This window comes from Rhodococcus sp. 1163 (assembly GCF_002091985.1).
Taxonomy (GTDB): Bacteria; Actinomycetota; Actinomycetes; order Mycobacteriales; family Mycobacteriaceae; genus Rhodococcoides.
Window position 1 is genome coordinate 1 of record NZ_MKKX01000028.1, and the last position, 57671, is coordinate 57671.

Annotated in this window: 49 protein-coding genes (1 of these 49 running past the window's edge); 28 read left to right on the top strand and 21 right to left on the bottom strand. The window is 62.0% G+C overall.

All coding sequences use genetic code 11. The features are described from left to right. Positions 1-1044: 1044 nt before the first annotated feature. Positions 1045-2646 (bottom strand): hypothetical protein, encoded by a 1602-nt coding sequence (locus BJD99_RS11430; RefSeq protein WP_143542129.1) that lies wholly within the window; start codon positions 2644-2646, stop codon positions 1045-1047. A gap of 1467 nt (positions 2647-4113) precedes the next feature. Here BJD99_RS11430 and BJD99_RS11435 point away from each other — a divergent pair. Both BJD99_RS11435 and BJD99_RS11440 read left to right on the top strand, forming a co-directional pair. Beyond that, positions 4114-4536 (top strand): phosphate acetyltransferase, encoded by a 423-nt coding sequence (locus BJD99_RS11435; protein ID WP_084346974.1) that lies wholly within the window; start codon positions 4114-4116, stop codon positions 4534-4536. Positions 4537-4725: 189 nt separating this feature from the next. Beyond that, on the top strand, positions 4726-5124 hold the full coding sequence (locus BJD99_RS11440) for a VOC family protein (protein WP_084346975.1): 399 nt from the start codon (positions 4726-4728) through the stop codon (positions 5122-5124). 31 nt (positions 5125-5155) lie between these two features. Here BJD99_RS11440 and BJD99_RS11445 read toward each other — a convergent pair whose 3' ends face one another. Then, the gene (locus BJD99_RS11445) at positions 5156-6016 is read right to left on the bottom strand and encodes a bifunctional 2-polyprenyl-6-hydroxyphenol methylase/3-demethylubiquinol 3-O-methyltransferase UbiG (protein ID WP_084346976.1); all 861 of its coding nucleotides are present in this window, start codon (positions 6014-6016) and stop codon (positions 5156-5158) included. Positions 6017-6149: 133 nt separating this feature from the next. Between BJD99_RS11445 and BJD99_RS11450 the strand changes: the two genes are divergently transcribed. Then, the gene (locus BJD99_RS11450; RefSeq protein ID WP_084346977.1) at positions 6150-6899 is read left to right on the top strand and encodes a bifunctional 2-polyprenyl-6-hydroxyphenol methylase/3-demethylubiquinol 3-O-methyltransferase UbiG; all 750 of its coding nucleotides are present in this window, start codon (positions 6150-6152) and stop codon (positions 6897-6899) included. After that, on the top strand, positions 6890-7927 hold the full coding sequence (locus BJD99_RS11455; protein ID WP_084346978.1) for a phytanoyl-CoA dioxygenase family protein: 1038 nt from the start codon (positions 6890-6892) through the stop codon (positions 7925-7927). The genes BJD99_RS11450 and BJD99_RS11455 overlap by 10 nt, the downstream gene beginning before the upstream one ends. Before the next feature lie 65 nt (positions 7928-7992). On the opposite strand, the gene BJD99_RS11460 is transcribed toward BJD99_RS11455, so the two are convergent. Next, positions 7993-8781: an enoyl-CoA hydratase gene (locus tag BJD99_RS11460; RefSeq protein ID WP_084347100.1), complete on the bottom strand. Its 789-nt coding sequence runs from the start codon at positions 8779-8781 to the stop codon at positions 7993-7995. A gap of 274 nt (positions 8782-9055) precedes the next feature. On the opposite strand from BJD99_RS11460, the gene BJD99_RS11465 reads away from it, so the two are divergent. Genes BJD99_RS11465 through BJD99_RS11490 form a run of 6 tightly spaced genes read left to right on the top strand, consistent with a single transcriptional unit; the run spans position 9056 to position 14295 of the window. Beyond that, the gene (locus BJD99_RS11465) at positions 9056-10243 is read left to right on the top strand and encodes a lipid-transfer protein (RefSeq protein WP_084346979.1); all 1188 of its coding nucleotides are present in this window, start codon (positions 9056-9058) and stop codon (positions 10241-10243) included. A gap of 2 nt (positions 10244-10245) precedes the next feature. Beyond that, positions 10246-10704, top strand: a complete 459-nt coding sequence (locus BJD99_RS11470) for a MaoC family dehydratase N-terminal domain-containing protein (protein ID WP_084346980.1) — start codon at positions 10246-10248, stop codon at positions 10702-10704. Continuing rightward, positions 10701-11114, top strand: coding sequence for a MaoC/PaaZ C-terminal domain-containing protein (locus BJD99_RS11475; protein ID WP_084346981.1), 414 nt, complete (start codon positions 10701-10703; stop codon positions 11112-11114). The genes BJD99_RS11470 and BJD99_RS11475 overlap by 4 nt, the downstream gene beginning before the upstream one ends. A gap of 15 nt (positions 11115-11129) precedes the next feature. Continuing rightward, on the top strand, positions 11130-11960 hold the full coding sequence (locus BJD99_RS11480; RefSeq protein WP_084346982.1) for an SDR family NAD(P)-dependent oxidoreductase: 831 nt from the start codon (positions 11130-11132) through the stop codon (positions 11958-11960). An 11-nt stretch (positions 11961-11971) separates the two neighbouring features. Next, positions 11972-13123: an acyl-CoA dehydrogenase family protein gene (locus tag BJD99_RS11485; RefSeq protein WP_084346983.1), complete on the top strand. Its 1152-nt coding sequence runs from the start codon at positions 11972-11974 to the stop codon at positions 13121-13123. Positions 13124-13155: 32 nt separating this feature from the next. Further along, complete coding sequence (locus BJD99_RS11490; RefSeq protein ID WP_084347101.1) at positions 13156-14295, top strand: CaiB/BaiF CoA-transferase family protein; 1140 nt, start codon at positions 13156-13158, stop codon at positions 14293-14295. 6 nt (positions 14296-14301) lie between these two features. Here BJD99_RS11490 and BJD99_RS11495 read toward each other — a convergent pair whose 3' ends face one another. Beyond that, positions 14302-15507 (bottom strand): TetR/AcrR family transcriptional regulator, encoded by a 1206-nt coding sequence (locus BJD99_RS11495; RefSeq protein ID WP_179142302.1) that lies wholly within the window; start codon positions 15505-15507, stop codon positions 14302-14304. Positions 15508-15767: 260 nt separating this feature from the next. Between BJD99_RS11495 and BJD99_RS11500 the strand changes: the two genes are divergently transcribed. From BJD99_RS11500 to BJD99_RS11510, 3 genes are all read left to right on the top strand, one after another. Then, a complete protein-coding gene (locus tag BJD99_RS11500; protein ID WP_084347102.1) occupies positions 15768-17330 on the top strand; it encodes a class I adenylate-forming enzyme family protein in 1563 nt (520 codons plus the stop codon). Next, the gene (locus BJD99_RS11505; protein WP_084346985.1) at positions 17327-19045 is read left to right on the top strand and encodes a hypothetical protein; all 1719 of its coding nucleotides are present in this window, start codon (positions 17327-17329) and stop codon (positions 19043-19045) included. The genes BJD99_RS11500 and BJD99_RS11505 overlap by 4 nt, the downstream gene beginning before the upstream one ends. A 162-nt stretch (positions 19046-19207) precedes the next feature. After that, positions 19208-19993, top strand: coding sequence for an SDR family NAD(P)-dependent oxidoreductase (locus BJD99_RS11510; protein ID WP_084346986.1), 786 nt, complete (start codon positions 19208-19210; stop codon positions 19991-19993). Between the two features lie 69 nt (positions 19994-20062). Here BJD99_RS11510 and BJD99_RS11515 read toward each other — a convergent pair whose 3' ends face one another. Genes BJD99_RS11515 through BJD99_RS11525 form a run of 3 tightly spaced genes read right to left on the bottom strand, consistent with a single transcriptional unit; the run spans position 20063 to position 23699 of the window. Beyond that, entirely contained in the window at positions 20063-20806 is a 744-nt protein-coding gene (locus BJD99_RS11515; RefSeq protein WP_084346987.1) for a glucose 1-dehydrogenase, read from the bottom strand. Then, a complete protein-coding gene (locus BJD99_RS11520; protein WP_084346988.1) occupies positions 20803-21972 on the bottom strand; it encodes an NADH:flavin oxidoreductase in 1170 nt (389 codons plus the stop codon). The genes BJD99_RS11515 and BJD99_RS11520 overlap by 4 nt, the downstream gene beginning before the upstream one ends. Further along, entirely contained in the window at positions 21969-23699 is a 1731-nt protein-coding gene (locus BJD99_RS11525; protein ID WP_084346989.1) for a cholesterol oxidase substrate-binding domain-containing protein, read from the bottom strand. The genes BJD99_RS11520 and BJD99_RS11525 overlap by 4 nt, the downstream gene beginning before the upstream one ends. Positions 23700-23783: 84 nt before the next feature. On the opposite strand from BJD99_RS11525, the gene BJD99_RS11530 reads away from it, so the two are divergent. After that, positions 23784-24392, top strand: coding sequence for a TetR/AcrR family transcriptional regulator (locus tag BJD99_RS11530; RefSeq protein WP_084346990.1), 609 nt, complete (start codon positions 23784-23786; stop codon positions 24390-24392). Here BJD99_RS11530 and BJD99_RS11535 read toward each other — a convergent pair. The 3 genes from BJD99_RS11535 to BJD99_RS11545 are packed head-to-tail and all read right to left on the bottom strand — an operon-like array spanning position 24365 to position 27416. Continuing rightward, positions 24365-24745: a DUF5313 family protein gene (locus BJD99_RS11535; protein WP_084346991.1), complete on the bottom strand. Its 381-nt coding sequence runs from the start codon at positions 24743-24745 to the stop codon at positions 24365-24367. The genes BJD99_RS11530 and BJD99_RS11535 overlap by 28 nt on opposite strands. Then, entirely contained in the window at positions 24742-26646 is a 1905-nt protein-coding gene (locus tag BJD99_RS11540; RefSeq protein ID WP_084346992.1) for a phosphoenolpyruvate carboxykinase (GTP), read from the bottom strand. The genes BJD99_RS11535 and BJD99_RS11540 overlap by 4 nt, the downstream gene beginning before the upstream one ends. 44 nt (positions 26647-26690) lie before the next feature. After that, positions 26691-27416, bottom strand: a complete 726-nt coding sequence (locus BJD99_RS11545) for a hypothetical protein (RefSeq protein ID WP_143542130.1) — start codon at positions 27414-27416, stop codon at positions 26691-26693. A 245-nt stretch (positions 27417-27661) separates the two neighbouring features. Between BJD99_RS11545 and BJD99_RS11550 the strand changes: the two genes are divergently transcribed. Continuing rightward, positions 27662-28621 (top strand): DUF389 domain-containing protein, encoded by a 960-nt coding sequence (locus BJD99_RS11550; protein WP_084347103.1) that lies wholly within the window; start codon positions 27662-27664, stop codon positions 28619-28621. Positions 28622-28633: 12 nt separating this feature from the next. Here BJD99_RS11550 and BJD99_RS11555 read toward each other — a convergent pair whose 3' ends face one another. Next, complete coding sequence (locus tag BJD99_RS11555) at positions 28634-29638, bottom strand: TIGR03617 family F420-dependent LLM class oxidoreductase (protein WP_084346994.1); 1005 nt, start codon at positions 29636-29638, stop codon at positions 28634-28636. A gap of 67 nt (positions 29639-29705) precedes the next feature. Further along, entirely contained in the window at positions 29706-29993 is a 288-nt protein-coding gene (locus BJD99_RS11560; RefSeq protein ID WP_084346995.1) for a hypothetical protein, read from the bottom strand. Between the two features lie 170 nt (positions 29994-30163). On the opposite strand from BJD99_RS11560, the gene BJD99_RS11565 reads away from it, so the two are divergent. Further along, entirely contained in the window at positions 30164-31111 is a 948-nt protein-coding gene (locus BJD99_RS11565; RefSeq protein WP_084347104.1) for a YihY/virulence factor BrkB family protein, read from the top strand. 15 nt (positions 31112-31126) lie between these two features. Here BJD99_RS11565 and BJD99_RS11570 read toward each other — a convergent pair whose 3' ends face one another. From BJD99_RS11570 to BJD99_RS11580, 3 genes are all read right to left on the bottom strand, one after another. Then, complete coding sequence (locus BJD99_RS11570) at positions 31127-31546, bottom strand: MarR family winged helix-turn-helix transcriptional regulator (RefSeq protein WP_084346996.1); 420 nt, start codon at positions 31544-31546, stop codon at positions 31127-31129. Next, the gene (locus BJD99_RS11575; RefSeq protein WP_084346997.1) at positions 31543-32967 is read right to left on the bottom strand and encodes an MFS transporter; all 1425 of its coding nucleotides are present in this window, start codon (positions 32965-32967) and stop codon (positions 31543-31545) included. Before BJD99_RS11575 ends, BJD99_RS11570 begins: the two co-directional genes overlap by 4 nt. 76 nt (positions 32968-33043) lie before the next feature. Beyond that, on the bottom strand, positions 33044-34168 hold the full coding sequence (locus BJD99_RS11580; protein ID WP_143542131.1) for a beta-mannosidase: 1125 nt from the start codon (positions 34166-34168) through the stop codon (positions 33044-33046). Positions 34169-34501: 333 nt separating this feature from the next. Between BJD99_RS11580 and BJD99_RS11585 the strand changes: the two genes are divergently transcribed. From BJD99_RS11585 to BJD99_RS11600, 4 genes are read left to right on the top strand one after another with little or no spacing between them, the layout of a single operon-like run. Beyond that, positions 34502-36478: a hypothetical protein gene (locus tag BJD99_RS11585; protein WP_084346998.1), complete on the top strand. Its 1977-nt coding sequence runs from the start codon at positions 34502-34504 to the stop codon at positions 36476-36478. Further along, on the top strand, positions 36475-38037 hold the full coding sequence (locus BJD99_RS11590; RefSeq protein WP_084346999.1) for a hypothetical protein: 1563 nt from the start codon (positions 36475-36477) through the stop codon (positions 38035-38037). Before BJD99_RS11585 ends, BJD99_RS11590 begins: the two co-directional genes overlap by 4 nt. Beyond that, positions 38007-39530 (top strand): glycosyltransferase, encoded by a 1524-nt coding sequence (locus BJD99_RS11595; protein ID WP_084347000.1) that lies wholly within the window; start codon positions 38007-38009, stop codon positions 39528-39530. The genes BJD99_RS11590 and BJD99_RS11595 overlap by 31 nt, the downstream gene beginning before the upstream one ends. Then, complete coding sequence (locus BJD99_RS11600) at positions 39527-41173, top strand: glycosyltransferase family 39 protein (protein WP_256895620.1); 1647 nt, start codon at positions 39527-39529, stop codon at positions 41171-41173. Before BJD99_RS11595 ends, BJD99_RS11600 begins: the two co-directional genes overlap by 4 nt. Before the next feature lie 25 nt (positions 41174-41198). Here BJD99_RS11600 and BJD99_RS11605 read toward each other — a convergent pair whose 3' ends face one another. From BJD99_RS11605 to BJD99_RS11620, 4 genes are all read right to left on the bottom strand, one after another. Further along, positions 41199-42203, bottom strand: a complete 1005-nt coding sequence (locus BJD99_RS11605) for a DUF3089 domain-containing protein (RefSeq protein WP_256895621.1) — start codon at positions 42201-42203, stop codon at positions 41199-41201. Positions 42204-42263: 60 nt separating this feature from the next. After that, positions 42264-44330, bottom strand: coding sequence for a hypothetical protein (locus BJD99_RS11610; protein WP_256895622.1), 2067 nt, complete (start codon positions 44328-44330; stop codon positions 42264-42266). Beyond that, the gene (locus BJD99_RS11615; protein WP_084347002.1) at positions 44327-45568 is read right to left on the bottom strand and encodes an acetyl-CoA carboxylase biotin carboxylase subunit family protein; all 1242 of its coding nucleotides are present in this window, start codon (positions 45566-45568) and stop codon (positions 44327-44329) included. The genes BJD99_RS11610 and BJD99_RS11615 overlap by 4 nt, the downstream gene beginning before the upstream one ends. 111 nt (positions 45569-45679) lie before the next feature. Then, positions 45680-47344, bottom strand: a complete 1665-nt coding sequence (locus BJD99_RS11620) for an FAD-binding dehydrogenase (protein ID WP_084347003.1) — start codon at positions 47342-47344, stop codon at positions 45680-45682. A gap of 318 nt (positions 47345-47662) precedes the next feature. Here BJD99_RS11620 and BJD99_RS11625 point away from each other — a divergent pair, with 318 nt between their 5' ends. From BJD99_RS11625 to BJD99_RS11660, 8 genes are all read left to right on the top strand, one after another. Further along, positions 47663-48655, top strand: coding sequence for a phosphotriesterase (locus BJD99_RS11625; RefSeq protein WP_084347108.1), 993 nt, complete (start codon positions 47663-47665; stop codon positions 48653-48655). A gap of 216 nt (positions 48656-48871) precedes the next feature. Further along, positions 48872-49540, top strand: a complete 669-nt coding sequence (locus tag BJD99_RS11630; protein ID WP_084347004.1) for an HAD-IA family hydrolase — start codon at positions 48872-48874, stop codon at positions 49538-49540. Further along, a complete protein-coding gene (locus BJD99_RS11635) occupies positions 49537-50751 on the top strand; it encodes a sedoheptulose 7-phosphate cyclase (protein WP_084347005.1) in 1215 nt (404 codons plus the stop codon). Before BJD99_RS11630 ends, BJD99_RS11635 begins: the two co-directional genes overlap by 4 nt. Then, complete coding sequence (locus tag BJD99_RS11640; protein WP_256895623.1) at positions 50748-51566, top strand: O-methyltransferase; 819 nt, start codon at positions 50748-50750, stop codon at positions 51564-51566. The genes BJD99_RS11635 and BJD99_RS11640 overlap by 4 nt, the downstream gene beginning before the upstream one ends. A 5-nt stretch (positions 51567-51571) precedes the next feature. After that, complete coding sequence (locus BJD99_RS11645; RefSeq protein WP_084347110.1) at positions 51572-52882, top strand: ATP-grasp enzyme; 1311 nt, start codon at positions 51572-51574, stop codon at positions 52880-52882. Next, positions 52882-53916, top strand: a complete 1035-nt coding sequence (locus tag BJD99_RS11650; protein WP_084347006.1) for a D-alanine--D-alanine ligase — start codon at positions 52882-52884, stop codon at positions 53914-53916. The genes BJD99_RS11645 and BJD99_RS11650 overlap by 1 nt, the downstream gene beginning before the upstream one ends. Beyond that, entirely contained in the window at positions 53916-54677 is a 762-nt protein-coding gene (locus BJD99_RS11655; protein ID WP_084347007.1) for a TauD/TfdA family dioxygenase, read from the top strand. Before BJD99_RS11650 ends, BJD99_RS11655 begins: the two co-directional genes overlap by 1 nt. A 68-nt stretch (positions 54678-54745) precedes the next feature. Then, on the top strand, positions 54746-56926 hold the full coding sequence (locus tag BJD99_RS11660; protein WP_084347008.1) for a thiamine pyrophosphate-dependent enzyme: 2181 nt from the start codon (positions 54746-54748) through the stop codon (positions 56924-56926). Here the strand turns inward: BJD99_RS11660 and BJD99_RS11665 are convergent. Both BJD99_RS11665 and BJD99_RS11670 read right to left on the bottom strand, forming a co-directional pair. After that, complete coding sequence (locus BJD99_RS11665; protein ID WP_373270536.1) at positions 56882-57496, bottom strand: TetR family transcriptional regulator; 615 nt, start codon at positions 57494-57496, stop codon at positions 56882-56884. The genes BJD99_RS11660 and BJD99_RS11665 overlap by 45 nt on opposite strands. A gap of 23 nt (positions 57497-57519) precedes the next feature. After that, positions 57520-57671, bottom strand: the 3' portion of a protein-coding gene (locus tag BJD99_RS11670) for a rubredoxin (protein ID WP_084347010.1). The gene runs 34 nt beyond the window's last position; only the last 152 of its 186 coding nucleotides appear in the window; its start codon lies off the right edge, out of view; it ends in the stop codon at positions 57520-57522.

The following is a 57671-nucleotide window of genomic DNA, read 5'->3' on the forward strand; positions in this document are numbered from 1 at the left end:
CCACACGCACCAACCCGTGGGCTGCGAGATCGACTGACATCAATCACACCGTGGCTCTAGAACGCGGTGGTCCGACTATCGGGGACCTGCCACTCCGACTGAAGCTGATTGAGAGAGTCAGCTGTCGGGACAGACACGGTTGACCGTGTCAGCGAGAGAGGCTGCAGCGGCGGTGGCGGAAGCTTGGGTGGACCTCGGTGGTACCTAATTCTTGTCCTGAGGCGTGGAGCGTGTAGGTGGCGCTGAAGTAGTAAACTAAGACGGTTCGTTGGTTGGGCAGCCAGTGGGCCTCGGGTTCGATTCCCTGGGTTTGGTTGGGCATCCTTGGGCGCCGATCTTCCTGGTTCTGACTCGTTTGCTGAGTGTTCTGCCCGATAGGGCCATGACATGGGCGTTGAATCGGCCAGGAAAGGAGTCGCTTATGGGAGCTCTCGTGCGTACCTTGGTCGCTTTGGTGCAATCTGTTCTAGAGACGGCGTGGACATGCGGAGCCGGGTTGTTGGTCGCCCACTGGCTTGACTGAGCCGACGACTTACAAGTGCGTCTCGCGATCTGAGCAAACCGCATAGCGCGATCAGGGGCGTCTGCTTCCTTCACCGTGAACTTGCTGACGGTGTCTGGCTTTGGATCTGGCTGACAAACTCGGAATTGAGGTACCGCCAGCTCTGGGGCGGTTCCATTCCGAGGTCTCTAAGTCGGTCAAGGGGCAAGGGCACGGTTGTTGAGACGGGTGCGCTGAGGCGTAGACCGAATGCCCTTGATGCTCCCGCGAAGTAGGAAAGGTAGTCGCGGCGGGCTATGCCTGTTTCCGGTCCATGCTTCCTCCATAGGTAATCTGGCGAGGCTTCAATGACGTCGGACAACGTTGCCCATCCCACAACAGCCATAGTTGGACTGGAGGCGTATATCACTACAGTCGAACCCAGTGCAAGGCTGGGTTTGGTTCTGCGCAGCTCAATAGTTTTCTGACCCAACAAGATTGACCCCGCGTACATTGGCTTGATCGAAATCAAAAGGGCGGTTCCCTCGGCGAGGGTTGTGCGTTCAGCGGAGCTGGTCAATTCCGCGCCCTTTCTGGTAGAGCAATGTGAAGAGCTTGTTGCTGATCTTCACAGGTTGCAGGCTTGGCAACGTAACATGCCCGGCCGACAATCGTCTGACGTCGTCGAGGCCTACAGGACACTTGAAGATTTCTGTATCGGCGAATCGGAGAAACGCCACTTCGTTGGCGGCGTTTGCTGACCGACGGATGGTGTCCAGGTCCCAGACGCCGAGTCTTTTGAACTGACGGAAAAGCGTTTCGGGAGATCCAATTCCGGTCTCGACTAGGCGTGAGTAAGCGACGATGGCTTTGTCCACTCTGCTGGAGTACCACAGGATGCGACCTGGTGCTTCCTGTTTAGTTCGAGCTGCACGGTAGTAGACGTTCTCCCGTGACAACCCTAAAGTCGTGGGCCTTGTCAACAGGGTGGTTGTGTGTCCAAGTAGGTCATACGCGAAGTTGCTGCGTATTGAGACGACGTATGTCGGTAATTCGGCGTCGTTGATCTTGACCGGCCACCACGCTTTCTCTAGTTCGGCTACCTGCATGGTATTTGGAAGCGCCTCCGATGGAACTTCAGGCGCGTGCGCGGCGAGGGCAGCTGCCCGTACTGTTGCCCAGTCGCCGCAGACGGTCAACGATGTTGCAGCCCAGTCACTGTTGGGAGTTCTCGAGAAGCCCTCTGTTTGCATGGATGCTACAACGGTGGCACTCGGATGCGGGTCGGTGATGCGTATCGCTGTGGATGAGTGGTCGGGGAGGTCGTTGCGGAGCAGGTAGAGGAGTTGCCTAGAGATGGTCGTCGCGAGTGGCGAATCCGATACGCGCAGAAGCGGCACCTCGATTCTGCCGTTATTTGAGCGACGGGTCGCCCAGGCCGCGACAACCTCGCCCCGCGGGTCGAGTAAGAGGCTACGTTTCATGTCGGCAGCCGACAGTTCTGCAATGGATCTTATTCGTTCGCTGAAGGCGGCCCGCCGCTCACTGGCAGCGTTGTTGAGGAGTGCGTCGACGGCCCGACTCGACCATAAGCTGTGGTCACCCGAGGAGACCTCGTAACTCGTTTCCTGTAGTCGGGCCGGTAGGTAGTTGGAGTCAAATTCCCTACGATGCAGGAATGCCGCGAGTTCGGTTGGGTCGAGCACCGCTATCCCATGGACGTCGAGTGCTCGGCCTCCAAGGTGGCGCACGGTGTTCACGTCGCGGGTGATATACACATCTGCACCGCCCAGCGCGGCCTCGACGATCAGACGTGAGTCGTTCTTGAGGCTCGCGTCTCGCGTCAGAACGTCAATGTCGACATAGGCGAGGAGGTCGGCGTGAGCCTCGCTGACTGCCTGCTCGTCCACCGGTAGCACTGGATACGAGGCTGTGCAGTCGAGCAGCCGCCTGCGAACGACGTCGTCGGCGGTCCGGTTCAGTTCGGCGGGCACCGAGCTAGGCAACGCGAGTTGAATCTGACTATCGCCAGCTAGCAACGCAACGGCCCCGGAGAACCGACCTTCACGATCGGCGCGCGTCGAATGCAGGTCGGAGAACACGTTGCTATCGATCGCAACGAGCGGCACGTCGGATTGATGTGCCTGAACGGAGAACAGATCCATTTCGCTCGCAGCAGCTCGCCACCACACTGTAAGCAAATGTCCCGCAGCACTCCTGCCGGCGACGTCAGTTCGGGGACGAAAGCCTAACTTGGGCCACATTTCATACGATGGCCAGTCACGTCTGCATTTAAGTCTCAGACCGGACGACTGAGGGTTGAGTTCGTCCACGCACTCGACCATGCGCCGGGCGAGGTCCCGCCCAAGATGCTGGTTGTCGACGCACAAGTGCACGATTCTGACGTAAGTCCTGGTCGGTGCGTAGAGACAGTATCCTGCGAGTGATCCATCGGTGCTGGTCGCAATGACGATATGACGACGTTCGGCTGCTTCGGCATACCCTGAATGTGGAAGGAATCCCAGTGTTTTGCGATTCTTGTCGCCAAGCCGCACCACATCGGACACATCGACGGATCGTTCTGCTGGGATCCGCAAGACCCGGTAATCGTTGGAGTTCACAGCCACACGCGCATTATCAGTGAAAAACGGCGAATAACCGGGACGTCGGTCTGTTCGGCGCGGCCGAGTTCGAATACCCAGGAGAGTTTGCTCAACGAGCAAAGACCGCTGTGAGTCGCGTGCCGCGCCTCGATGACTGATGGTAGGACCTACGGGGGTGGCGGAGCGTCGAGTCACTCGCCATTTTATGCACCGGTCCTACGCCGATTAGAGTTGAAAGCGGCGCCCCACTTCATCGCCTGTCGGCTTCAGCGCACCGTCGCCTGTCACGAAGTGGGTCGGGCTAGGCTGACCTCGGTTCGACCCGGTGACGACGTAGTCGATCCGGCCGGACGGTCTGAGTCGATCGGCTTCGGGTGCTCACCGGTGGGGTCAACACCGACCTCGAGGAACGAGTGCGCCGACAGCCGCATTTACCGCGGGAGCCGGGTGTGCTGCCCGCGGAATGAACCTCGACGCTCATAACTGCGGCCCTGCGCGTCAGTTCGGTTGCCACCTGTTGCTCGGCCGCCGTTCGCTCTACAGTGAAATCTTGGACATTTCGTGGATCGCGTTGGGTAGTTTGGACGACTCAGGCCGCTCCGAATCGTCGCACGTTCAGGCGGATTCACCACGGTCTAGACGGACTCTCGTCGCTGATCTCGGTGTCACGAGCGTGTCACATGTCGGTACGAACGGACGTGGATGCGGGTGGTACCGCGTGGACGATTGAAGCAGGTCAGGGGCATTTCGGTGGTTCCATGCGGACGTATGTGGTTGTCTCCCAACATACTTGTAAGCGAGCGGTAAACGGTTCGATCCCGTTAGGGGGCTCCAGCGAAAAGGCTCCGACCAGATGGTGTGGTCGGAGCCTTTTTCGTGTGGTCGCCCGGTGCCTCAGTGCACACTATCGACGGTTATCGACGGGATCCCGTCGAAAGCGGCCGATAGTGTGCATATGACGCGCAGTCAGCAACCACCTGGGTCAGTCCCCTGGTGCAGGAGATCGCTGCCGTAAGGCATCATGAGTTGATGAGCGATCTCGAGTACCTCGCCACTTTGCTTGCTGGACTGGATGCGGAGATTGCGCGAGTCTCTGCTGCCGAATCGGGCTCCGACGAGCAGTTGTCTGCCATCGATGACGCGGTCGATGCCGTTTTGCGGTTGCGCGGGAAGGTCAAGGCCGGTTACCCCGGGAAGAAGGCTTACTACATCGCAGCGTCGACCGATCCGAAGGGGATCAGAGTCGAGGGAATTTCTGCCCTGCAAGGTAAACGCGCACACAAGCTGGTGCGAGACGGCGGTTGGATGCACGCGGATTCCACTACGGCGCTCGATCTTCTCGATGACGATCAGATCAGTCGATACCGAGCCGTCGCGGGACGCGGCGTGGCGCAGACGTTTCGCGACTCACGTGAATATCTCGCAGCGGCAACAGGTCTCGCCGAAAAATAGACCACACCAGCTCACTTCGGTCTTGCGTTGTTGTGCTGCAATCGAATTCGAGGCGCTGTCCGGGTACGGAGGCCTGGGCTGCGTCGCACCTACCCGAATGGGTAGCTTTCGGCCATGGCGTCTCGCCGTACGACAATCTTCGATTAGGTTCAGAGTAGTGCGAGCGCCCATCCGAAAGGTCGACCGAAGATGTCCAGTTTTCCTGGCTTGGCCCACGTTGCAATAACGGTGACGGACCTCGAGAAGAGCGTCGAATGGTATTCGAGGTTGTTCGATTCCCGCCCGGTTCTGGACGAGGACGAGGAGTCGGGAACTTTTCATCATTCGGTCTTCGCGCTCGCGAACGGCATGCTGTTCGGGCTCCATTCACACCATGGTTCGACGGCTGAGGGGCCGTTCGACGAACGCCGCGTAGGCCTGGATCACATTGCGTTCGGTTGCTCCCAGGAAGAACTGGCCCAGTGGCGAGACAGGCTGGACGAGCTGAAGATCGAACACTCCGGGATCAAACACGCAGGATACGGTTCGGGCATCTCGTTCCGGGACGTGGACAACATCGCACTCGAATTCTTCGCCCCGCCTGCGTGAGTGCCCGCTGCGCAAACCCTTCGAGCGATGGTCAGCGGCGGGCCGCGGCGAACACGTCGACCGGGTGCGGCACCCGGGGCCTGCCGTCGGCGCCGGGCACCGAGACGGCGTCGAGATAGGCCCGCACTGGTCCGCGCAGCTCGGGGGTCAGCCGGGCCTGCACCGCGAAGTCGAGCACCCGCTCGCTCGCGGAGGCGAGGCCGACCAGTGCGTCCAGGGTGACAATCTCGTCGAGGGCGATGCCGCCGTCTATGAAGGCCTTCTCGACGTCGGCGCTGAACCATTGTCGATGTCCTTCCAGCGGTGGGGCGAGCACGTCGACCAGGGCGTTGAGCGCGCCTCGGGGTGCGTTGAGCACCCACAGTTCGCCGCCGGGTCGCAGCAGTTCGAGGGCACCATGGAGGGTCTCTTCCACGTCGGCGACGTAGTAGATCGAGTGCACGAACAACACGACGTCGAAGGTCTCGTCCAGCGGGGCGTTACTGAACGACGCGACGTGCACGTCGACGCTGAGCTCGTCGGCCCCCAGCGCAGCCATGTTGGCGGTGAAAAGCCCCGCGCTCCCGGACCAGGGTTCGATGCCGACGTAGCGCACCGGTCGGCCGGGCACCGCCAGCACCAGAGAATCGGCGAGCTGGACATCGAGCGAGCCGTCACCGCAGCCCACCGAAAGCACCGAGACCGGTCCGTCGCCCATCGTGGCCAGCCTGCCTGCGAGGTGCTCGGCGATGAGGCCGCGCTGGTCGGAGAGCTGCTCGAACGCGGCGTGGTCGCGAGCGTAGGACTTGGGCTCGAGGCCGGCCAGGGCCGGAGCACCGCGCCGTAGGGCGCGTAAGTCGTCGAGGAGCACGGCTGCGGTGCCGATCGACGGGGTCGGAGCTACGTTGGACATCAGACCGAGTCAACCACGACGCCCCACCCGGTGCATTGAGGTCGGCTTTCTGAGAGAGACGAGGACTCGTGTGAGCAGCGGAGATACAGCCGACCGGAGTCTCGAGCACTGGAGCGAGGCGGGTCGTACGGGCATGGAGGCGTTCTATGCCCTTGCCACCGAGGATTACCGCCAGCTGGCGCTGGCCGCCGACTGGCCCGGCCTGCTCGCCGAACGTGCGCACGAGGGCTGGTCGCTGCTCGACGTGGCCTGCGGCAGCGGCAAGTTTCCCACCGCGCTGCGGCATTACACCGACCTCTCTGCGCTGCCCGAGCTGGCCTACGACCTGCTCGACCCTTCGGCGTTCTCGGTGGCCGAGGCGCGCGCCGCGCTGGGCCCGCCGTTCTCGGCCAGAGAAGACCTGGTGATGACATTGCAGGACCTCCCCGCCGACCACACCGGTTACGACGTCGTGTGGGCCACCCATGCGCTCTACGCCCTGCCGCCGACCGAGCTGGACGCCGCGGCCGAGCGGTTCGTGGCCGCATTGGCCACCGGTGGCCTGGGCCTGGTCGCACAGGCCACAGCTAATTCCCACTACCTCGCTTTTTACGACGCCTTTCGCGCCGGTGTGCGCGAGGCGACGCCGTACACGAGCGCCGAGCAGGTGCGTGACTCGCTGATCCGAGCCGGCGCGGATGTCCGCGACCAGCGTGTCACGTACACCACCGGCACGTCGGATCGTGCCGTCGTCGAGGGCTTCCTGCAGCGCTGCGCCTTCGACGACTCCGTGTCGCTGGAGGAGATGGAGGCGGCCCCGGTACTGGGCGAGTACCTGGCTTCCTGCCGCGACGACTCCGGCTCCTACACCTTCTCCCACGAGGCGGCCCTGCTGTGGATCTGAACAACACGTCGGATCTGAACAACACGTCGGCTCTGAACAACACGTCGGCTCTGAACAACCAGACCAACGATCGGCTCCCCGAACAGAACCGGGACGGCGGTATCGAGCAGGACTGGGCGGGCGACGACCAGGACTGGTGGGACTGGTACGTCACGCTGGCTGCCAACGACCAGGTGCCCACCGAGCTGGTCGACGGCCCGGGCCTGCCCGACGCTCCGGCGGCCACCGACGAGCAGGTCGAGCGCGAGCTGGCCGAGCCCTACGACCTCGACCCGTCCGCGGCCCGGGCCTTCGCGCGGGAGGCTTTCGTGCGGCTGCCCGGCGTGCTCTCGCCGGCCGTCGTACGACGCCTCGCCGAGCACCTCGACGGGCTGCTGCGCGCCGAGCACGGTGACGACGTCGCCGGCCGGTTCACCGCGCTGGAGCAGATGTGGCTACATGATGATCTGATGCGCGCCGTGGCGCTGTCGCCCCGAATCGGCGGCCTGGCTGCGACCTTGCTCGACGAACCCGGCGTTCGGCTCTACCACGACAACGCGCTGTCCAAGGAGCCCGGCTGCGGCCGCACGCCCTGGCACCACGACGCCGAGCATTTCCCGCTGCAGACTACCCAGGCGGTCACGGCCTGGATGCCGATGTCGGCGATCCCCGGCCGGATGGGTCCACTGTCGTTCGCCCGCGGCCGCGAGGTGCTGGGCGAGGTAGCCGACTTGGAGTTCGACAAGGTCGGGACCTCGTACGACGAGGCCGTCACCCAGCGCTTCGTCGATCGCGGCGTCGCGGTGGAGTCCGGGCCGTTCGCGGTGGGCGACGTGTCGTTCCACTCGGCGCTGTGCTTCCACACCGCGGGCCCCAACCTGACGACGCAACCGCGCCGGGCGCTGGCCACCACCTACTTCGCCGATGGGGCGCGGGTGACGTCGTCGCCGACGCTCATCAGCGGCACCTGGCGCGAGTTCCTCCCAGGTGTCGAGCCCGGCGGCCTCGCGGCCTCGGAGCTCAACCCGGTGGTCGGCCGCCGCAGCTGAGCCGATCGGGTCGGTCAGTCGGGCCGGAGACCCCTAGGACGCCGCCGCCCGGTGCGCTGATCTGATCAGCGATCCTGCCAGTGTGGTGTGCGTTTGCCGAGAAACGCGGAAATGCCTTCCTGGGCATCGCGGGTCGTCGCATTGTTCGCCATGACCTCCTGCATCGCAGCGTAGGCGTCGCTCTCGGACAGCTCGATCTGTTGGTAGAACGCCTCTTTGCCGATACCGATGGTCATGGCACTCGAGCTAGCTATGGTCTCGGCCATCGACCGGCTGACGGTGTCGAGGGATTCGGGGGCAACGACCTCGTTGACGAGACCCCACTGCAGAGCGGTTGCCGCGTCGATCATTTCTCCGGTCAGCAGCATCCGCATCGCCTGTTTGCGTCCGATTGCCCGAGTCAAGGCCACCATGGGCGTCGAGCAGAACAACCCGATCTTCACACCAGGGGTGCTGAAACGAGCGGTGGAGGAGGCAATCGCGAGGTCGCAGGAGGCGACGAGTTGGCAACCGGCAGCCAGGGCCATGCCCTGCACCGCAGCGATCACGGGCTGGCGAACGCGGTGAATGGTCATCATCATCTCCGTGCAGACGGCGAAGATCTCGCGTTCCTCTTCCAGGGACCGCCCGACCACTTCGGTCAGGTCGTGGCCGGCCGAGAATGCGGGTCCTTCGGCGCGAACGACGATCACGCGTACGGCAGGGGTCGTTGATAGATCGAGCAGTGCCTGTTGGAACGAGCGCATAGTTGCCACCGAGAGCGGATTTCGACGCTCCGGCTCGGTCAATATCACGTAACCGATGGTGTTTTCGACGGAGGTCGTGACAGCTGCAGCGGACGAATTCTGTGACATGAAAATCGCTCCTGTGGTGTGACGGCGGACGTCGCGCTGAGTGAGGTCGTGCAAGCGTACGTGCCGTAGAGGGGCCAGATCGGTCGAAAAACAATTTCGTCGAGATCGACGTGGGTGCCAGGACCACGGCATCACGGTGGAGCCCGTTTCGCCCGACGGCTCCGAGAGCTCGCGTGTTGACCGAAGTTAATGTCGTATCGACTTACCTATTGCATTCCAACAGCGCTTCTGTTTCAGTAAGTAAATCAGAATTAGTCAACTTCAGGAGTTTGGGATGACGCGAAGAGCAGTGGTTGCAGGCGTAGGAATGATCCCCTTCGCGACACCGAGCCGGTCCGAGACATACGACGTGATGGGAACGACGGCAGCGCGTGCCGCCCTCACCGACGCGGGTGTGGAGTACAGCGCAATTCAGCAGGCCTACGCGGGCTATGTCTACGGTGATTCCACATGCGGACAGGCCGTCGTATACGGCCTCGGCCTGACTGGAATCCCAGTCATCAACGTCAACAACAACTGCTCGACCGGCTCATCGGCCCTGTTCCTCGCCCGACAGGCTGTCGAGTCGGGTGCGGTCGACGTCGCGCTCGCGGTCGGCTTCGAGCAGATGCAGCGGGGTGCGCTGGCTATGGGATTCACCGACCGACCGTCGCCGTTCGCGCGGTTCGACGAAGTGATGGATCAGGTCCAGGAACGGGACGAGTCACCTTTCGCCGCTCAGATGTTCGGTGGTGCAGGTCGTCAATACGCCGAGAAGTACGGCACCGCACCCGAAACGTTTGCAAAGATTTCCGTCAAGTCCCGCCTGCACGCCGCGAACAATCCGTACGCGGTGTTCAAGACGCCGACCAGCGTCGAAGAAGTACTCGCCTCACCGCACATCTACGGCACGCTCACGCGACTGCAATGCTGCCCGCCCACCTGCGGCGCGGCGGCGGCAGTCATCGTCAGCGAGGAATACGCCAAGAAGAACGGTCTCGACGCGTCCATTGTGATCAAAGCCCAAGCGATGACGACCGACTTTTCCTCGACATTCGACGAAAACGACATGACCAAGGTCGTCGGCTACGACATGTCGAAGGCTGCGGCGCAACAGGTTTACGAAATGTCCGGCGTCGGGCCCGAAGATATCCGCGTCGTCGAATTGCACGACTGTTTCACTGCCAATGAGCTGCTCACCTACGAGGCAATCGGCCTCACACCCGAGGGAACAGCCGAAAAGTTCATCAACGACGGCAACAACACCTACGGCGGCCAGGTTGTCACCAACCCCTCCGGTGGCCTGCTGTCCAAGGGGCACCCGCTCGGTGCGACGGGTCTCGCGCAGTGTGCGGAGCTGGTGTGGCAGTTGCGCGGCCAGGCACAGGCCCGTCAGGTCGAGGGAGATCTCAAAGTGGCCTTGCAGCACAACATCGGTCTCGGCGGCGCCGCCGTGGTCACCCTCTACGAGAAGGTGAGCTGAGCATGGCCGTCGATACCGCAGTGATCGGAACCGTGTTCGAGCCCGTCGACATCACTGTCGATGCAGCGAGGTTGCGATTTTTCGCCAAGGCCATCGGTGAGACGAACCCGGTCTATACCGACGTCGAGGCAGCCAACGCAGCCGGGTACGAGGATCTGCCTGTCCCGCCGACCTTCCTGTTCTCCATCGAGCTCGACAGTCCCGACCCATTCGCTTGGTTGTCGGACCTCGGTGTCGATCTGCGTTTCGTCCTACACGGCGAACAAGCATTCACCTACCACTCGATCGCCTACCCGGGTGACACGTTGACTGCGAAGTCGACGATCGCCGATGTGTACTCGAAAAAGGGCGGTGCACTGGAATTCATCGTGAAAGACACCGCCGTAACGCGCGCCGATGGATCCGCTGTGGCGGACCTGAAATCTGTACTCGTCGTGCGAAACCCAGGAGTCGGAAAATGACATTTACCGAACACATCGAGGTCGGCACCGAGCTCCCCACGTTGGAGATCGACAAGATCACGAGAACGACGTTGGCCCTGTTCGGCGGTGCCTCGGGCGATCACAACCCGATGCACATCGACATCGACGTTGCCAGGTCGGCAGGACTCGAAGACGTCTTCGCGCACGGCATGCTTTCAATGGCATACCTGGGTCGTCTGTTGACCAATTGGATTCCGCAGCAGGATATTCGCTCGTACCAGGTGAGGTTTGCTTCCATCACGCCCGTGTTGGCCAAGCCCACTGCCACCGGCAAGGTTGTCTCGATCGATCGGGTCGACGGTGAGCGGCGCGCCACCGTCGAACTCGCCGTCACCCTCGCCGACGGCACCGTCGCACTCACTGGCGACGCAATCGTCGCCATCAACTGAAAGAGACTGCACACCATGGGAACTCTGAACAACAAGGTTGCGATCGTTTCTGGCTCCGGCCGCGGGATCGGCAGAGAAATCGCGCTCAAGCTTGCCCGAGAGGGCGCAAAGGTGGTCGTCAACGACCTCGATGCTGAACCGGCCGATGAGACCGTTGCCGCGATCGAGGCCGCCGGCGGTCTCGCCGTTGCGTGCGCCGGAAGTGTCACCGAAGACGGCTTTGCCGAGCGTTTCGTACAGACCGCCGTCGATTCTTTCGGCGGACTCGACATCATCGTCAACAATGCGGGTTACACCTGGGATTCGGTGATTCAGAAGATGACCGACGAGCAGTGGGATGCGATTCTCGACGTACATCTCAAAGCTCCGTTCCGTATTCTGCGCGCCGCACAGCCCGTCATCGCCGCTGCGGTCAAGAAGGCCAAAGCCGCGGGTGAACCTATCCCATGCCGCAAGGTCGTCAACATCTCTTCTCTTGCCGGAACCGGTGGAAACCCAGGCCAGGCCAATTACTCCTCGGCGAAGGCCGGTGTCACTGGGCTGACCAAGACGTTGGCGAAGGAATGGGGCCGGTACAACGTCACCGTCAACACTGTTGCATTCGGATTCATCAAGACCCGCCTCACCGAAGCGTCGGCCGATGGCCAAGCCACGATCGATGTTCAAGGCAAAGAGATCAAGGTCGGGGTCAACCCCGACCTGATGACCGCGATGGAACAGATGATCCCACTCGGTCGCGCCGGCGCACCGAGCGAAGCTGCAGGGGCGGTCTACTTGTTCTGCACCCCCGAATCCGATTACGTCAGTGCGCAGACCTTGGTCTGTGGCGGCGGCTTCAACTTCTAGGAGTCGAGAACATGGGCACAGCAGAATACCGATCATCGTGGATCGACGACGACATAGTCGCCTTGAAGGACATGGCCACAAAGTTTTTCGAAGCCGAACTCCTTCCGAACCAGGAGCGGTTCGCGGATCAGAAATCTGTCGACCGAGACGTGTGGAACAAAGCCGGCAATCTCGGTCTGCTGTGTGCATCGATTCCGGAGGAATACGGCGGAGGGGGCGGCACCTACGCACACGATTTCGCCATTTTCGACGCGCAGTACCGTCTAGGCGACACCAGCTTCGGCAACATGGTCCACAGTGGCATTGTCGCGCACTACATCCTGGCTTACGGAAGCGAGGAACAGAAGCAACGGTGGCTACCCAAGATGGCATCAGGTGAGCTCGTCGGTGCTATCGCGATGAGCGAACCGGGCGCAGGATCCGACTTGAAAATGTTGCGTACCAATGCTGTTCGTGACGGTGGCGAATATGTGGTCAACGGAGCCAAAACCTTCATCTCCAACGGAAAACACGCCGATCTCGTCATCGTCGCAGCCAAGACGGATCTCTCTGCCGGCGCCAAGGGTGTCTCGTTGATAGTGGTGGAGACAGCTGACGTCGACGGTTACCGCGTGGGCCGCGTACTCGACAAGATCGGCATGAAGGGACAGGACACGGCCGAGCTCTTCTTCGAGGACGTTCGGGTCCCGGCCGAGAATCTGCTCGGCGACGAGGGCGCAGGGTTCGGCTATCTGATGAAGCAACTCCCACACGAACGACTGGTCATCGGAGTGTGTGCGGCAGCCGCCACCGAGACTGCCGTCGCGATCACGGTGCAGTACACCAAGGACCGTTCGGCATTCGGCGGACCACTGTTCGATATGCAGAACACGCGCTTCCAACTGGCAGAGTGCGCGACCCTGGCGAGAGTGTCGCGAGTGTTCGTCGACAACTGCATCGAACGCCATCTGCGTGGTGAACTCGACAGCACCACAGCGTCGATGGCAAAGGCGTACACGACCGATGTTCAAGGTCGAGTCGTCGACACATGTCTTCAGTTGTTCGGTGGCTATGGGTACATGGCCGAGTACCAGATCGCTCGCATGTACGCGGACGCTCGTGTTCAACGTATCTATGGCGGCTCGAACGAGGTAATGAAAGATCTGATCGCCCGTTCACTGTGACGGCACACCGCGAAAATGGAAGTGAGAGTCCCGTGGGCCCTTTGAATGGCGTACGCGTGGTCGAGATTGCGAGCCTGGCGCCGGCACCCTTCGGATGCATGATCCTCGCGGACATGGGGGCCGAGGTGATCAGGATCGAGCGTGCCGGCGGCGCAAGGGGAATAGGGCTCACTCCGCCCGCCGGACCTCTCGACCGCGGACGACGCAGCATCGCGGTGGATCTGAAGGACCCCGCCGGAGTCGCAGTTGTTCGGAAGCTGATCGAAAGCGCTGATGTCTTCGTCGAAGGCTTCCGGCCCGGAGTGGCCGAACGTCTCGGGATCGGCCCGGACGCGCTGTTGCAGATCAATCCGAAGTTGGTCTACGGCCGAATGACCGGTTGGGGTCAGGATGGCCCGCTCGCAGCACGCGCGGGTCACGACATCAACTACATCGCGATCGCGGGTGCGCTGGAGCCGATCGGCCGTGCCGGGGAGCGCCCACACGCGCCGATGAATCTGCTCGGTGACTTCGGCGGCGGCGGCTTGATGTTGGCCCTCGGAATCGTCTCCGCGCTGTTCGAGCGGCAGCAATCCGGGCAGGGGCAGGTGGTCGATGCTGCAATGGTCGACGGGGCAGCACTGTTGACCACCTTCATGCATGGCATGCATGCAAGTGGAATGTGGGACGGAGAGCGGGGTACCAACGCGCTCGACGGCGCCGCGCCCTTTTATGACACGTACGAAACATCCGACTGCAAGTTCATGGCAGTCGGTTCCGTCGAACCACAGTTCTACGCTCTTTTGCTCGGCAAGCTGGGTCTGACCGACGCCGAACTTGCAGTTCAATTGGACGTGGCCACGTGGCCCGACGTGAAGACTGCAATCTCACGGGTGTTCAGGGAGAAGACCCGCGCGGAATGGACCGAAATTTTCACGGACTCCGATGCGTGTGTCACGCCGGTGCTCTCACCCTGGGAAGCGCACGAGCATCCACACAATGAAGCCCGGGGAGCTTTCGTCGAGGTCGACGGCCTGATCCAACCCGCGCCCGCCCCGCGGTTCAGCCGAACCGCAAACGCGCATCCGGTCCCGATGGATGCAGGAGGTCGTAATGTTGCCCGGACGTTGGCGAGCTGGGGTCTCGACGAGGAAACGGTTGCAGCGTTGACGTCTTCGAAAGCCGTGTGCTGAACCGAGTCAGGCACTCGTGTGTGGACCGATATCCATGATCCGGTCACCGATGATGGACAGTTCCTCCACGAGGTGAGACCTTTCGGATACCTCAGGGCTGTTCACCAGGATATTGACCGTAGTGATTGCAGCGAGAGCAATCGCCCGTAGTTCCTCGCTGTCCACGCCGGGGTTCATGGTCCCGAGGAGGTGAACCCATTCGTCGACGTACTCGCGTTGACGGGAACGCAGTCGGTGGCGGAGGGGGTCGGCGAGACTCGCGGTCTCGTTGACCACGATGGTGATCAGAGCAGGGTGATTGGTCATGACGTCGATGTATGAGAGTAGGGCGAGATGCAGGGCATCGGGTGCCGAATGTGCCTGCGTGAGAGCGCTGTTGAGGCCAGCGTCGAGTAGGTCTGCGCCGCGATTGAGTGCCGCGAGCAATATCTCGTCCTTCTTCACGAAATGGTTGTAGATACTCGGGCCGGTCATCCCTGCCGCTTGCCCGATGTCGTCCATCGTGACGGCATGGAACCCGTGTTCGGCGAATAGTCCGGCCGCTTCGACGAGTAGGAGTTCCCGCCGTGACCGTCGCGTGTGCTGCGGCGACAATCCGTCCCGGTGGGGCGACCCGGCGGATTCATCGGGCTCCAGACGAGTGTCGGCGATCCTGCTGACCATGCCTTCCAGCGCATCGGTAAACCGATCGTCCGGGACCTGTGCACGGTGATAGGAGGGACTGAGAAGAACCGTCAGTACCGCGCGCGCGAGAAGATCGCAGCTCTCGGGATCCAGGGTTTCCCGGCGGGCTGCGATCACAGTGCTGACCTTTTGGTGGCAGTAGTGCAATCGCCGTCTCAACTCCACCCGTTCGATTCGGGGAAGATTGCGGGCTTCGCGCTGCCATAGGATTCCGATTCCGCGACGAGACACGGCCAACGCGACAAGCCGTGTCATCGTTGTGGTGAAGTCCAGACTGTCGTCGCTGAGCGCCTCGACGAACCGGTCGGATCCTTCGAAGGTCAGCTCGATGAGCATGGCCTCCTTGTTGCGGAAGTGGCGGTACAGCGCTCCCGGGGTGATGCCGACTGCATCGGCGATTGCAGCGATGCTGGCGTTGTTGTAGCCGACGTTGCCGAATTGATCCGCAGCGACGCTGAGTATCTGCGCCTTGCGGTCACGAGGGCGACGGGTACCTACGCTTGCTGCACCTGCCCGGGTCGTGCTCATTTCCCACCTATCCGTTCGTGACGCGTTGATTCTAGGTTCCGCTTCCATGGTCACTGAAGTGGATCACCGATGGGTAGGTGACCTTTTCGGGTCCCGGCCTGAAGACGTTCTCGATTTGCGACCGAGGATGTCATTCGGAGTCGAGCATCGAAACTAATAGGAGTTTACTTAAGTGACAAATAAGCATTGCATGACCGGTTTTTCACCGCTATGGTCGTGATTACGAATTCACGTGTGATCTACGTTACTGGGAGATGGACATGCCGACAATTGGGAGTGCCCTCACGACAAGTGCACAGCGATGCCCGGACCGGACTGCGCTGGTCTACGGCGACATCAGGCGAACCTACGGAGAGCTCGACGCCGAGGTGAATCGGGTTGCGCACGCGCTCGCGAGAGTCGGGCTCACCAAGGGAGACCGTCTTGCCTTGATGGCAGGTAATTCCGATTGGTTCGTGATCGCGTTCTATGCCGCCGCGAAGCTCGGTGCTGTCGTGGTGCCGATCAACCCCAGGTCGGCTCCTCCCGAACTGCGGTACCTGCTCGAGGACTCCGGTGCCACAATTCTTGCCTTCGATTCTACGGTTGCCGCTGTAGTGCGCGAGGTGGCGGAAGCAACGCCGGAAAGCGACGCACCGCTCCTGCTCTTGGCGCTCGGTGTGGTCGAGGGTTATCCGAGTCTCGCCGTGTTGGCCGAGCAGGAAACCTCTGAGCACCCTGACGTGCAGGTTCTGGAGTCCGACGATTCGCTGATCCTCTATACCTCAGGTACGACAGGTAAGCCGAAGGGTGCACTTTTCGATCATCATCGGACCATTTGGGTCGGTGTGAGCATCACGAGCTTGTTCGGGATCACGGACGGGGATCGATTGCTGCACGTCGCGCCGCTCTACCATGCCGCAGAGCTGACGATGATGTTGATTCCAGGGACGATGGTAGGGGCTACTCACGTCATCCTTCCTGCGTTCGATCCCGCCGCGGTACTGGAGGTGTTCGAGTCCGAACGGATCACCGGATTCTTCGGCGTCCCAACGATGTACCAGCTTCTGCTTCGGCATCCTGATCTTGGCAAACGCGACTTGTCCTCCTGGCGCACAGGCATCTTCGGTGCGGCACCGATGCCAGCAGCTGCGGTCGAACGCCTGCTGGAAGCACTCCCTCAGGTCGAGCTGTATCAAGCATGTGGGCAGACCGAAGGTGGTCCGGGCGGAATCTACAGTCGGCCGGCAGAAGTACGGGCCAATCCTTCGGCTAGTGGACGGTCGAGTTTACTGGCTACCGTTGTGCGCGTGGTGGATCCAGAAGGCAAGGACGTTCCTGCAGGCTCCACCGGTGAGCTGATCATGCAGGGTGAAACGGTCATGAAGGGTTACTGGAACAAGCCTGCGGAGACCGCAGATGCAATTCGTGACGGGTGGCTGCACACCGGGGACCTCGCCAACGTCGACAGCGACGGCTACATCACCCTGGTCGACCGCATGAAAGACATGATCATCACGGGCGGTCGCAACGTTTACTCCGTCGAGGTCGAGAGCGCACTCGCAGGGCTCGCCGGCGTAGCCGACTGCGCGGTTGTGGGCCGGAAGAACGAAGAGTACGGCGAGACCATCGTCGCAATCGTCACCCCCTTACCTGGCTGTGAAATTACCCTGGAAGACCTTCGAGAGGGAGCAAGCAAGCTGATCTCGAATTACAAACTTCCACGCGAACTGGTGATCGCCGAGATCCCCCGTAACCCATCGGGGAAGATCCTCAAGCACACACTGCGTGACCGATTGACCGAGACTTTCACGAGCGGTCCGGTATCGGCACCGACGGCGTGATCGAGCACCGCACCGCGCCCCGACGTTTCGGGCTTGCTGCCGCAGTGTGCGCCATGGTGTTGCTTCCTGTTGCGCCTGCGCACGCGGTCCCACTGCCCGGACAACTCGCGGGCCGCACGGAGATTGCGTTCCCCGCCAACGAGTCCGACGACGGGGGAGTGCAAGCAAGTTACGTCAGCTTCGAAGATCCACTGCCTGCGGCTGCGGGGCAACGGCCACCGCAGTGTGATCGATTGGGCTACACACGTTTCCGTGCGACAGCTGGACCGGACAATTCGGAAGAGTCGGCGTCGGTGTTCGTCACTATGCCTGGATATCTCGAGGGTGCAGGCTCAGCCGAGCCGTTGGCGCGCAATACCGTACGCGCAGCAGGAGAGCGTGGGCAGTACGTCGAGGTGTGGGTCTTGGATCGGAGAGCGAATTGTCTGGAAGATCATCGCGGACTCGTCGCTGCCGCTGACCGACAGGATCCGAATCTTGCGTTCGGCTACTACGGTCGTGGCCAGGAAATCGAGGGAGTCCGGTACTCCCCGGCGGCTTCGATCGACACTGCATTCCTCGGCACTATCGGATTGAAGCAGACTCTCGAAGACCAATTCACGGTCATGCAGCAGTTGTCTCCGAACTACCGGAAAACCCGGACGATGTGTGGGGGACATTCACTCGGCGGCCTGACGACAGGCGCATTCGCCAACTGGGATTTCGACGGTACACCCGGATACGATCAATGCGCCGGATACTTCGTTCTCGATTCCCGCATGGATGTTTCCGATTCGACCTTCGCCGCTGTGTCCGGATTGGTCGGAAGTGCGCTACCCGGGAACTTGGCTGCAACAGTTCAGCCGTTGAACAACGCCTTGCCCTACATTCCCTTGTCCGAAGCCACCTTCACGATGCTGTCGTCGATGTTGTCGGCGGCGAGCATCGACCCCGGAGCAGCAAGCACCATCCTGCCGAATATTCAACAGGATCTTGTCGCTCAGCTCGGAGCTCGTGCGGTGTCAGCGCCGAACTATCTCGACTTCCTTCTCGGACAGCCTGATCTGCGGACTCGGTCCTATTCGAACTCTGCGGCAGTAGGCCTCGTTCTGGATGACAACTCGATGCCGATCGGGTTCGGGCGGGTGAGTATCGGAAGCTTCGATTCCCCGGTTGCACCTAAACTGTTTCCCCTTTCCTACGGCAGCGGTGCTGCATTCGCAGGCATCCTCGGCGGTAACAAGTCGGTGGCGCCTGCAGCTGGTAACAGTGCAGTCGGCTGGACCGCCTACGACCAGGTCGCACGTACAGGCAGCGAAACCGTAGACGGTGATGTGTTCACCACGAGGGAGAGTGAGGTCACCGATATCTCTCAATTTTCCAGAGCGTGGTCCAATCCCGTTGTAGACGGTTTGGAATGGTATTTTCCGACTCGCTTGCTGACGGAAACCCTCGCCTCCAATACTGGTGATCGCACTGGCGATTTGGTAAATCTGCGATACGACGTGACGCCCCGGTCGAAGGTGATCTACGTCGATGCAGGAGAAACTGGCTTCGCTGCCGGCTTGGATTCCCTCGGCACTACGTCGGTGGGAGCCGGTACCAGAGTGGACGCGCCCGGTTACAACCACTTGGACCTGGTGACGGCAGCGTGGAATCAAAACAACGGCCGACCTGAGGTAGTAAGCCACTCGTTGATCGACTTCCTGAACGATCGGGTGATCTCAACAGACTGAAACCGACGGCAGCGGATAACCGTGGCTGCATCTCACCGCGCGGCGTCTTCGGCTTTTCATGCGGTGAGGAGCGATCGTCACAGATCAGATTGCAACGAGAGCGGGCAGTCCCAACACCGCCGAAGTTGAATTACGCGGGAGTCGGGGGCACTCTGTTCAGTCATGACAGACCTTGCATTCCGTCCGGCCAGGGGCGTGTTGGTGACAGGTGCTTCGCGGGGTATCGGACGTGCCGTCGCGCGTGCGTTCGCCGAGCGAGGCGATCGTGTCGCCGTGCACTATCGGACGGGCCGCGAAGAGGCCGAGGAAACACTCCGGCAGCTTCCGGGCGAGGGGCATGCGCTCGTGCAGGGCGACCTGGCGGACCCTCAGGCTGCGCTGGCCCTCGTCGCGGAGGCGATCGCGAATGTGGGTGGGGCGGTGGATGTTCTGGTGTGCAATGCGGCTGTGGCGCCGTCCGAGCGCAACCGTCATTCGGTGGCAGAGACGTCGTACGACGAGTGGGTGTCGAGTTGGCGAACCATGGTCGACGTCAACTTGCTGGGCGCGGCCAACGTGACCTGGGCTGTGGCCAACCATCTGATAGAGCGACAAGTGCCGGGAGCGATCGTGAATGTGGGCTCGCGGGGTGCGTTCGTGGGTGAGCCCGAGCATCCGGCGTACGGCGCGAGCAAGGCGGCGTTGCATGCGTTCGGTCAGTCGATGGCGTTGGCGTTGGCTCCGCATCGAATCAGCGTGACCTCGGTGGCGCCTGGTTTCATCGCCACCGAGCGGCAGCACATCAAGCTGGCAGGCCCGACGGGAGACACCATCCGTAACCAGAGCCCATCCGGCCGGGTCGGCACCCCCGAGGAAGTCGCAGCCGGTGTCGTCTACCTTGCCTCGCCGGAGGCTATGTGGTCCTCGGGCACGATCCTCGACATCAACGGTGCGTCGTACCTGCGGTGACGAGAGGTGCTGTGTGCGAACGACATACACCGGCGGGCGCACCATGCGCCCGCCGGTGTACGAGGCGATTCAGTCGAAGGTGCGGTGCGGCACGCCTGCCATCAGGCCGCCGTCGACGATGAACTCGGATCCGGTGGAGTAGGAGGACTCTTCGCTGGCCAGGAAGACGACCATGGAAGACACTTCGGAGGCATTGCCGCCACGACCGAGTGGGATCTGCAGGAAGTCCTCGGGGATGCCTTCGGTCATCGGGCTGTGAACGAAGCCGGGGTGAATGGAGTTGACCCGCACGTTCTTCGGCGCCAGCTCTAGTGCAACCGATTTCGTCAAGCCGCGCACCGCGAACTTCGTGGCGGTGTACCCGTGCAGTCCGGGACTACCGCGGAACCCTTCGACCGAGGAGATATTGATGATCGAACCGCCACCTGCGTCGATCATCGACTGAGCGCAGGCACGGATACCGAAAAACGTTCCGGTCAGGTTGATGTCGAGGATGCGCTGCCACTCGGAGGTTTCGTAGGCGGTGATCAGGTTGCCGCCTACTATGCCGGCGTTGTTGACCAGAACTGTGACCGGTCCGAACTTCTCGGTGGTCGCCGCGACGGCTTCGGCCCAGCTCTCTTCCGACGTGACGTCGAGATGCACGTAGTGTGCGGTGTCGCCCAATTCGCTTGCTGCCGAAGCGCCTTCCTCGTCGAGGATGTCGCCCAGGACGACTTGTGCACCCTCGGCGATCATCGCTTTGCAGTGAGCGAGCCCCATTCCGCGTGCAGCGCCGCTTACCAATGCGACGCGTCCGGCCAAGCGATTCATCTAGTTCCTTCGTTTACGAGAACGCAGCGCGTGCCGCTGTAGATGGTGGGCATACAGCGATTGCAATGTATGCAGAGAGAGGAAGTGACTTCCTCCTTCTGCATCCTATTGATCAAATCCGGTTCACGCAGAAGTGCGCGCGCCATCGCCACGAACTCGAACCCTTCGGTCATAGCGAGGTCCATCGTTTCCCGCGTGGAGATTCCGCCGAGAAGGATGAGCGGGAGGTCCACTGCACTGCGGAACTGGCGTGCCTGTTCGAGCAGGTAAGCCTCTTTGTAGGGGTAGGCACGCAGGAACTTGCTGCCCACCATGCGGATACCCGCTCGCTGCGGCTGTGGGAACGACGCCGCGAAGTCGCGCAACGGTACATCTCCACGAAAGAGGTACATCGGGTTCTTCAGGGAACTACCTGCGGTCAACTCGAGCGCATCGAGCGAGCCGTCGCTTTCCAGCCACTGGGCAACCTGAAGGCTCTCGTCGAGCCAAAAGCCGCCCGGTACTCCGTCATCCATGTTCAACTTCGCGGTGACGGCGATCTCGGTGCCTACCTCGGTGCGCACGGCCGACGCTACGGCCCGTGCGACGCGCGCCCGGTTCTCGAGGCTTCCGCCGAACTGGTCGGATCTGCGGTTGAGCGCTGGGCTGAGAAATGAGCTGACCAGATAGTTGTGCCCGAAATGCAGTTCGACAGCATCGAATCCGGACTGCACAGCGATTCTGGCGGCACGGGCATGGTCGGCGACGATGCGATCGAGGTCGGCTGCGCTCGCCGTCCTCGTCAGTCGCAGGCTCAGTGGGCTGATCTGCCACGAGGAGGCCAATGCCGTCGCGCGGTTGGACTGCGAATTCGCAACCGGTCCCGCGTGCCCGATCTGAGCGGAGATGGCGGCGCCCTCGGCGTGGACGGCCTCGGTCAGACGTGTCAGTCCTGCAACAGCTTCCGGGCGCATAAAGATCTGATGGCGGTCGGTTCTGCCCTCGGGCGAGGATGCGCAGTAGGCGACGGTGGTCATGCCGGCTCCGCCGGCAGCGACGGCCCGGTGGAAATCGATCAGTTCATCGGTGACCAGAGCTTCCGGGGTGCGTCCTTCGAAGGTCGCGGCTTTGATGACACGGTTACGAAGGGTGAGGGGGCCGAGATCGGCTGATTCGAATATTTTCATGGCATTACCTTGTCGAGGAAGGGGTTCCGGAAGATTCGCCGTGGGTCGAACTCGTCGAATGCTGCGGAGGCGGACTCCCACTCGGGGTACCGGGATGGGAGTGTTCGGGTCAGGAACTCGGTGTCGGCGTGGGACCGGTCGTCGGTGAACGCCCAGCCCTTCGAGTACTCGGGCCGCATGGTTCCGAGTGAACCTGAAAAGTGTCCATGCATCCACAGTTCCATCTCGCGGAAGAATGCATGCATTCCGGGCGTGCCCGGGAAGGAGACCACGTTCAGCCAGATTGCGGTGTCCCATTCCGGATGGCCGGGCACTGGGGCCACCGCTGAAAGAGACGGCGGGCCCGAGCTTTCCACGTCCACTTCCGTGTCGTGGTCGAGCCCGCACAAACGCACCTCGAACGGGCCGTTGACCGGGTACTGACCCAGTGAGCTGTAATGCGTGAGCCGCTCATCGAGCCAGCTGGTCATGTCGTGGATGATCGTGGCGACATCGGACCTGCGTGCAAGCACGACGCCTCCGCCCGCAGTCACTCGCAACGTAGTGGCGCGGAGGTACAAGCGGACGTTCTTCGACGTGCCCCAGATGTCGCCGGTGCCGGTGAGTGCCATGCCGGCTTTGACTGCGCTGAGCTGCGACGCACCGAATGCGGGTGTGCCGGCCGCGAGCTGTGTCGCCACCACGCCCAATCCGTCGGTGAGCGGCTCGGGGAGCGTATCTGAGAACGCGTAGTTGTACGGTCCGGTCACTTCCCGTGATTGTGCCGGGCGGTTCGGTTCATCGCTCCAGATCTTGAGCCATGGCTCCTGAGTGAACGGGAACCAGATGGCCTCGACGCTTCCGAACTCGGCGAGATACTTCTCGAAAGTCCGACCCGGTGATCCTGCCGGCGCGAACAGTTCCTGCCAGCCGACGTCGAAGGTGCTGAGACATCTGAGACGTTTGTCGGCGCCTGCCTGGAGCGTCACCGAGGTGATGAAGGTCCGGCCCAGGTGGGTGAGCAGTGGGCGAATGGCCGGGTCGGATCGGGTGAAGACCCGCGCGACGTACTCTCCCGCGGAATCGTCCCAGACCACTGCCGTCAGGGCAGTGACGAGATTGCTGACGGTACCGAAACTGGTTCCGGGGACTGCAGTTTCTCCGTCGGCCGGAGGGGTGGCGCCGTGCGCATCGATGGCGAGAGCGCCGCCGATGGTGATGTCGCCGATGGCCGGGATACTCGACCAACCCAATCCGCGGCCTTCGAGTGCGGTCAAGATGGACAGCAGGCTCGCGCCACCCTGAGCGGTCACGGTGGCAGGCGACCCCGTCGGATCCACGCTCACCCCGACCAGGTGCGCGGTCGTGTCGAGGAGAATTACCTTGTCGACGGAATATCCGGGGACGACCGTCAACGGACTCCAACCGTGCATCGAGCCTCGTGCCCGTATCGTGTAGCCGTGCTTCGCGGCCCAGTTGGCCAGCGTCACTACCTCGCCTTCGCCCCGCGGTGCGCATGTCCAGACGTGGTCGAAGACGATCTCTTTGGACCAGTTCACGTAGCCCTGCTGATAGAGGTCGATCCCCCCAGGGAACTCGGGCGGCACCGTAAGCGAGGCCTCGCCGACGGGCGCAGCAGCGGCGGGCGTCCATTGGGACCCCGCGACTGCGGCTGCTACCGCGGTGGCGGCGGCAGCGCCGAAGAAGCGGCGTCGTGACAGCGACCCGTGTACGTTTTGTTCAACCATGCAGTTACCCCTAATTGCAGCAATACGATGCCAGCGGCATCATAATAGAACATAGACGATAAACTGCGAGTGTGACGAAATTTCATGAATCCGGACAGCAGTAGCGGTAAGAGTCGGGCCGGCCGCCCCCGAGACAGCAGCGTCGACGACCGAGTGTTGTCGGCTACCCGCGAGCTGCTGATGGAGCTCGGATGGGAAGAGCTGAGCATGCGCGGCGTCGCTGCCCGTGCGGGCGTCGGTCGCGGCACGATCGATCGAAGATGGTCGTCCAAAGCAGAGTTGGTGTTGCACTCGATCCTCGGAGCGACCCCCGACCTCGAGCCGTTCGACGGTACGGACCCGAACGGTTGGGTGCGATGGGTGGCGACAGGAAGTCGCGAGCTGTTCGCCAAACCGGAAGTGCGCGCAGCAGTTCCGGGTCTGATCAGCACCTTCACTCGTAACGAGGATCTTCGTCGTCAGCTCTGGCAGAGCTTCAGCGGGCCTCCCGCCGAACTGTTCTCCGCGGGTTCATCGCGGGATGCAGCGGACGACGCCGTGCTCGACGCTCGAGCGCTGATCGCGATGGCGGCGGGAGCCTCACTGTTTCTCAGTATCATTGCGACAGAGGATGATACGGATTCGGTTCACCTTCGGATCGAAGAGCTTTTACTTCGCGCGATCGATCAGAAACCCCGGTACCGTGCCGAATAGCGGGCCGCGTCGTCGTCGATGGTGCGTTGCTTGTATGCGGTCAACAGCGCGGGATCGAGCCCATGGGTGACCAGGCGATGACGCTGATAGATCGGTTTGAGAGCGATCATGAAATAGACGAACGGGAGTAGCAGGATCAGCATCATGCCGGCGCGGACGAACAGTGGGCCCGGTACGAGCAAGCATGCGGCCAGCAGCGGGACGAGTGGGACGATGCACCGGGTTGCGTAGTGCCGGGTTGAACCCGGTCCGGTGATGTCGTGGACGACCCAGGCGCTGAACTTCGCGGGCAGTGGCCGCCCGGCGAGGTAGGCGACCAGCTGCCGGATCGAGGGTCGAGGTGTGATGATCATCGATTCGGGTTCCCGGACTCGACGCAATGATGTTCCAGCCGGTGCCGATGAGACTTTTCCAGACCTCTCGGGTAGCCGCATAGGCGCACTTTGAGCCAGTTCAGCTCTTGACGGAGGGCATCGGGGAGTTTGTTGCCACCGATGGTGGCGTACCACTGGTCGATGAGGGGTATTTCTGTGAGAAGTTCGTCGGTGTCGACGGCCAGGGCCGCGTCGACATCGGCTCGATCGATGTCGAGACCGGTCAGGTCGAGGGAATCGGAGGTGGGGACGTAGCCGAGAGGGGTGGACAACGCGTCGACCTTTCCGTCGATTCGGCGCAACGCCCAGTCGATCACCCGAAGGTTCTCCCCGAAGCCCGGCCACAGGAAATCCCCGTCGTCATCACGGCGAAACCAGTTCACGTAGAAGATCTTCGGTAGAGCTCCTGGACGGCTCGAACCGGCCCCGATATCGAGCCAATGCTGGAAGTAGTCGCCGACGTGGTACCCGATGAAGGGCAGCATCGCCATGGGATCGCGGCGCACCACCCCGATGCTTCCAGTCGAGGCTGCCGTCGTTTCCGACGAGAGGGTCGAGGCCAGGAATACCCCGTGCTGCCAGTCGAATGCCTCGGTGACCAATGGCACCGTCGATGCACGGCGGCCCCCGAAGAAGATCGCCGAAATGGGGACTCCGGCTGGATCGTTCCATTCCGCAGCGGCTGTCGGGCACTGGTCTATCGGGGTGCAATAGCGTGAATTTGCATGTGCGGCAGTGGTATCGGATTTCGGTGACCAGTCGTTGCCACGCCAGTCGATCAGATGCTCCGGCTCCTGCTCGGTCATCCCCTCCCACCACACACCGCCGGCGTCGGTCAGGGCGACATTGGTGAATATCGAGTTGCCTCCAGCAATGGTGCGCATGGCGTTCGGGTTCGTGGACATTCCGGTCCCGGGGGCGACGCCGAAGAACCCCGCTTCGGGGTTGACGGCGTAGAGCCGCCCGTCCTCACCGAATCGCATCCAGGCGATGTCGTCTCCGATGGTTTCCGCGGTCCACCCGTCTAGGGTCGGTTCGAGCATCGCGAGGTTGGTCTTGCCGCACGAAGAGGGGAATGCCGCGGCGATGTAACGCACTTCGGCGGCAGGGGAGGTCAGTTTCAAGATGAGCATGTGCTCGGCCAGCCACCCCTCGTCGCGGGCCATCGCCGAAGCGATGCGCAGGGCAAACGACTTCTTGCCCAGTAAGGCGTTGCCGCCGTATCCGGATCCGTAGCTCCAGATGGTTCGCGTCTGAGGAAAGTGCGCAATGTATTTCGTGGTGTCGCACGGCCACGAGAGGTCTTGTTGGCCCGGTGCCAGCGGAGCGCCGACCGAATGAAGTCCTTTGACGAAGTCTGCGTGTGTGCCCATACGATCCCAGATCGGTGTGCCGGTGCGAGTCATCACGCGCATCGATACCGCGACGTATTCGGAATCGGTGATCTCGACGCCGAATTTCGGTGCGACGGACTCGAGGGGCCCCATGCAATAGCCGATGACGTACATCGTTCGTCCCGCCATCGCGCCGCGGAACTCCTCCGTCAGCACCGTCGTCATGTCGAGCGGGTCCATCCAATTGTTCGTCGGCCCTGCATCCGATTCGTTCTCCGAACAGATGAAGGTGCGATCTTCTACGCGCGCAACATCTTCGGGATCGGAGACGCAGCGGAAGGAGTTCGGGGGCTCGCTCAATTCGACGAACGTGCCTTTGGCTACGAGTAGTGCCGTCAGCCTGTCCCATTCTTCCGAGGTGCCGTCACACCAGACGACCCGGTCGGGTGTGGTGAGTTCCGCGACGTCGCTCACCCACATCAGGAGATCGGCGTGTGAAGTCGGTGGGCAGCCGATATCGAGATCGACAGTGCTCGAGGCGGTCATGGGGTATCCCTTCGAGGTGGCATGAGGTTGCCGATTCACAGTTGTCACCGGCTGGGCTGGAGGCCGGATGTTTCGAGATAGTTCAGAGCGCGCGCACAGGCCGCCAGAACTTGTGCGTCGACGCGGGGTAGTGTCCGCCGGTTCAGTGCATCGAGGAGTCCGGTCAGTGCGAGCGAAACGGCCGCAACAGGATTCGATCCGAGAGTGATCGATCCCTCGATTTTCCCACCGACCCGACTTGCCGAGTCGGACAGGTCCACCAGAACATCGTTGTGCGTGAGCAGGCGGCGCAGCGAAAAGTCCTGCGCGTCATGGTTACTCCAACTGGTGACGCTTCCGACTCCACATTCGATGAGTACTGGACCCAGTAGTGGGGCGCGTTCGGGGCAGGCGAGGATCACTTGCCCACGGCTGGGTGAAATGCCGCGGCGGCCCAGCGTGGAGACGACCGACGCTGCCATCGTGGCGGTAGCGAGGTCGATCTCGGTGACGACAGTCGGGCCGCCCCGCACGTCGACGCGACGAGCGATCGCTTCGGAGTGTGCACCGTTCGATCCGACCATCAGGGCGATACCGACGTTCGCGTCGACCCCGCACAGGCGATCGACGATGTCGGTCTCGGTGCAGTCGGCCAGTGGAAGTCGTGTCACACGCAGTGACGTGAGGTTCTCGATGACGGCGGCGTACTCCTCCATGGCAACCCAGCCGCGAATCGAACCGTCAGTTTGCCGAGCTCGCGGGGAGGATTCGCGTAGTCCGACCACAGTCACGGCGCCAGGAACACCTGAAGCCAAGTGTTCCGCATGCCGGTATCGAGTCCTCATCGTGGACCTCCACAGATTCTTGAGTTTCGCATTAATGCACTATGCAGATTGACGGTATTCTTACTTGCGCAATAATGCAAGTAAGGCGAGCTCGTGGTCGATCGAGAGCGAGCGCCCGAATGCGTCGACCGCGGATGAACCGAGAGGGAGTCGATGCTGGGGTCTGTCCGGGCTGTGCGCAGAATATGGGCATGCTGCACCTGCGTATCCTCTCGCCTTCGATGCTGACTCAGGACGTGCTCGCATGTCTTGTCGATAGTCCCGCTGTCAGCGGTATCGCGGTGACACGCGAGGCTTCCGTCGAACCCGTCGGTGACCTCGTCGTCGCCGATATAGCGCGGGAGGGAGCGAACGAGATCATCGATTTCCTACGCGATCTCGGAGTGCATCAGGATGGCAGCATCCATATCGAGCCGGTTCGTAGCTGGCTCTCGCGCTCGGGTTTCGAAGCAGAGAAGCGAACTCCGGGTAGCAGCGCAGACTCGGTGGTGTGGGCGGACGTGGCGCAGCGGTCGTACGACGACACCGAACTGAATTGGACTTACCTGAGTTTCATGGGCATGGCCACGCTGCTCGCATCGATCGCGATCGTCATCGATTCGCAGATCCTGATAATCGGTGCAATGGTTCTCGGTCCGGAGTTCGGGGCTATCGCAGCTCTCGGTGTCGCGCTGGTGCGGAAACGACCTACGCTGCTGGTCCGTGCGAGCAGGACCCTCGTGGTCGGATTCGTTCTCTCGATCGCTACGACCACTCTCTTCGTACTTGTGGCGCGCGCGGTGGGCTGGGTGGTCATCGACGACATCACAGGACCTCGGCCGAGCACCGCTTTCATCTACTCACCGGACAAATGGTCGTTCATCGTGGCAGTCATCGCGGCAGCAGCAGGGGTTCTGTCGATCACCTCGGCGAAGACGGGTGGGTTGTCCGGGGTGTTCATCTCGGTGACTACGGTGCCTGCCGCCGGAAACGTCGCGCTCGGAATAGCATTCGGGGTTGGTACGGAAATATGGGGCAGCACTCTTCAGCTGCTGCTCAATATCACCGGTATGGCGATTGCCGGTTGGGCTACTCTGGCGATTCAGCAGAGCGTGTGGGCACGACTTTCTGCTCGTCGCGCCGCCGCCATCGACCGCTTCCGGAGTCGCTGAGCTCGCCACGAACTACTTCGGAGCTCGGAGCTCCGCGCACATCTTCCGAAACTCCCCGTCATCGGCACGATCCAATGGAACTGCCAAAGCGATACCGTCGCAGAGATTTTCGTACTTCGATGCAAGTGCTGCAGGCAGTTCGGCGTACGTGCATTGGGTGACCAGCACGTCCAGTACGTCATCGGTAATTACGCCAGCGAGATCAGCCCAGTCACCCGAGCGGGACATGCCGGTCAGCTTCTCGCCGACCTCGGACAATCCGAGTGCATCCAGAGCGAGACGATAGGCCGGGGTGGAGTACAGGAACGCAAGTTCTTTTCGCACAGGTTCCCGGGCCGAGGCCACCGTTGCCGCGTCGCGACCGGTGATCGTCTTCGGGACCGCGATGATGCGAGGCCTTCGGCCGGCACTTTCGAGGTAGGGGATGGTGATCTCTTCGAGCACTTTCTGATGCGAACACGTGGGATGAACGACAAAGCCGTCGGCTATCTCGCCGGCGAGCCTGCACATCCGTGCATTGACTCCACCTGTCCATATTTCCGGCGACGGGACGTCGATCGGACCCGGATTGAAATATGGCTGCAAGCGATCGAACGTGTAGTGCGTGCCCTGGTAATCCAACGCGGTTCCGTCACGAAATGCTCCGAAGATCGCCCGAACAGCGCCGATGTAGTCCCGCAGTTGCGCAGCAGGGTCTGTCCACGGCATCGAATACCGCCCGACGATGTTCCCCCGCACCTGAGTCGCCAACCCCAACTGGAACCGGCCACGGGAGAAGCTCGCCAAATCCCAGGCCGCCAACGCCGTCACCATCGGGCTACGCGCAAACGCCACCACCATCGACGTCCGGACGGCCAGCGTGGAACTGTGCTCGACGGCGAGAGCAGCGACCGCGAACGGATCTCGGACGGTTTCGGAGATGTGCACGGTGTCGAAACCGAGATCCTCTATGCGCTTGACACGTTCTGCAACCTGGTGCAGAGGGGTGTCGGCGGGTAGTGAAGAAACTAGTTCCATGTCGATTCAGGTGCTCCAGATGCTCGTGCCACGCGACGCTGTCCCTAGCGACCTTACGGCCGGCTGGTCACGCACCCGGTCGCGGGACGTCCTTCTCCCATCTGGCCCGCCGCTCGGATTCCGACTGCTCCCACCACGGTGTGCCACGTTCTCCCAGAGCGACTTTCGCGGCCTGCACCCCTGCTCGGGAGGCGGCGGCGCCCCCGGTGGAGCGAACGTCGCGTCGCCAGGCCATGAGAATCGACCGTAGTTCAGCGTTGCGGTCCTCGGGAATGGAAGGATCAGTCGCTCTCCAGCGCCGACCCTCGATCACGATGAAGTGGCCATCTTCGGTGTACTCGCGGTCGTCACTCATCCTGCCTCCCAGCTCCAGCCAGTCACAGCCCTCATGTCCTCGATGGTGCCAGAGCTGTCCGACGGTCCTGGCCGGAGGCGGTGTTGGATGGATGAGCAGTGGGTATGTGTGATCCGGTCGCGAGTGGCGCGGCGGAGGAGTGTGACAAGCATGGCTGGATTCGACCGATGATGCTGGCGCGAATGGACGAGTTTCAAAGAAGGCATCCATCGGCGGGATTTCCGCTGGCAGTGGTGTACAAATTCCTCGACGACCGCGGCGGATACCTCGCCGCCCTGATCGCGTACTACGCGTTCTTGTCGCTGTTTCCGCTACTGCTCTTGTTCACCACGCTGCTGGGCATCGTGCTTGCCGGTAATCCGGACCTGCAGGCCAGCATCCTCGACTCGGCGATGAGTCAGATACCCGTCATCGGAGATCAACTCGGCGAACCGGACCGTCTCAGCGGCGGTGTGACGGCAATCGTCATCGGCATAGTCGGCTCGCTCTACGGCGGGCTCGGCATCTCGCTCGCCGCGCAGTACGCGATGAACACCGCTTGGTCCGTTCCGCGCAACGAGCAGCCAGACCCGCTGCGCGCACGATTGCGGGGTCTACTGCTGCTCAGCACTGTCGGTACGGCCATCATCGGGCTGACCGTTCTCAACGCCGTCGCATCCTCCGGCGTCTTCGGGTTTGCAGGTGGCACGCTGGCCTTGATCGGCGCCGTCGTGGTCAACGCCGCAGTCTTCTCCGTGGCGTTCAGGATCGGAACGCCACGTCCGCTGACCCTCCGGGACGTACTGCCGGGGGCAATCGTCGCCGCAGTGCTCTGGCAGGCACTGCAAGCGTTCGGAGGGATCTACATCCGATATGTGGTGGGAAATGTCAGCACCAGCAACGGAGTCTTCGCGATCGTGCTCGGTCTGCTCGGATTCCTTTATGTCGCATCGATACTCATCGTTCTCTGTATCGAGATCAATGCCGTTCGAGTCGACCGACTGCATCCTCGTGCGCTACTGACGCCGTTCACCGACAACGTCGAACTCACCGAGGGTGACAAGAAGTCCTACACCGGCCAGGCAGAAGCGCAGCGGAACAAGGGGTTTCAGGACATCGTCGTCACCTACGAAGACTAGCGGGTGCTTGCAGTCCTACGCGGAGGTGACCGAGTCGCCGAGTAGCGCAGACAGAATCCGCGACAGGGTAGCGAGGTCTGCCTCGTTCAGGTCGGACAAGGCAGCAGGCGGCGTTCGAAGGACTTCGTCCGCCACGCGCGCGAGTTCACGCCCGGAACCGGTGAGGGCAACGACGCGTCGACGTCGGTCGAACGGGTCCTCCGTGCGTCCGAGGTGGCCTCTGGCTTCGAGATCGCGAAGAGTGATCGACAGGTACGGCGGATCGGAGCCGAGTTGTTCGGCGAGTTCGCCCGCCGAGAGCGGTCCGTGCAGGAGTCGTCGGAGAACTTTCGTTCTGAAGAAGCTCTCTCCGGTCGCGGCGACGACGGCGCGGTGTGGATCGGACACCTCCAGGACGAGCCTGCGCATGTCGGCCCAGACGTCGGGGGCGTTCACGAGACCAACTCCTTCGAGCGGGAGGCGACGGCGTGTGCGGTACCGCGCGCCCACCCTCCGGTGGTGACGACTGCCAGAATCAGCACCAAGACACCGGCGCACAACATGACGGTCCAGGCAGGTCTCGCAGCGTCGATGAAACCGTCCTCGAAGCTGCCTACCAGACCTGCGGTCACAATCGATCCGACGACCGCGACTCCGAGCGATTGGCCGACCTGCCTGCTCGTCGACGCGATTGCCGATGCCACACCGGCCTGACTGCGCGGCATGCCCGATACCGCTGTGTTGGTGATGGGGGCGTTCACCACGCCGAAGCCGATACCGAAAATGATGTAGGACACCGCGAGCCAGCCGAAGGACGTGTCCGCAGTCAGACGGGTGAGCATGGTGGCAGAGACGATGAACCCGACCCCGGCGACCACCAGTGAGATGCGCGGCCCGCGAGATCCGGTGATGCGTCCGGAGATCGGGGCGAAAACGAGGGTCATCAAGGCCATCGGCAAGGTGTACAGGCCGGCGTGCAGTGGGGAGTAGCCACGGACGTCCTGCAGATACAGGGTGTTGAGGAACAGGAAGCCACCCAGTGACGCGAAGGAGCACACGGCGATGATCGTGGCGCCGCTGAACGGGACGCTGCGAAAGAACGACAGTTCGATGAGCGGTTCGGTGCGTCTGGACTCCGTCAGGATCAGCCCGACGAGCGATGCGAGGGTCACCGCGCCCGTCGCGAGGATGAGCGGGGAGGTCCAGCCCAGTGCCGATCCCTCGATGATCGTGAACACCAGACCGGCGAGCAAGGCGATCATCAGTATCTGACCCGCGGGATCGAACCTGCGCGCATGGAGTGCCTTGGATTCCGGGATGTATTTCCACGTCAGTGCCAACGCGAGAAGTCCGATCGGGACGTTCACCCAGAAGATCGACTGCCACCCTGCAGACGTCACGAGCACCCCGCCCAGCAGCGGTCCCGCAGCCATCGACACGCCGACGACGCCGCCCCAGATGCCGATCGCCCCTGCGCGTTCCTTGGGGTTGTCGAACGTGTTGGTGATGATCGACATCGCGACCGGATTCATCATCGATCCGCCGACGGCCTGAACCATGCGGAATGCCACCAGCCAGCCCAGCGACGGCGCGACACTGCACAGTAGCGATCCGAGGATGAAGGATCCGGTGCCGATCATGAAGATCTTCTTGCGACCGAAACGATCCGCGGTAGAGCCGCCGAGCATCAACAGCGATGCCAGGACGAGGGTGTACGCGTCGATGATCCATTGGAGACCGGACACCGACGAGTTCAGCTCGGCCCGAATCGACGGAAGTGCGACGTTGACGATGGTGTTGTCGATGCTGACCAGGAAGAGGCTGAGGCAGCAGATGCCGAGCACGAGGTATCGGCGCTGTGACGAAGGTTCTGTCATATGGACCGCCCCGATAGTTGTACGCCTACAAATGTTAGTTCGAGTATGAATACTCGGGGCGTGCTTGTGCAAGCGGCTAGTTCGAGGTTCCCTGATCGAGGACCTGCCAGAGCGGATCGCTGGGCCCGATATCGAATGTGCACTCGGTCGGTCTCGGGTCCGGAACGAACGCCCACAGCAGTGCCCCGGCGGTACCTGCCGCCCGCTGACCGTTGATTTTCGCTTCGATATGTGCGGCACGATCTTCCACAGTCGAACAGGATCCCGCGAGTTCGCCGATCTCGGCCACCAGAAGTGGCTTGCCGACCTCTGCCGTCTGAGTGATCCGACGCTGGAGTCCGTTCCACTGATCGCCGGGCAGTGCGACCCCGTCGGCGCCGTAGTCGTGGTACTGGAGAACATCGACGACGGGTGACTGTGCCAGATAGCGGTATTCGTTGCCCTGGCTTCCGCATTGTCCGCCGCCGGTGAGCCCGGCGGTGATCAAGGTTCGTGGGTCGAGGGTGCGCACTCGTGCGCCGGCGGTATCGAAGAAATTGCGCAACACCTCGTCCGCGTCGGAGGTACAGGTTCGATTCTCCCAGGAGCAATTCGCGTCGGTGCAGGTGCTCGTTTCCGGTTCGCCGACGAGCTCCCATGCGGCAAGTACGGGCGAATCCTTCCAGCGCGCGACGGCGGTGTCGGCCCACTGCTCGAAGCTCAGAAGCGCTGTTGCGGTGGGGGAGGGCGGTGGCGTCGTCCAGCCGTCGATGTACCACTGTCGGTCCTTGAAGGCGTTGTCCTCGCAGGCACCGTCCTGAGGTGACAGGACGGGGACGAGAAGTTGATCGTGTGCTTCGGCTGCGGCGAAGACTGCGTCCATGGGGCCGAAGTCGAGCTTCCCGGTGAAGCGGTTGATCGCGAGCGCTTGAAACGCGTTGAACCGCGTCAGCGAGTGTGCAGGCAGGGCCGCGAAGTAGCTGTCGAGATCGACCATGGCCCCGCATCCGGCATTGACGGACCAATCCGTCGCCAGCTGGTAGGCATTGAATCCCGTCGGCCACCACGGTGCGCCGTCCAGTGCCAGGCCGTCGGTGCTCGCGCTCACGCGGGCACCCGGCGCCGGAGCAGCGTCTGTCGGTTCTGCACCGGTGACGGCGACGAGCAGGCCAGCGCACGCCAGGACGGCAGCGACTCGACAGAAACGAACCAGGCTGTGCATAGACCAGATGATAGGCCTGTGTATTTGCAGTCGGTAATTCCGCTCCCGGTGAACGACATATCGACGCTAGTTAGCCATTCGAGCCCGGTAATTCCATAAAAGGATTCTCCGATACCGCAATTCATAGACGTACTGGTCGGTAATATTGTTTATTCACAATGCCTTCCGGGGTCTCAGGTCCTGGTCACCCGGGGTGCAGATAAAATCGGACACACGTCGAGACTGTTCACTCCTTATCGGTCATAATGATCTCGAAAGATGTCACTTCCACTTAAAGGGCCGGACTATTTGATGTCGTCGACTATTGGTGTGCCTTCTCGCTGTACTGCTCGAATGGCCGCGATCAGCGGGATTGTTGCAATGATGGTCCTTTCTTCCGCGCCTGGAATCGCGCAAGCACAGGATGAAGACCCAGAAGAGACGAACCCGATCACGTTGTCCCTCAGCGAGACCGGCCTGGGTGCTTCGATTGCGCTGAATGGGCTGAGTGGCCGTACTCAGGTCACCGTGCCGGTGCCACCGGGTACCGGGCCGTCGTCGTTGAATGCGGTGCTCACCGTCCCGGCCTGGCTCGATCGAGGTTGGATCGACGTGGAGTCCGGCAACCGGCCCATCTCACGTATCGCGCTCGGGGGCGACGCACCGACCATCCCGGTCTCCATCCCGCTGGCGGCAGTTCCAGTTGTCGACGGAGCGGTGACTCTCGATCTCGCGTCGACGCTGATTCCCGACGCGGGCTTCTGCCCGAATGTCCTCGACGCGCAACTTCGACTCCTCGACGCCCGAGTCGATTACACCGGTGTGCCGTCGATCCCGCGAACGATCTCCGAGTTCCTGCCGCCGGTACTTCGGCAGCTCACAGTGTTCATGCCTGCCCAGCCGAACCGCGACATGATCTCCGCAGTGTTGACTCTGACGACTTCGGTGATCGACTACTACGGTGCACAGCCCGTTCGGGTTCTCGTGCGTCCGGACACCGAATTGCAGGGGTCGCAACCGGACAAAGCGTTCGAACGGTCCGTCGTCGTGGCCGAGAACAACGACACCGGAGCAGAACTGATCTTTCCCCTCGATCAGTCACCTCCACGGCTGTTCGTCACCGGTAGCGGTACGGCGTTGACCGATCAAACCCGATTGATCACCAGCAGCATCTCCGAGTTGGCGGTGACGACCAAAGCACTCGCGGGAGCATCGGCTCCTCGAGCGGTCCTAGCACCCGACTCGACAACACTCGAAGACCTCGGAGTCGGAACTGTCACGGGGAAAGGCGACACCACCGCGACCGCGTCGATCACGCTCGATCAAGCGCGCCTCGGCCGCTCGGTCTCCGACGTATCGCTGCATCTGACCGGAAATTACACACCGGGCGTCGGATCGATCACCGCCGGAGTGGGAGGCAAGACGATCGCGTCGTGGTCCGCCGACGATTCGGGTCGGTTGGATCAGTGGGTCGATATCCCGAACGCCGAGCTGCGGAAAGCCACCACCCTCGATGTCAGCGTCGACCACCCCGCAGATTCGGCCGCCGCATGCGGCACGCAGGCAGCATCGACGATCACGGTCGACGGTTCCACTGTCGTCCGATCCGCACCGTCCTCGACGCCGGCTCCGCTGGGATTCGGATCGCTACCGCAAGCCTTGATGCCGCAGTTCGACGTAGCGATGACCCAGGAAACCTTCGCCGACGCCGCCCGTGCGGTCTCGGTCGTGACCGGACTGCAGCGCCTGTCCGCCAGGCCGATCATGCCTCAGGTCGTCTCCCTCGACGACGCGCTCGCCAGCTCCGACCCGGCCGTCGTGATCGCCGCAGACGGTGGTCTACCGGACTCGCTTTCATTGCCGCTGTCCTCGTCCGGAGCTACGACGTTCTCGATCGCAACGCCGGAATTCACCGACACCGACACCTCGCTCACTGTTGATCCGGGGGTGCCTTACGCCAGCCTGCAGGTGACTACGACCGCGAACAACAAGGCACTGTTGGTGGCATCGTCGACAGGCAAAGGGGCGCGACTCGACGCACTTCTAAGTTGGCTCGACGCCGATCCGTCGCGTTGGTTCGGCCGCAACGGTGACATTCTCTTCGCTGTACCGGGAATCGAGCCGGTGTCGCTATCGAGCGGAAACCTGGCAGGGGACTCGACGGTGGAGTCGGCCGCCAGCGAGTCGGGTGTCGATCGCCTGAGCGTGACGCTTCTCGGAATTGCCGGTGCGGTATTGCTCGTCGCTCTCGTAGGGGCGGTCGTACTGGTTGTGCGCTCTCGCGGCTCGAGCCGCCGTCGCCACCGCCGTGACAATTCACCGCCGTCATGACAGCCGATGCCGAGGCGGGACCCGACAACCTCGGGGAAGGGGACTCGAGCAGCGAGGACGTCGAACACGTCGATTCAACACCGGAGAGCAAGGGATGGAAAGCGCACCCGGCCAGGGTGATCGTGCTTCGGTGGCTTCTGCTCATCGGGTGCGTCGTGGTCGCGTTCTTTCCCACCTGGAAGCGAGTGTTGGAGGAAGCCTCGAACGGCGCCATCACCGCCTATATTTTCGTGCTCCCGTTTCTGGCGGCGGTGGCAGCGCAGGGAGTGGCTCGCCGCCGGGCCGGGGAGTTGCCGATTCATGATCGACAGACCGACGTCATTGTCGGCGGTCTCGCGTTGCTGGCATCGATCGCCGTCAAAGCCCTATGGTTGCCGCGTTACTCAGAGCAGTACGCACTCGCGCACCTCGATGTCCTGTCGGCGTTGGTGTTCTTCTTCGGCGGCGCGATCCTGTTGTTCGGTCTTCGGCCGGTCGGCCGATTCTGGTCGGTGTGGTTGCTGCTACTGGCATTGAGCCCGTTGATGTATCGGTTGGTTGCCATCAACGCCGGTGGAAGCCGATTCGCCTACGGCGCAGTGCTGGTGGTGTTGGGCGGGGTCGCAGGCGCGATAGCTGTCGGGCGTACCCGTCGTAGGGCGTGGCTCGGATTCGTCTGCACGGTGGTGACGGGGTTTGCGGTGCTGGCGTTCATCTTGGCCCTCTGGCCTCGAATCGATGTCGTTCTGATGCAGCTCATCCCGACGGTCGGTGCCTCGATGGTGATCGGGGTGGGGTTCTATTTGCTCTCCCGGCGCGGTGAGAGCAAGAGACCGTTGACGAAGGGCATGTCCTCGTCTTCGGCGAAACGGTCTCCGAGTTCGGCGATCATGGTGATCGTTGCTGCAGTGATCCTGCTCTTTCTCCCGCTGCCCGAGACAACGGTCATCCCGGACACTGCCGGCCCTCCGGGATCGACGTCCGTGCCGTTGGTTCCGCCGACCGGGTGGAACCGGACAGCACTCCAATCGTACGACTGGGTGCGCTCGTACTTCGGACAAACAGCGACGCTGACCCGCCAGACGATGAAGGCCGAAGACGGAAACCCCGAGTGGGACATCCAATCACGACCACGAACTGTGGTCGTGGACGTCCTCTCCACCACCAACCGAGCCAGCCTGGCGATCTATCCGGAAAGCACTCTGTATCGGCTGAGCAATACCCGCACCAGCGATTCACTGCAGGTGCCACTCGGGCACGGAGTCACCGGAACCCTGTACACCTCGGTCAGCGACGCATTGTTGTTGACTTGGACGAAATTGGTCTTCACCTGGGTACGCGGTGACGTCACCCAGCGGGTCACGATCATCAGCGTGGACAATCACGAGGACGGCGCTACGTTCCCCCGGCCGATACCGTCGATGGCGTCGAACATCGGTACCAGTCTCGCAACCTTCCTTCGCGGCAATTCCATCATCGCCGACACGGAACCGGAGTACAAAGACCGCACGCTGCTGACCTCGTTCGGTACCGGTCTCGTTCGGGCTCAATGGAATGTCGATACCAGAGGTGGACAGTGAGCAGCACACCGCGGACGCCGCCGCGTGTCGGGGAAGAGACAGAGCAGTTTCGCGCGGAGGCGCTCGACGACGCCATCAACGGACTCGCCCGACGAAATCCACTGGCGTCGGCTGCGATCGCCTTCGTGCCGTGGCAGAAGTACACCGCCATCTCCATCGCCGTTCTCACGCTGGTGAGCGCCCTACTGAATCCTGTTCCGACACTGCTGGTGTTGACGGTGTTGTGCACGCTGGGCTACCTGGCGATGATGTTCGACCGCCTGTTGATCTTCTCCCGAGGGCTGGATGCCACGGCGATCGTGACGGTCACCGACGAGCAAGCACTCGCAATTCCGGACGAACTTCTCCCCGCGTACACGATCTTGGTCCCGGCATACAACGAGCCCGAGGTCGTCGGCGACCTCATCGCCGCCATGACCAACCTGAACTATCCGCCGGACAAGCTACAAGTGTTGCTGCTGTTGGAAGAAGACGACGACGTCACCATCGACGCGGCCGCGCGCAGCGGTGTCAGCCAGATAGTGGAGGTAATCCTCGTTCCGGCCGGCGACCCTCGGACCAAACCGAAGGCCTGTAACTACGGACTGCATTTTGCGACCGGAACCATTGTCACGATCTTCGACGCCGAGGATCTCCCCGAACCTCTGCAGTTGCGTAGGGTTATCGCCGCGTTCGACCGGCTGCCCGATACCGTTGCCTGTGTACAGGCAAAGTTGGCATTCCACAACGGCTCTCAGAATCTGCTGACCGGATGGTTCACTGCGGACTACGCGCTGTGGTTCGGCTACCTACTCCCCGGTTTGATGCGCAGTACCTCACCGATTCCGCTGGGCGGCACATCCAATCATCTGCGGCGCGACGTCATCGAGCAGGTAGGCGCGTGGGACGGCTTCAACGTCACCGAGGATGCCGATCTCGGAGTTCGTATCGCCGCATCCGGTTACTCCACCGCGGTGCTGGATTCGATCACGCTCGAGGAAGCGAACAGTGACCCGATCAACTGGGTCAGACAGCGTTCACGCTGGTACAAGGGTTACCTTCAGACGTGGTTGGTGCATATGCGTCGACCCGTCGCTACCGTGCGTGCACTGGGCCCGGTCGGTACCTACCGGTTGACGTTGTTGTTGGCGGGTACTCCGATCAGTGCCTGCATCAACATGATCTTCTGGTTTACCACGGCCGCTTGGATTCTCGGGCAACCAGACCTCATAGCAGCACTGTTCCCGCCGTACATCTACTACTTCTCGCTGGTGTCACTGATCATCGGCAACGTCGCGACCATCTACATGTACCTGATCGCCAGTAGGGAAAGCGACAACGCCTACCTTCTCGTTCCGAGCCTGACGATGCCGCTGTACTGGGTGATGATGAGCGTTGCCGCAATCAAGGGATGCTGGCAGCTCATCCGGAACCCGTCGTACTGGGAGAAGACATTTCACGGGCTGAACACCCCGACCGCGCCAGCCGTCGAGACCGAAGAGGCTCTTCCGTGAGCTCTCGCGCACCGTGGACCGTCTTCACCGCATCGTTGGCGGGTTACCTTGCGATCGGGTTGACGCTGAGCCTGCGGTTCGGCTACCTACTCGGCGACGCATTGTCACGGACCTCGGCTGCACAGTCGGTTCTTCTGAGCCGCGACCCACATGTGTCCGCTATCGGATTCATCTTCACCCCGCTGACTGCGTTGGCACAGTTGCCGATCGTTGCGTTGTCTTCGTGGTGGCCGGCGATCACCCGGTGGAACATCTCCGGGATCGTGGTCTCGGCAGTGTTCATGGCAGGTGCTGTGGTGATGGTGTACGGAATCTGTCGTGATCGGGGCCTCTCGACCCGGTATTGCACGATCGTCACGGTGGTGTTCGCGATCAACCCGATGATCGTCTTCTACGGTGCGAACGGCATGAGCGAAGCAGTGTTTCTGTTCTTCGTCTGCTGGGCGGTGCGGCGCCTGATCCGCTGGGTACATACCGACGACGTCCACGATCTGGTCGTTGCCGGTATCGCGCTGGCACTGGCCTACCTCACCCGCTACGACGGCGTCGTCGCTATCGCCGGTGCCGCTGTGCTGGTCGCGGTGATCACGGTGATGCGAGAGGGCCGAGCGCAGTGGCGGACGATGATTCGCCGCGCCGTGCTCGACGGCGTGCTCGTGGCCGGGCCGGGTTTCGCCGCATTCGTGGTGTGGACCGGGACGAGTTGGTTGATCACCGGGGAAGCGTTGGCCCAATTGTCCTCGGGCTACGGCAATGCCGCGATTCTTGCGCAGTCCGGCGGTTCGACGGGAACAGCGCTGGGCAACACCGTGTTCGCGGTAACGGCGATTGTCGTGCTGGGGCCTGCGTTGTTGGTGGCCCTGCCGGTATCGGCGGTCCTCGCACTACGGCGACGCGATCTGGAATTCTTGGTCGGCCCGGTCGTGTTCGGGGCAGTGCTCGCATTCCAGGCGGTCAGCTTCATCGGCGGCTCCACCTTCGGCTTTCTGCGGTTCTACATCTGCGCGATACCGCTTGCCGTGGTCGCCTTGGTGCAATTGGTTCCGCCGCGAGGCAACCCACACACGCGGCGAGAAGGTGCATTCCACCGTCCCCGGCCGGTACGAGCGATGGTGCCGGCAGGAGTCGGCGTCGGGCTGGTGGTGTTGTCGGTGCTGGCAGTGCCGGTCACCGGCTGGGCGATGGTGCAGCCGAAGCTGGCCCCCCAGGAATACGCACTGGGATATCTACTGGATCCGACCCCCTCCGCCGAAGATGCCGATGCGGTCGCGGCCCGCTCGATCATCGACTCGTTCGTCACCGAACGCGAACTCGCCGCCTATCTGGATGCACAGAATCTGCCCGAAGGATCGGTTCTTCTCGACACCGTCTACGGGTTCGCGGTGGTCGCGGCGTCGTCGAATCCCAAGCAGTTCGTCGTTCCCTCCGACCAGGACTTCACCACGATTCTCAACGATCCTGCGGCAGCGGGAGTGAAGTACCTGCTGACGGTTCCCAACACCGGGCGTGGCGAATCCGACGCCGTCAACCGCAGATATCCGACGATCTACGACAACGGTGCCGCCATTTCCACACTCGCATTCGAGGTCCCCACTACGGGTGCAGATCAACCGAATTGGCGCATCTATCAGGTCGTCAATTGAGGCGAACCGATACAGCGTTGCTCGACTATCGACCGGCGGCGTCGTATGCCGCGCCCTGAACCCCGACGAGGTCTACGAGGTCTCGCTGGGCAATGTTCATGTCCACCTGATGAATTCCCCAGTTCGGGGCCGGCACTGCCGGGATGAGCGAGGCCCCGGGCCCGTCGACCATGAGAACGCGCGGGCCCTCGCCGGTTGTGCACCGAGCATGGAAGCCGTCGACTTCCTGACCCGCGAGAATTCCGTGAATGGGAGCGTCGGCGTTCTCGCGCAACGACCCCGGATTGGTGCACAGCACCTCGACGTCGGGTCCGGCCGTATTCGGCGGCAGACCGAACCGTGCGTCTTCCGGTGCGGGATTCGAGAATGCCGAATAGGCGACGACACAGCCGGTCTGCGTCGAGTCGGTGCATGCGGGCACAGTATCGAAGTCGCCTCCCACACCCTCGCCCTTGCGGACGAGCACGTTCCCGCCGATCAGCAGCGCCGAGACCAGTTTCGATTGGGCCGGCTGACCATCGATGTGATCGGCGATCAGCTTCCGCAGGACGAAAGTGCCCTGGGAGTGTCCGATGAGGACCACGCCACGGCCGTTGTTGTGGTGCTCGAGGTAGTCGTCCCAGGCATTCTCGATGTCGGCGTACGCGAGATTCCCTGCGGCGGTGCGCTCGTCGGCGGTCCCGGCGAACAATGCTCGCAAGGTGGTCTGCCGGTACACGGGCGCCCATACGTTGCAGTTCTCTCCGAAAGGAGCGGCCTGCAGGGCTGCCACTGCGCGCAATTCAGGAGAGGTATCGAAGTTCGCGTTGGTGCTCTGTTGCAACGATGCGGTGGGGTAGACGTAAAAGCAGTCGATCGGAGCGCCCGACCTACCGCCGCACGGGTCGCCTTGCTGGCCGGGCTCACACAGCCAGGTCGTCGTCGTTGCGGGAGCAGGTTCGGCGGACACCGGAGAAGCGACCATAGCGAAGAACATCATGGCCAGCACACCGGCGCGAAGCACCAGACCGGCAGGACGTGGGATCGGCACGAGGCTGACGATAGCAGGGCAGGTGCCTGGCCACGGGGAGTCGGGGAAACGCCTCCGAAACTACCGATCTTCCTCGCTCGCGCCCCGAGGCAGCCTGTCTGCGCCCCAACTGCGTTCGATGAATCCGATGATGTTCTCGACATCTTCCGCCGGAATCTTGTCCGGCTCACCTTCCTCGAGCGGGTCGGCGTGGAAAATATAGAGGCGAGAGGCGAACTGGTCGAACGGCAGTGACCCTTCACCGGCTCGTTCACCGTTTCCTGCGGTCCCGACGACGACCCCGTCACCCCAATCCTGGCCGCTGTCGTTGTTCGGGTTGAAGAAATAGACCCGCATGATGCCGTCGGGATCAGCGGTGACACGCAGGATGGCGATCGCATGCCAGCCGATGTAGCGGGCCGCACTGTCGGTCACGGCGACGCCGGCCGGTTGCGGGTGAATCAGCGGCTGACCACCGTTGTACGCAGGGTGATAGGAGGCGTGAAACTGCCGAATGAAGTCGTCGAGGTCGATCAGATTTCCGGTCGCGACGTCGACGTTGATGTGGAATTCCCGTGCGGACCACCAGCCGTGGAACTCCGGATTGACCCAGCGATGCGGGTCGCCTTCACGGTCGGCGCAGCGTCGGACCATCTCTGCGTAAATTCGGTCGAGGTGCGGTACCAACAGCAACGACACCGGATCGAGGTCGATCGGATCGGTGGTCGCGACGCCGCCCACGCTGTCGGTCGAGGAGATCGGTTGCCCTTCGAAGTGCATGACGATCTCGTCGTCACGTGCAGCCCAAACGACCATCTGCAGCAGGTAGTCCGGGTCGTTGTACGCCCACATGGACAGTGCTCGCGCAGACTGGCACGTGGGATTGTCGCCTTGGCCGACGCCGAGTGGTTGACCGAGCATCGACAACAGGCCGCCGAGCAACCGCGACTCCGGATCGGGACCCGGACCGAATGCGGTAAGCAACCTCTCGCGCACCTTCGGTGACAGCTTCAGTGAAATCTGCCGCCACAGGGACGGGACGACCGGCGGCTCGTAGAGCGTCCCCCGGTCGAGGAGCAGCGCCAGGCCGTACAGGCACTGCGCTGTCTCCGGGTACACGGTTTCGGAAACGAGTCGCTGAACCAGTTCCGGATATCGCTGCAGACAAGTTCTGCCGGTGTCGGACAGCCCGAGCGCCTCGGCGAGCACGAAACTGTTGTTCTCCACGAGGTAACGCATGAGGGTCGCGTGGTAGGGCGAGACCAACCCGGTGTCGTGCATTGCCCGGGCGAAACCGCGTGCCTCGAACTGCAGAGCTTCCGAATCCATGACCTCGAGCCGCGACCGGTAGACGTCGACTCCGGGGTCTTCCCGGCATGCTTCGGTAGTGCCGAACAGTGCCGTGATCAACCGGTCGAGACCCTGCCCGGACGTACCGAGATCCACGGTGGGGTCGTCGCGGTAGATCGCGATGCGGGTGACCATCGCCTTGACGTTGTCCACCTGAATCGGGCGTTGACGCAACACCCGCCAGATCTCCTCGAGGAGTTCGTCGAGCACGCTGTCGTAGCCGATCTGTTCGGCGACGTAACCGAACAGATCGCGAATGAGATGAGCTGTGCGGCCGAGTCGAACTCGCTCTGCCTCCGATGGCGCCGTGAACAACACTTCGAGGTTCATCGCGAGCACCTGGGACAGGAACCGGCGAGCATCTTCCGGCGTCACCGCCGGGTGGTCATACTCGCCGGCAACGATTGCCACCATCCGAAGTTCACTCGTCGCTTCGAGTACAACGGTGTCGTTGTTGCCGCTACGCAGGCTCGGGCCGACGAACGACGGAACGAGGATGTCCGGTTGCGCCCAGTCCGATCCCGCGAACAGTCCCGCGTTCTCGAGGAATTCGGCACGCTCCCGAATCGCTGCACAGCCGCCGGGTTGCGACAGCACTCGATGCAGCGAGTCGAGGACGCGTCGGAGCTTGGAGCTCTTGGTGAACTCCGGCGCGGTGGCGAACGCCTCGGCTGCGTGATCGAGTTGCGCGAGACGCGAAGTCAATGCTCGATCGGCCGGTGAAGTGGTGTCGGTGGCCGCCGGTTCTTCCGTCGACTGTGCCGGTGGCGTGTGGTCGTCCCCGAATTCGTGCCTCACACGTAGAAGTCCAGTTCTTCCTGTTGTTTGAGCAGATCACGCATCCGGTACGGATCTTCACCGAAGAAGTACAGCAAGCCCCAGTGCGTGCCGAAAGCCGTACGCTTGGTGACGGTCTCCTCGACGGGTGCCGAGAGGTCGTTCGTCTCGTAGTAGTCGTCGTCCAACGTGACGTCGGGAATGACGAGATTGCTGACGACGCGTCGACGCGGGTACACACCGAAGCAGCCGGCAACACCGGTGGCGTCGACGACCTCCTTGGGGAAGAAGGCGTCGATCTCTTCCTCGGTGGTCTTCGGGTCGAATGCCAGTACCAGGCCCTGGTACGCATTGAATCCGTAAGCCCGTTCGAGTAGCTCGAAAACCTTGAAACCTGGTGGCCGGTAAGCAACTTCACCGAAGTACATCTCGCCGTCGCTGGTGACGAAGTACTCGGGGTGGATGAAACCGAACTCGATATCGAAAGCCTTGATCAGCTTCTCGATCTGGACGGTGATCTGATCACGGTACTTCTCGAGCTCGGGGGTTGCGGGTACGAACACCGAGTAGCCGAGGGTCACGTACTCGGAGATGTTGAGGAACTTGATCTTTCCGTTGTGGATCCACGCCTCGACGGCGAACTCCCAGCCGTCGAGATGTGATTCCATCAGCGCAGGGAATTCCTCGTCGGGGATGGAGTCGACTTCATCCGGTGTCCTGATCACCCGGTGGCCGAGGCACCCTGCTTTGTCGAACGCTTTGACGTGAATCGGGTCGTTCGGGTCGCCGTCGAGCTTGAGGAGAGTCTGGTTGACGCGTTTGAGAAAGCGGATCACGTCTTCACGATCGTGGGCCTCCTCGAAGATGCCCACGCGGATCCCACCGAGCTGTGCGCGACGCTTCATCAGGGACTTGTCGCGCAGCAACATCGCCTGCCCGAACAGGCGCGGGTTGCCCAGTAGTACCGAGTTGATGGCACCGGCCCACTCGACGGTTTCTTCGTACAGCGGGATCGCGACGTCGACACCCATATCGCGCAGTGTTTCGGCGATCTCGAGCGACCGGTCGTTGAGTCGTTCGAAGTTCCACGGAATATAGGGAATGTCGTGCTCAGTGCAGTAAGGCTCGGCCCAATCCGGAGCCACGACCACATACCTGCGGTCGAACTTGTCGAGGGCTTCCACAGCCGGCAAGCTCCAGCCGAGTAGTGCTACGTAGCCCTTGTCCGGATTCTTCTCGAGCCGTGCAGGCTGAGACATAAAGATCCTTCCCAATCGGTGTTCCGTGGTCGAAGTCCTCCGCTCCACGGTACAGAGTGCGCACTTCGCGACCGACGGGCTACCTCTCGGCGCACTGTCTGTCGGCCGCGCTCACACTCCCTGTGCCAATGCACGTCCGGCTTGCCGACCACTGAATATGCAGCCGCCGAGGAAGGTGCCCTCCAGCGATCGATATCCGTGCACACCGCCGCCGCCGAACCCGGCGATCTCACCGGCTGCCCACAATCCCGGCACCGTAGTCCCGTCCGAATTCTGCACGCGCCCGTCGAGATCGGTCTGGATTCCGCCCAGGGTCTTACGGGTGATGATGTTCAGTCGCACTGCGATCAACGGACCGGACTTGGGATCGAGGATCTTGTGCAACGACGCAGTACGAGCTATCCGCTCGCCGCGGGAGCGTCGAGAATTGTGAATCGCGGAGACCTGCAGGTCCTTGGTGAACGGGTTGTCCGTTTCACGGTCTCGTGCGGTGATCTGGCGCTCCAGATCGTGAGCATCGATCAGGTTTTCACCGGTGATCTTGTTCATGCCTGCGACAAGTTCGGACACTGTTTTTGCAACGACGAAGTCTTCGCCGTGCTCTTTGAACGCTTCGACCGGTCCGCTGGCTCCCGGTAGTACCCGCCCAAGAACGAGTTTGAGGTTCTTGTCGGTGATGTCGGGGTTCTGCTCGGATCCCGAGAGTGCGAACTCCTTCTCGATGATCTTCTGCGTGAGAACGAACCACGAGTAGTCGTATCCGCTGTCCTGAATCGTTTTCAGCGTGCCGAGAGTGTCGAATCCGGGGAAGTTCGGGGCCGGGAAGCGTTGTCCGCGTGCGTCGAACCACATCGAAGACGGTCCGGGGATGATGCGAATCCCATGGTTCTTCCAGATGGGATTCCAGTTCTTGATTCCCTCGGTGTAGTGCCACATCCGATCCTTGTTGACCAGTCGGCCACCCGCACGCTCGGTGATCGCGAGCATGCGTCCGTCGACGTGCTCGGGTACCCCGGAGATCATCGACGTCGGAGGTGCGCCCAATCGAGCGGGCCAATTCTCCCGCACCAGATCATGATTGGCGCCGATTCCGCCGGCGGTGACCAATACCGCACCTGCATGAAGTTCGAACTCCTCGACCTCGACCCGCGTGCTACCTGAACCTCGGACCGACGTGCTGGGCTCGAGAACCGATCCTCGGACGCCATCGACGACGCCGTCGGTCATGATGAGCTCGTCCACGCGATGGCGGAATCCGAAGCGCACCAGGCCTTTCGCGGCTGCCTCGCGGACACGCCGTTCGAACGGGGCGAGAACACCGGGGCCCGTCCCCCAGGTGAGGTGGAAGCGTGGCACCGAGTTTCCGTGGCCCTCGGCGAGGTAGCCGCCGCGTTCGGCCCAACCGACGATGGGAACCCATCGCATTCCCTGCGCGTGCAGCCATGAGCGCTTCTCACCCGCCGCAAACTCCAAGTAGGCCTGTGCCCACCGGTAGCCCCAGTAGTCCTCGCCCTTGGGATCGTCGATGCCGCGGTCGAACGTCGCGGTGCCGAGCCAGTCCTGCAACGCCAATTCGGGGGAGTCCTTGATGCCCATTCTGCGTTGCTCAGGGGTATCGATCATGAACAGGCCACCGAGTGACCAGAAGGCCTGGCCACCGAGATTCTGTTCCGGTTCCTGATCGAGCAGAAGCACTCGCTTGCCCGCGTCGGCCAGTTCGGCGGTGGCCACCAGGCCTGCCAAACCAGCGCCGACCACGATTACGTCCGCATCCATCATCGAACCTCTTCCCCTTGTCCGCCTCACGTCACAGCATCATGATCGTGTCGGTCTCGACAATAGAGATCGGAGTCTGCGTCAGGTTCGGATCCGGTCTTTTTCGAGCGGCTGGGGGAGGGCTCCCACCACTGTCCGGTCGGCAAACCTCCCCTGATGTCTACTGGGCCGATGGTCGATACCTTTACCCGTCGAACCAGCGGCGGCGTTCCACTGAGTGAGACTGTGCGGTACCGGTGTGGGTCGGCTCACAATCATGAAGCCAGCGGACTGCCGGTGAGGCCGTCGGCTCGCGACTACCAGTAGATGGGGGCCGACATGGCAGAAGTAGAGACCGTTCGTGGTTCGATCGACACGGCCGCGCTTGGACGAACTTATATGCACGAGCACATCTTCATTCTCAACACCGAGATGCAGCAGAACTTTCCGGAAGAGTGGGGGGATGAAGACGAGCGTGTCGGCGACGCGGTCCTCAAATTGAAGGCACTGGCAGCGCAGGGTGTGCAGACAATTGTGGATCCGACGGTTGTGGGACTGGGCCGCTACATCCCGAGGGTCCAGCGCATCGCCGAACAGGTCCCCGAATTGAACATCGTGGTGGCTACCGGTTGCTACACCTTTACCGATGTTCCCTTCTACTTCCAACATCGGGGCCCGGCTCTGAACGCGATGATGGGCACGGAGGTTCCTGATCCGATGGTCGACCTCTTCGTCAAGGACATCACCGTGGGCATCGCTGGTACCGGAGTCCGGGCAGCTCTGCTCAAGTGCGCGATCGACGCCGAAGGCCTCAGGTCCGGCGTGGAAAGGGTGATGCGCGCGGTCGCCAAGGCGCATCATCTGACCGGCGCACCGATCACCGTGCACACCCATCCGGAGAGCAAAACTGCTCTCGACGTCCAACGGGTGATGTGCGACGAGGAAGGTGTCAAGCCCGAGCGGATCGTCCTGGGGCACAGCGGGGATAGCACCGACCTCGACCATTTGACCGACTTGGCGGAGCGTGGGTTCATCCTCGGGATGGATCGATTCGGTCTCGACGTCAATGTTTCTTTCGAGCAGCGGGCGGACACGCTGGTCGAAATGTGCCGACGCGGATTCGCCGAGCAAATGGTGCTTTCGCACGACGCGAATTGCTTCTTCGACTGGATGGACCCTCATCTCAAGGAGATGATGCCGGCCTTCGACTACCTGCATATCGGGAACAAAGTCCTCCCTTATGTGCGTGAGCATGGTGTCACCGAGGAACAGATCACGACGATGCTGTTCGATGTTCCCCGCCGCTACTTCGAGAACGTCAGCACTTACTGAGGATCCATCCGCACGGACGCTTCAGTCGTCGCTGCCAGCCGGATTTTCCTCGGTCGGGGAACCAGATCGAGCCCGTCTGCCTCGCCGAACTGCGTTACCATTCTGTTACTTTCCGTTATTTATTCGTGATGCGCGCGCCGGACTGGATGACACTTGCCGTCACCACACTGGCAACAAGTCCTCAAGCACGTCACCACATTTCGCGGAAGGAACCCGATGGCTGCCATCCTGTTCGGATCGATCAGCACACTTGCCGATACCTCCGAAATTCAACGACAAGCATTCAACGACGCCTTCGCCGCGCACGATCTCGGCTGGACCTGGGAGCGCAAGGACTACATCGAGATGCTGGCGAGCAACGGCGGCGCGGCTCGCATCGCCGAATATGCACACTCTCGCGGTGAGGAAGTCGACTCCGCAGCAGTGCATTCCACGAAGTCGGAGATCTTTCAGAAGCTGCTGGCCAACTCCGACGTCGACCCGCGCCCCGGCGTCGTCGAGACGATCGCCGATGCCAAGAAGCATGACGTCAAGGTCGGTCTCGTGACCACCACCTCCCCGGAAAACGTCAATGCACTGCTCGGCGCTCTGACTGCAGTCGACGTCGACTTGTTCGACGTCGTAGTCGATTCCGCGAGTGTCTCGCAAGGCAAGCCGGATCGGGCGGCGTACATGTTCGCCCTTGGACGCCTCGGCGAGAACGCGAAGAACTGCGTTGCTATCGAAGACAACGTCGGCGGCGTCGCTGCCGCCGTTGCTGCACACGTTCGCTGCGTCGCTTTTCCCAACGCGAACACGGTAGGGGGCGACTTCTCCGCGGCGGTGGAAACCGTCGATCGTCTCGACGCGGATCGGCTCCGCTCGCTGACCGAAGGCAACCGATGAGTTCCATGCAAGCGCAGGTCACAGCAACCGAACGCGCCTTCCACATCGAGGGATACGAAAAGATCGAGTACGACCTGCTCTACGTAGACGGTGTCTTCTCGGTGGGCAATACGGAACTGGCGGACAGCTACCGGCAGTACGGGCGGGCGCTCATGGTTGTCGACGAGGTCGTCTACGGAATCTACGGTGAGCAGATCCGTGCGTACTTCGAGCACCACGACATTGCGTTGACCGTGCTGCCGGTCAAGATCGCCGAGACCGCCAAGTCGCTCGAGACGTTCGAGCAGATCGTGGGCGAATTCGACAGGTTCGGTCTTGTGCGCACCGAACCGGTTCTGGTCGTCGGTGGTGGGCTCACTACCGACGTCGCCGGGTACGCGTGCGCAAGCTACCGACGCAATACCCCGTACATCAGAATTCCGACGACGCTGATCGGATTGATCGATGCAAGCGTGTCCATCAAGGTCGCCGTGAATTTCGGAAAGCACAAGAATCGTCTGGGCGCCTACCACGCTTCGCAAAGGGTCCTGTTGGACTTTTCGTTCCTCCGTACGCTCCCGGAGGATCAGGTCCGTAACGGCATGGCGGAGTTGATCAAGATCTCCGTGGTAGGGAACAGTGCAATTTTCGACATGCTCGACGAACACGGTCCGGAACTACTCCGCACCAGATTCGGGCACCTCGATGGAACTCCCGAATTACGCGCTGTTGCAGACAGTCTGACGTACCAGGCCATCGACACCATGCTCGAACTCGAGGCGCCGAATCTGCACGAGATCGAACTCGATCGCGTTATCGCCTTCGGCCACACGTGGAGCCCGACGCTGGAATTGACGCCACCGGCGCCGTTCTTTCACGGACATGCGATCAATATCGACATGGCGTTGTCGACCACTCTCGCCGAGCAGCGCGGGCACATCACCTCCGAAGAGCGCGATCGAGTACTCGGGACCATGTCCCGCCTCGGCCTCGCGCTCGACAGTGACTACCTGACGCCCGAATTACTCTCCGAGGCAACAGGTTCGATCCTCAAGACTCGCGATGGCATTCTGCGCGCCGCAGTTCCCGACCCGATCGGAGCGTGCCGCTTCCTGAACGATGTGACGACGGCAGAGCTCGCCGACGTGTTGACGTTGCACAAGAAGATCTGCTTGGACTTCGACCGCGGCGGAGACGGAGTAGACACGTTCACCTCCGCTCAGAGCCGGTGAGTGACATCGACTCTCGCACAAAACAGAAGCGGCCGGTCACGCCGTCGACCATCCTTGCCGCGGAATTGCGGGAGGTGACCGAACTGCTGGCAGATGTGGCTTCGATTCCGGACGTGCTGATGAGCCGGATCAGCCGCATGCGAGATCTGGCTGCGGGGCTCGATCCGTACCTCGAACGCTGTACCACGGAAGAGTCTCCGGCCCTGGCAGCGTTGTCGCAGCGGACGCATGCTGCCGACTGGACTTCGCGGCCAGTGGAGCAGGAAATGTTGTCCGGGCAGGTCGAGGGCCAGTTCCTGAAGTTCCTGGTGCACATGACCGGAGCGAGAAGAGTGCTCGAGATCGGCATGTTCACCGGCTACTCCGCGCTGGCCATGGCAGAGGCTCTCCCGCCGAACGGGGAAGTGGTGGCCTGTGAGGTCGACGAGTTCGTGGCCGACTTCGCGCGGGAGAGCTTTGCAAAATCTCCGGCGGGCGCGCGCATCGTCGTCGAAGTCGGGCCGGCCTCGGAAACTCTGCGTCGGCTCGATGGAACCTCACGTCCCTTCGACCTCGTATTCGTCGATGCTGACAAAACCGGATATCTCGACTACTACCGGATGCTGCTCGATACCGATCTGCTGACCGCGGACGCAGTCATCGTCGTGGACAACACGTTGATGCAGGGTCAGCCCTACGCGCCTGCGGACGGACGGACGGGTAACGGTGACGCGATCGCGGACTTCAACCGCTACGTTGCCGAGGACCCCCGCGTCGAGCAGATTCTTCTGCCGTTGCGAGACGGTGTGACGCTCGTTCGACGGGTATCGGCGTAATGGGCATGGCGTCGTCGACGGTACGCACGGTCGGGGCGTTGGCAGGTTTGCTCGCCACGTTGCCACTCGATCTTGCCGTGGTGGGCTATGCCCTGGCGCGGCGCTTCGATCCACCCTTCGGTCCGCGCGTCCATCCGATGGGTGCGGCGAGCCGGACGGTGCTGATCAGTGGTGGAAAAATGACCAAAGCGCTCCAGCTGGCACGGTCGTTCCATCTCGCCGGCCACCGCGTCGTGCTCGTCGAATCATCCAAGTATCGGTTCACCGGACATCGGTTCTCACGGGCAGTCGATCGCTTCTATTGCGTGCCGGAGCCCACCGATCCCGGATACGCGAAAGCCTTGCGCGACGTGGTCGTTCGAGAAGGTGTCGACGTCTTCGTTCCGGTGGCGAGTCCGGCCGCGAGTATCCACGATGCCGACGCGCGGAAGATACTCGACGGATACTGCGAAGTCGTGCACGCAGACTCCGACACCGTGCGCATGCTCGACGACAAATCGCGATTCTCGGAGACGGCGGAGTCGATGGGACTACGGGTTCCGCACTGGGAGCGGATCACCGACCCGCGGCAGATCGAGACGTTCGATTTCGCTCCTGGGCGTGAGTACATCCTCAAACGTATCGCCTACAACCCCGTCGGGCGGATGGATCTGACGCGCTTGTCCGGCAGCACCCGGAAGCGGAATGTCGAGTTCGCACGCAGCCTCGCCATGACCGAGGACGACCCGTGGATCTTGCAGGAGTTCATCTCCGGTCAGGAGTACTGCACCCACGGAACCGTGCGCAACGGCGCGCTGCAGGTCTACGCATGCTGCGAGTCCTCGGCTTTCCAGGTCAACTACGAGATGATCGACAAGCCCGAGATTCGTTCCTGGGTAGAGGCATTCGTCAATACGCTCGGCGTCACCGGCCAGTTGTCCTTCGATTTCATCGAGGCTTCGGACGGGCATGCCTATGCGATCGAATGCAATCCGCGCACGCACTCGGCGATCACGATGTTCTACGACCACCCGGATCTCGCTGCTGCCTACCTCGAGGACGGTCACTCGGTCGCCGAACCCACCCAGTCCTCGCGCCCGACGTACTGGATCTATCACGAACTTTGGCGATTGCTCACCGAGCCGCGGCGCAGTCATCGACTCCGGGTGATTCTGAGCGGAACCGATGCGGTGTACGAAAGTTGGGACCCGTTGCCCTACCTGCTGGTTCATCACCTGCAGATTCCTTCGCTGTTGCTGAAGAACCTGAAGTCCGGGCGAGGTTGGACGCGAATAGATTTCAACATCGGCAAACTCGTCGAGAATGGAGGGGACTGATGTCACCGACATCGGTACTGGTCCTGGCGGGTTCGGCAGTGGACGACTTCAACGCCGATCTCTCGCGCGTCTACGCCGGGGGATTCCTCGATGCGTTCGCCGAGAACCCGGCCTACAATCTTCGGATCGCGTTCGTCACCCCGGACGGGTGCTGGCGCTTTCCGGACAACATTGAATCGTCGAGTATCGAAGCAGCGCAACCTGTATCGCTGAGTCGCGCAATCTCGGAGATATCGACCTGGCATATCGACGTCGTCGTTCCCCAGATGTTCTGCAGGCCCGGGATGACAACGTACCGCTCGCTGTTCGAACTGCTCGGCATTCCGTATGTGGGGAACCGTCCTGAAGTGATGGCGATGACGGCAGAGAAGAACATTGCCCGCGCTGTCGTCGCGGCAGCCGGCGTCGCCGTTCCCGCCGGGGTTCTCCTTTCCCGCGGCGACCTGACGAGAACAGAATTGTCGACGGCTATGGTGCCGGTCGTGGTCAAGCCCGTCGATTCCGATAATTCGATGGGTGTGACACTGGTTCGCGATCCGGCCGAACTCGCCGCAGCAGTGAACGAAGCGTTGAAGTACTCGCAATCGGCACTCATCGAGTCGTATATCGAATTGGGCCGCGAAGTGCGCTGCGGAATCATCGTCCGCAACGGTGACCTGGTGTGCCTACCGTTGGAGGAGTACGCCGTCGACGAGGTGTCGAACCCGATCCGGGGCCGTGCCGACAAGCTCGACCGGACCGATGACGGTGAGCTGTACCTCGTTGCCAAGGAGTCCACTCGCGCCTGGATGGTCGAGAGCGACGATCCCATCACCGAGAAAGTCTTCGATGCTGCCAGGCGATGCCACCTCGCGCTGGGGTGCCGTCAGTACAGCTTGTTCGATTTCCGTATCGATCGAGACGGAAACCCGTGGTTCCTCGAAGCCGGTCTCTACTGCTCGTACTCCCCGAGCAGTGTCATCGCCGTCATGGCGGCGGCGGCAGGCATTCCCCTCGACGAACTGTTCGCCCTGGCGATAGCCGAGGTGAACTGATGAAACACGAGATTCTGCACCCGTTCGGGGTCCGTATCACCGAAGTCGACCCCGCCCGTTCGACTACCGAAGACGTCGAGGAGTTCGCGACCCTTCTCGCTCGGCACGGCGTCGCAGTCATGCCCGATCACGAGATCGACGACGACCAGTTCCTGGCGTTTCTTCGTTCCTTCGGCGAGCTGATGTTCACCGAAGGGGAGAGCCCGCTCGATGGCTATCCCGATCTCAACGTGATCAGCAATGTCGGAAGATCGACCCCACCGAAGTCGACGTTTCACGTCGATACCACCTACATCGAGCACCCGCCTGCCTACACTTCGCTGCGAGCAGTGCAAGTCCCGACCACGGGCGGCCAGACGCTGTTCAGTAATCAGTACGACGCCTATGACACTTTGCCAGCCGAGATCCGCGCCGACATCGACGGGCGAACTGTCACACACGTGGTGACCGGACTGGAAGGATTCGAGGATGTGTCAGCGAAGCATCCGCTGGTCCGAGTGCATCCGATCTCCGGACGGAAGGCTCTGTACCTTTCCGCGCCTGCCCGCTGTGTGGCGGTGAGCGGCAAGACGGAAGCCGAAGCAGCAACGCTGATCCGCCATCTCGTGGAGCACTCGACACGACCGGAAAACGTGCTCGAGCACTCGTGGTCACCCGGTGACGTCGTCATCTGGGACAACCGCTGCGTCATGCACCGCGCGGACCACAGCGGTGTCGTCGGTGACCGCGTAATGCACCGCGGAATGGTGGCCGAGAGCTGAGCGCCGCTATGCCCGAGGGATCTGTTCGAGAAAGGCGTGGCCCAGCGCATCGATAGCTAGAATCAGCCATGGCCGAACCGATCGACGAGCACTTTCTGGATCGAATCGGTTCCCTCTGCTCGGGCAGTAGCGCGGTGAGCCGGTCAGCGAAAACCGACCGCGTCCTCGAGCTGTTCGACGCCCAACTCGGCAGCAGACATCTCGATCTCGCAGCGCGCTGGCTCCGCTCGATCGGCCGAGGTTTCTACACGATCGGTAGCGCCGGACACGAGAGCAACGCAGCCGTCGCCGGTGCACTACGACCGACGGACCCGGCGTTGTTGCACTACCGCTCGGGAGCCTTCTACCTCGAACGTGCACGCCAGGGCGGTGGTAGCGATCCGATACGCGACGTCCTCGAAGGCCTCGTCGCGGCGACGAGCGAACCGATGTCCGGTGGCCGTCACAAAGTGTTCGGCCGAGCCGATCTCGCCGTCATTCCACAGACCTCGACCATTGCCTCGCATCTTCCCCGCGCAGTCGGCGTCGCATTCTCGATTCCACGAGCGAAAAAGCTCGGTGTGCCCTCACCGTGGCCTACGGATGCTGTCGTGCTCTGCAGTTTCGGCGACGCGTCGGCCAACCATTCGACGGCCCTGGGGGCCATCAACACCGCTGTTCACTCGGCTTATCAGGGCGTGCCGTTGCCGCTGCTGTTCGTCTGCGAGGACAACGGCATCGGAATCAGCGTGCGGACACCGGCGGGTTGGATCGCGTCCAACTTCGCCGAACGCCGCGGGCTCGAATACTTCTGCGCCGACGGCAGTGACCTGCACGAAGTTCTCGCGACGGCGACGGCCGCAGCGACGTGGGTGCGAACGCACCGCAAGCCGGCTTTTCTGCATCTGCGGACCGTCCGCTTGATGGGCCACGCCGGATCCGACGTCGAATCTGCGTACCGTGGAGCTTCGGAAATTTCTGCCGACTATGCGCGAGATCCGGTTCTCTGCACGGCACGGTGGTTGATCGAGAATGGCGCTCTCTCGGCCGAGGGCGTGCTGGAGCTTTACGAAGCCAAGCGTGCTGAGGTGATCGGGGCTGCACGTGAAATCGCGAAGCTACCGCACCTCGGTTCCGCCGCGGAGGTGATGAAGCCGCTTTCGGAGATGATGCGCGACATCGTCTCGACGCCGCAGGCAGGCTCTACATCGTCTGCGGCAGCGATTGAGGCGGGGGCAGGGGCTCCGCTGACGTTGGCGCAGGCGGTGAACCGAGCGTTGCTCGAGGTTCTCGAACGCTATCGGCAGGCTGTTCTGTTCGGTGAGGATGTCGCCAGGAAGGGTGGGGTCTACGGCGTCACGCGCGGGTTGCTGGACAGCGTGGGGCCTACGCGTGTGTTCGACACCGTTCTCGACGAGCAGGCGATACTTGGACTCGCTGCGGGAGCAGGCATTTCGGGATTGCTGCCGATTGCGGAGATTCAGTATCTGGCCTACCTGCACAACGCGGCTGATCAGATTCGGGGTGAAGCGGCGACACTGCAGTTCTTTTCGAATCGGCAGTACCGAAACCCGATGGTGGTCCGTATCGCTGCCTACGGCTATCAGAAAGGCTTCGGCGGACACTTTCACAACGACAATGCTGTTGCAGCGCTGAGGGATATCCCCGGGATCGTCATAGCGTCGCCGTCGCGGCCAGACGATGCTGCCGCGATGTTGCTTGCCTGCTCCGATGCAGCGGTGCGTCACGGTGCGGTGTGCGTCTTTCTCGAGCCGATTGCCTTGTATCACACCAAAGATCTGTACATCGAGGGTGACGGGGAGTGGATGAGCAGCTATCCGACCGAACCCGTGGAGGTCGGCCGCGCGCGGGTGTACGGCGAGGGAAACGATCTGACGATCGTCACGTTCGGCAACGGTGTCCGGATGAGCCTGCGCTGTGCGCGGGAGCTCGAAAAGGTCGGCATCGGTGTACGCGTGGTGGATATACGCTGGATCGCTCCGCTGCCCATCGCGGACATCGAACATCATGCTCGTGCGACCGGTCGCGTCCTGGTGGCCGACGAGACTCGCAGCACGGGCGGAGTCGGTGAAGGAGTGATCGCGGCGCTGGCCGACGCAGGCTTCGACGGCATCGTCCGCAGGGTGGCGAGCAAGGACAGCTTCATCCCCCTGGGCGACGCGGCACTCGAGGTTCTGCTGTCCGAGGACGGCATCATCGACGCTTCAGGCCGAATCTTTGACGGTGTCGACGAAGGGGGCGAGCAGTGACGCCATATCGGCGGCGACGTCGGCGGAATTCGACGGTGGCATCGATATATAGCTCAACGCCAGCCGCACGACGGCACGGCCGAGGACGTCGGCGTTGTGCGGTGAGGCCCTAATCCAACTGTGCTCGAAGGTCTCGGCAAGTCGAGATGCGGCGTGTTCGAGCAGAATTCCGCTTTCGGTGGTGACGAGACGAAGTAGATCCGGTGGTGGGTCATCGGTCAGTATCGACAACACGAGTGGGTCGGTGGCGCTCCGACCGAAAAACTGGGCGAAGGCCAGATACAACGTGCGAAGGCTGTCGTTCTCGTTGGCATAGATTGCGCTGTCGACGGCCGAGACGAAGGTGTCGGTGAGTCGCAACGCGTAGCCCTGTGCCAAACCCTTTCTGGTGCCGAACTCCTTGTAGAGGGTTTGGCGACTGACCCCCGCAGTCTTGGCGACGTCCGTCATGTTGACGTTCGACCAGGTGTGCTCGAGAAGTAGAGAGTGAAGCGCATCGAGGATGGTGGTGCGCATCAGGCTGGTCACAGCGCTCTTGTAAGGGCTGGTCGTCTCCGGTCGCACGGTCACTTCGTCGACATTACCGCCCGCCGTCACGGCCTGCTGATCTCGACCATGAAGAAGTCGGCCTTGGCGGCACCACAATCGGGACAGCTCCAGTCCTCCGGGATGTCTTCCCATCTGGTCCCCGGCTCGATGCCGTCATCGGGCCAGCCGACTTCCTCGTCGTACTCGAATCCGCATT

Bases quoted from the DNA above. Each gene is read 5' to 3' on its own strand.
- BJD99_RS11635 (WP_084347005.1), top strand. From the start codon at position 49,537: ATGAGTTCCATGCAAGCGCAGGTCACAGCAACCGAACGCGCCTTCCAC.
- BJD99_RS11560 (WP_084346995.1), bottom strand. From the start codon at position 29,993: ATGAGTGACGACCGCGAGTACACCGAAGATGGCCACTTCATCGTGATC.
- BJD99_RS11450 (WP_084346977.1), top strand. From the start codon at position 6,150: ATGGAGGCGTTCTATGCCCTTGCCACCGAGGATTACCGCCAGCTGGCG.
- BJD99_RS11550 (WP_084347103.1), top strand. From the start codon at position 27,662: ATGCTGCACCTGCGTATCCTCTCGCCTTCGATGCTGACTCAGGACGTG.
- BJD99_RS11440 (WP_084346975.1), top strand. From the start codon at position 4,726: ATGTCCAGTTTTCCTGGCTTGGCCCACGTTGCAATAACGGTGACGGAC.
- BJD99_RS11540 (WP_084346992.1), bottom strand. From the start codon at position 26,646: ATGACCGCCTCGAGCACTGTCGATCTCGATATCGGCTGCCCACCGACT.
- BJD99_RS11625 (WP_084347108.1), top strand. From the start codon at position 47,663: ATGGCAGAAGTAGAGACCGTTCGTGGTTCGATCGACACGGCCGCGCTT.
- BJD99_RS11485 (WP_084346983.1), top strand. From the start codon at position 11,972: ATGGGCACAGCAGAATACCGATCATCGTGGATCGACGACGACATAGTC.
- BJD99_RS11555 (WP_084346994.1), bottom strand. From the start codon at position 29,638: ATGGAACTAGTTTCTTCACTACCCGCCGACACCCCTCTGCACCAGGTT.
- BJD99_RS11530 (WP_084346990.1), top strand. From the start codon at position 23,784: ATGAATCCGGACAGCAGTAGCGGTAAGAGTCGGGCCGGCCGCCCCCGA.
- BJD99_RS11535 (WP_084346991.1), bottom strand. From the start codon at position 24,745: ATGATCATCACACCTCGACCCTCGATCCGGCAGCTGGTCGCCTACCTC.
- BJD99_RS11585 (WP_084346998.1), top strand. From the start codon at position 34,502: ATGGCCGCGATCAGCGGGATTGTTGCAATGATGGTCCTTTCTTCCGCG.
- BJD99_RS11565 (WP_084347104.1), top strand. From the start codon at position 30,164: ATGCTGGCGCGAATGGACGAGTTTCAAAGAAGGCATCCATCGGCGGGA.
- BJD99_RS11445 (WP_084346976.1), bottom strand. From the start codon at position 6,016: ATGTCCAACGTAGCTCCGACCCCGTCGATCGGCACCGCAGCCGTGCTC.
- BJD99_RS11615 (WP_084347002.1), bottom strand. From the start codon at position 45,568: ATGTCTCAGCCTGCACGGCTCGAGAAGAATCCGGACAAGGGCTACGTA.
- BJD99_RS11595 (WP_084347000.1), top strand. From the start codon at position 38,007: ATGGAATGTCGATACCAGAGGTGGACAGTGAGCAGCACACCGCGGACG.
- BJD99_RS11480 (WP_084346982.1), top strand. From the start codon at position 11,130: ATGGGAACTCTGAACAACAAGGTTGCGATCGTTTCTGGCTCCGGCCGC.
- BJD99_RS11515 (WP_084346987.1), bottom strand. From the start codon at position 20,806: ATGAATCGCTTGGCCGGACGCGTCGCATTGGTAAGCGGCGCTGCACGC.
- BJD99_RS11470 (WP_084346980.1), top strand. From the start codon at position 10,246: ATGGCCGTCGATACCGCAGTGATCGGAACCGTGTTCGAGCCCGTCGAC.
- BJD99_RS11495 (WP_179142302.1), bottom strand. From the start codon at position 15,507: ATGAGCACGACCCGGGCAGGTGCAGCAAGCGTAGGTACCCGTCGCCCT.
- BJD99_RS11525 (WP_084346989.1), bottom strand. From the start codon at position 23,699: ATGGTTGAACAAAACGTACACGGGTCGCTGTCACGACGCCGCTTCTTC.
- BJD99_RS11520 (WP_084346988.1), bottom strand. From the start codon at position 21,972: ATGAAAATATTCGAATCAGCCGATCTCGGCCCCCTCACCCTTCGTAAC.
- BJD99_RS11590 (WP_084346999.1), top strand. From the start codon at position 36,475: ATGACAGCCGATGCCGAGGCGGGACCCGACAACCTCGGGGAAGGGGAC.
- BJD99_RS11575 (WP_084346997.1), bottom strand. From the start codon at position 32,967: ATGACAGAACCTTCGTCACAGCGCCGATACCTCGTGCTCGGCATCTGC.
- BJD99_RS11465 (WP_084346979.1), top strand. From the start codon at position 9,056: ATGACGCGAAGAGCAGTGGTTGCAGGCGTAGGAATGATCCCCTTCGCG.
- BJD99_RS11645 (WP_084347110.1), top strand. From the start codon at position 51,572: ATGGCGTCGTCGACGGTACGCACGGTCGGGGCGTTGGCAGGTTTGCTC.
- BJD99_RS11650 (WP_084347006.1), top strand. From the start codon at position 52,882: ATGTCACCGACATCGGTACTGGTCCTGGCGGGTTCGGCAGTGGACGAC.
- BJD99_RS11660 (WP_084347008.1), top strand. From the start codon at position 54,746: ATGGCCGAACCGATCGACGAGCACTTTCTGGATCGAATCGGTTCCCTC.
- BJD99_RS11630 (WP_084347004.1), top strand. From the start codon at position 48,872: ATGGCTGCCATCCTGTTCGGATCGATCAGCACACTTGCCGATACCTCC.
- BJD99_RS11430 (WP_143542129.1), bottom strand. From the start codon at position 2,646: ATGGATCTGTTCTCCGTTCAGGCACATCAATCCGACGTGCCGCTCGTT.
- BJD99_RS11475 (WP_084346981.1), top strand. From the start codon at position 10,701: ATGACATTTACCGAACACATCGAGGTCGGCACCGAGCTCCCCACGTTG.
- BJD99_RS11655 (WP_084347007.1), top strand. From the start codon at position 53,916: ATGAAACACGAGATTCTGCACCCGTTCGGGGTCCGTATCACCGAAGTC.
- BJD99_RS11500 (WP_084347102.1), top strand. From the start codon at position 15,768: ATGCCGACAATTGGGAGTGCCCTCACGACAAGTGCACAGCGATGCCCG.
- BJD99_RS11580 (WP_143542131.1), bottom strand. From the start codon at position 34,168: ATGCACAGCCTGGTTCGTTTCTGTCGAGTCGCTGCCGTCCTGGCGTGC.
- BJD99_RS11620 (WP_084347003.1), bottom strand. From the start codon at position 47,344: ATGGATGCGGACGTAATCGTGGTCGGCGCTGGTTTGGCAGGCCTGGTG.
- BJD99_RS11435 (WP_084346974.1), top strand. From the start codon at position 4,114: ATGAGCGATCTCGAGTACCTCGCCACTTTGCTTGCTGGACTGGATGCG.
- BJD99_RS11510 (WP_084346986.1), top strand. From the start codon at position 19,208: ATGACAGACCTTGCATTCCGTCCGGCCAGGGGCGTGTTGGTGACAGGT.
- BJD99_RS11460 (WP_084347100.1), bottom strand. From the start codon at position 8,781: ATGTCACAGAATTCGTCCGCTGCAGCTGTCACGACCTCCGTCGAAAAC.